Here is a 54882-nt window from a genome sequence, read left to right as displayed (position 1 = left end):
CAGCCCGCGCCCAAGGCCGGCAAGGGCCGCGGCGGTCTCGTGGCCGCGCTCCTGATCGCCGCGCTGGTCGCCGGCGGCCTGGGCGGCGGCATCGGCTACACCCTCGCGAAGAACGACGACAGCTCCGGCTCGACGACCGTGTCCTCCTCCACCAGCGGCGGCGCCGTCAAGCGCGACCCGGGCACCGTCGCCGGGGTCGCCGCCAAGGCGCTGCCCAGCACGGTCACCATCGAGGCCGAGTCCAGCAACGGCGAGGGCGGCACCGGCACCGGGTTCGTCTTCGACACCCAGGGTCACATCGTCACCAACAACCACGTCGTCGCGGACGCGGTCGACGGCGGCAAGGTCACGGCCACCTTCCCGGACGGCAAGAAGTACAACGCCGAGGTCGTCGGCCACGCCCAGGGCTACGACGTGGCGGTCATCAAGCTCAAGAACGCGCCGTCCAACCTGAAGCCCCTCACCCTGGGCAACTCCGACGAGGTGGCGGTCGGTGACTCCACCATCGCGATCGGCGCGCCCTTCGGCCTGTCGAACACGGTCACCACGGGCATCATCAGCGCCAAGAACCGCCCGGTGGCGTCCTCCGACGGCTCCGGCAGCAGCTCGTCGTACATGAGCGCCCTCCAGACCGACGCGTCCATCAACCCCGGCAACTCCGGCGGCCCGCTGCTGGACGCCCAGGGCAATGTGATCGGCATCAACTCCGCGATCCAGTCGACGGGCAGCGGCGGCCTCGGCGGCGCCGCCCAGTCCGGTTCGATCGGCCTCGGCTTCGCCATCCCGATCAACCAGGCCAAGTACGTCGCCCAGCAACTGATCAAGACCGGCGAGCCGGTGTACGCCAAGATCGGCGCGTCCGTCTCCCTGGACGAGTCCACGGGCGGCGCGAAGATCACCGACCAGGGCGCGGGCGGCTCCGACGCGGTCGAGGCGGGCGGCCCGGCGGCCGAGGCCGGCCTCAAGCCCGGCGACGTCATCACCAAGCTCGACGACACGGTGATCGACAGCGGCCCCACCCTGATCGGCGAGATCTGGACCCACCAGCCGGGCGACAAGGTCACGATCACCTACGAACGCGACGGCAAGACCCACACGGTAGACCTCACCCTCGGCTCCCGAACCGGCGACAACTGACCCCCACCCGCTACTCTTGTCCCCGCGCCACCGAGTGATCGACGGCGCGGGGTGGGTTGCCCGAGCGGCCTAAGGGAACGGTCTTGAAAACCGTCGTGGCAGCGATGTCACCGTGGGTTCAAATCCCACACCCACCGCGTGGTGAGCAGTGAGAACGGCCCCTGACCAGGAGTATCGGTCGGGGGCCTTAGTCATGCCTGCTACCCGTCGGTGACCGCGATTTCCCACGAGTTCCTGCCCTGTCGGGCACCGCGTCCCAGGCTTTCCGGAGCACGACTTCCGCTTCCGGGTGACTGGGGTGTTCACGGTTGGCGCGGTCACCTACACCGAGACCAAGGATCTCGAAAATGGGGGGCTCCGTAGAGGGCGGCTGGAGCACATCCTTGAGTTCGCGGAACCTGTCGGCGACACCTGATCCGGAATCTCAACCCATCAGTGCGGGGCGGCCGTCGCCGCCGTCTTGATCTCCTTCGCCCCCGCCGGTTCCAGCATCAAGGTCGTCCGGGCCGTGGCGCTGTTCAAGCGGTACGGGGCGAAGAAGACCGCGAACATCATCTGGCGCTTCGTGATCGGCAAGCGGGTCGGTTCGGCGGAGCGGGAGGCGCCCTGGTGGTCGAAGTGGCGATCATGGTCCTGGCCAGGGTCGGCACCGAGCGGCGTCACTGGAACCACCACAAGCGGCGCGGCCCCGCTCCGCTGAGGAAGGACGACATCACCAGCGTCCCGGCCGTGCTGTACGGCCTCGCCGCCGTCGCGATGGTCGTCGGCGCGCTGACCGTACGGGTCGAGTCGACCCTCTCCGCCGTCGGCACCTTCGCCCTGTTCGGGCTCCTGCTCCCGGCGTTCGCCGCCAACTCCGTCATGGTGATGGCGACGCACGGCCGCCCGGAGACGGTCACCCGTTGGCAGCGCGGGCTCGCCTGGACCGTCGCGGCGGGTGGCGGTCTGGTGTCGGCCGGGCTCGTCGGGTGACGGCGACGCCGCAGTGACGAACGGCCCCTGACCAGGTGGTGGGACGGTTGGGGGCCGTACCCCTAGATGTTGCTGATGTTCCACTCCAGGCGGCCCGGTACAGCCGATGCCCAGGACTCCATCACCCTCTCCACGGTGGGGACGCCGGCCGTCGCCGGGACCGTGATCACGATGAAGTGGCGGTCGGCGGGGGCCTCCACCAGGCCGTTCAGAGGGGCGAAGGCGGTGATTAGGGCCTCCAGGGACGTCGCGGTGAAGGGTGGGTCGCCGAATGTCTGGACGCAGAGGTTCGGGCCTCGGTGTTCGATCTGGAACGTGCCGTCGGCGGCGACCTTCAGTACGTCCCCGGCCGCACAGCCCTCGACCAGGCCGGGGCTGCCCGTCAGTTCGTAGGTGTCGGGGCCGATCGCCCGGGCGGGAAGCGTCTCGTACACCGGCTTGCCGGAGGCGGCGGCGCCGATCTGGAGGGCCACGTGGCCGGAGTGGGCCGGACTCTCGTTGCTCATTCCAGCATGTTCGCGTAACCCCGGTCTTCGCCCGGCCACGGCTGTGTCCCGGCTGTGTGACGTAAGGGCTTGCTGGGGTGTCCGGCGGCGGGGCGGCGTTGTTACGGTCCCGCTCCGTGAGGGTGACCGGTCCGGGCGCCCGTGAACAGGGGGACGTCCCAGATGAAGGTCAAGGTCAACCGGCTCAGATCCGTTGCCGTCGTGCTCGCCGGGGTCGCGCTGACCGCGGTTCTCACCGGGTGCCAGGGTGGGGACGACGAGACCGGGAGCAGTGGTGGTGGGGCCGTGGGGTCGTCGTCGGCCACGCCGTCCGGTGGGGCCGGCAAGACGCCGGGGGTGAGTCCTTCGGCCGCCCCTTCCACGCCGAGCGGATCCACGGCCTCGCCCTCCTCCCCCGCCTCCGCCGAGCCCGTCGCCGACGCCACCCCCTCCGCCGTGCCCTGCGCCGATGGGCCGCCCACCGTCGAGGAGGTCGACCCCGACGAGATCGCGCTCTTCCGGATCGAGGAGATCGACGGCATCACGGACAAGGTCAACCTCGTGCTCCAGCACGGCGCGTGGGGATGCCCCGGCAAGGACACGGACGGGCCGCCGTTCGTCGTGACGGGGGAGGACAGCCGGTGGGCGATGGACCAGGGGGCGTACGTCACGGCCGTCACGCCGATCGTCGAGAGCACGGAGAACCAGCGCATCGGCGTCCAGGAGCTGATCGACTGGGTGGACGCCCACCCCGACTCCGGGCTGGTGTTCCGCTACACCGTCGGCGCGGACGGGGCCATTCACCGACTGGAACAGGTCTTCACGCCGTAGGGCCGCGGCTCATGCGTGCCGCCGATTCGATCGTCGAGCGGGCCTCGTGTTCCGTGAGGCCCGTGTGGACGGCCGCCGCGACGAGGGCGTCGGTGAGGGACTCGCCGATGCCGTCCTCGTAGGCCCGGCAGGCCGCCCAGAACAGACGGGTGTTGCGCTGGCCCGCGTGCGCCGCGAGGACGAACCGGACCAGGCCCTCGCCGTGCGAGCCGGACGCCTGGACCCGGGCGGCGCGCGGCGCGGGCGGGGGCGGCAGCAGCAGGCGCAGCAGGGCGCGGGGGCAGGGCGCCGGGGCCAGATGGTCCGTGCCGGGGGCGGTGGTGTAGACGCCGTGGGCGGTGCGGGAGCCGGGGCCGACCAGGTAGCCGCCCGCGCCGCGGATGTCGATGCCGGGGGCGAGACGGCCGGCCGAGTTGGGGACGACGACGTCCGGCGGGCCGGTGAGCCAGAGGTGGCGGCCGCCGGACGGGGTGATGACGACGATCGTCGGCGGGATCGTGAAGCGGTGGCCGAGGGCCAGTTCGCGCAGGGCGGTGGTGGAGTCGGTGCCGTCCTTGGTGTCGAGGTCGACGCCGATCAGATGGTGCGGGGGCAGTCCGCAGGCGATGCCGTAGCCGGTGGCCCAGGGGGCGGCGGCGAAGAGGGCGCGGATACGGGACGGGTCGGTGGAGGCGTCGTACACGCCGTGGCCGGGGCGGCCGCACTCGCCGTGGCAGCGCGGGCCTTCCGGCTGGTCGCGGTGGGGGGAGCGCACGGCCGGGAGTTTGGTGCGGGACAGGGGGATCACGGCCAGGCCGCGTTCGGCGGCGGACAGCGCGTGGGCGAGGGCCAGCTTGGCGGCCTGCCCGGGGTGCCGGACGACGGGCCCGGTGGGGAACCGGTCGGTGGTGGCCATACCTTCATTGTCGTACTGGTGTTCGAAGAAGGGAAGAGGGTCCGAGGGGGCGGCGGAACGCTTCTTCCCAAGGGGCGCCTCGGGTGGGTGGCGTCCGAGTTGATACCCGCCAGGTGATACGGGGTGATCTTGGGCGATAAATGTCGTGCTGGGGGTTTATCGACATGTCATCACGCTTGCGTGCGAATCATGCCATCCAGGACGGTTCGCAGGGGATTCGGTGGGCAACTCTGGTCTCGCGACGCCACACAAGCCGCAGTTGGGCGAGTCGTCGTCGCATCAGCCGTATTGCAAGCTCCGAAGTGCATGGTTCTGGAGGAACTGACATGGCAAGCATCCGTACCGCCCGCGTCGTCGCCGCCGTCTCCGCCCTGCCGCTCGCCGCCGCGCTGTTCAGCGGTGTCGCGGTCGCGGACAACGGCGGATTCGCGGACAGCGGATCGAACGCGGGTGTCACGAGCGTCGTCGGCAGCGGTGTCGGGCGCGACAACAGCGGCAACTCGTCCACCACGGCGCAGAACGCCGTCGGCGGCGGTGCCTCGAACCAGAGCAACACCGCGCAGGTCAACGGCGCGGCGCCGACGGCGGTCAATCAGGGCAATACCGGGGTGGCGCTCGCCTTCGGGCCGTTGTGGTGGTGACCTGAACCGCACCGGGGCGGGAGGGGGATCCGGGGAGGGGTGAGGGGGAGAGGGGAGGGGGAGTGAATCGCGCGGCGGTGCTTCGGCGCCGCCGCGCGGTCGTGTGTGCGCCGCCTTGAACTCCCCACCTTCCAGGCGACCTTGACAGCTCTCGTCATCTGACGGACAGTCAGAAATCATGGCGGTCCGGGGAGAAGGGCGTGCTCGTGAGTGACGACGGCGACGACCTCTACGCGCGGCTCAAGGAGTACGAGGGGCGGCCCTCCACCGTCGCCGGCGCCGGACGCGACCCCGTCAACGCGCCCATGATCCGGCACTGGTGCGAGGTCATGGGGGACGCCAACCCCGCCTACACCGGCCCCGGCGCGATCGCCCCGCCCACCATGCTCCAGGCGTGGATCATGGCCGGCCTGAGCCCCCACACCGGCCGGGCCCGCCCCTACGAGGAGCTGCTCGCCCTTCTGGAGGAGGCGGGGTGCACGTCCATCGTCGCCACCGACTGCGAGCAGGAGTATCTGCGCCCGCTGCGGCCGGGCGACGAGGTCACCTACGACTCCGTGATCGAGTCGGTCTCGCCGCGCAAGACGACCCGGCTGGGCACCGGGTACTTCGTCACGACCCGTACGGACGTCAGGGTCGGACCCGTCCTGGTCGGCACGCACCGCTTCCGTGTCCTCAAGTACGCCCCGGCCGCGCGCCGGCCGGCCGAGGCGGACCGGGACCGGCCGACCGAGCGCCGCCCCCGGCCTGTCGTCAACCGGGACAACGCCGGGTTCTGGGAAGGCGTCCGGGCGCACCGGCTGCTCCTCCAACGCTGCGCCGACTGCGGCGAGTTGCGGTTTCCGTGGCTGCCGGGGTGTGCCGGGTGCGGCGGCTCCGGCTGGGACACCGTCGAGGCGTGCGGCGAGGGGACCGTGTTCTCGTACGTCGTCATGCACCACCCGCCGTTCCCGGCCTTCGATCCGCCGTACGCGATCGGGCTCGTCCAACTCGCCGAAGGGGTACGGATGGTGAGCAACGTGATCGGGGTGCCGTACGACAAGGTGCGGATCGGGATGCCGGTACGGCTGGAATTCCGGCGCTACGACGACGAGTTGACGCTTCCGGTGTTCCGGGCGGTGGCGGGGTGAGGGCCGGGGACGCGTTGCCGCCGCTGGAGATCGAGATCACCCGGACGCTGATCGTGGCGGGGGCGCTGGCCTCCCGTGACCACCAGGACGTGCACCACGACCCGGAGGCGGCCCGGCGCAAGGGCTCGCCGGACGTCTTCATGAACATCCTCACCACCAACGGCCTCGTCGGGCGCTATGTCACCGATCACGCCGGGTCCACGGCGGTGCTCCGCAAGGTCGCCATCCGGCTCGGCGCCCCCAACTACCCTGGGGACACGATGGTGTTGAGGGGCAGTGTCGAGGCGTTCGACGGGGAGACGGCCGTGATCCGGGTGACCGGGGACAACGGCATCGGGCGGCACGTCAGCGGCACGGTGACCCTGACCCTCCCGGCGCCCGAAGGAGACCCCCGGTGAGCGTCCGGGCGCGGGACTCGCTCGGGGGGCGGGCCGCCGTCGTCGGGATCGGCGCGACCGAGTTCTCCAAGGACTCGGGGCGCAGTGAGCTGCGGCTGGCGGCGGAGGCGGTGCGGGCGGCGCTCGACGACGCCGGGCTCACCCCCGCCGACGTGGACGGGCTGGTGACGTTCACGATGGACACCAGCCCGGAGATCACCGTCGCGCAGGCGTGCGGGATGGGTGAGCTGTCCTTCTTCTCTCGGGTGCACTACGGCGGCGGCGCGGCCTGCGCGACCGTCCAGCAGGCGGCGCTCGCGGTCGCCGCGGGCGTGGCGGAGGTGGTGGTCTGCTACCGGGCCTTCAACGAGCGCTCCGGCCGCCGTTTCGGCTCCGGTGTCACCCGACGCGAACCCACCGCCGAGGGCGTCGCGCTCGGTTGGTCGCTCCCCTACGGGCTGCTCACCCCGGCCTCCTGGGTGGCGATGGCCGCCCAGCGCTATCTGTACACCCACGGGTCGACCCCCGAGGAGGCGTTCGGGCCGGTGGCCGTCACCGCCCGGCGGCACGCGGCGACGAACCCGGCGGCGTACTTCCACGGCCGTCCGATCACCCTCGCCGAGCACGCCGCGTCCCGCTGGATCGCCGAGCCGCTGCGGCTGCTGGACTGCTGCCAGGAGACGGACGGCGGCCAGGCGCTGGTGGTCACCTCGGTGGAGCGGGCCCGTGACCTGCCGAAACCGCCCGCGGTGATCGCCGCCGCCGCGCAGGGCGCGGGCCGCGCCCAGGAGCAGATGACCAGCTTCTACCGCGACGGCCTGACCGGCCTGCCGGAGATGGGCGTGGTGGCCCGCCAGCTCTGGCGGACCTCGGGGCTCGCGCCCGCCGACATCGACGTGGGGATCCTGTACGACCACTTCTCGCCGTTCGTGCTGATGCAGTTGGAGGAGTTCGGCTTCTGCGCGCCGGGCGAGGCGGCCGCCTTCGTCACGGCGGACCGGCTGCCGCTGAACACCCACGGCGGCCAGCTCGGCGAGGCGTACCTGCACGGCATGAACGGCATCGCCGAGGCCGTACGACAACTGCGCGGCACGTCCCCGAACCAGGTACCGTCCGCGGCCCACGCCCTGGTCACAGCGGGCACGGGCGTACCGACCTCGGGTCTCGTGCTGACGGCTGACGGCTGACGGCTGACGGCTGACGGCTGAGCCTGCGGCTCGGGCGGGGCGGGCGGGGCCTCTCGGTCCGGCTCCGCGCCGGGCTGCCGGTCTGTCGGGGTTGGCCCGGAGTCGTGCCGGGGGTGTCCGGGGCGCCCCCCCCGAGTCGTGCCGCGGGTCTCCCGGATCGCTCCCGAGTCGCGCCGCCGGTCTCCCGCGGCCGGCCCCGGAGTCACGTCGGGTCTCTCGGGGGCGACCCCGAGGCCGTCCTCCCCCCTCGTCCACCTTCAGGAGGTGACGTCGGCGTCACCCCTACAACCTGAGGCGGACGTCGCTTCGGCACCTGCGGGCGATCCGCCGGGGGCGGGTGCGCTCCTAGCGTGGAGCCATGACCACACCCGTCTGCACCAGCGCTTCGAACGGCAGGACGCGGCCCGCCTCGTACCCGTCGTTCACGTCGTACGTGAGAGCCCGCCAGCCGGTGCTGCTGCGCACCGCCCGGTCGCTGACCGCGAACCCGAGCGACGCGGAGGACCTGCTCCAGACCGCCCTCACCAAGACGTACGTGGCGTGGGAGCGGATCGAGGACCACCGGGCGCTGGACGGCTACGTCCGCCGCGCGCTGGTGAACACCCGCACCTCGCAGTGGCGCAAGCGCAAGGTCGACGAGTTCGTCTGCGACGAGCCGCCGGAGCCCGAGCCGCAGGCCGGCGCCGACGACCCGGCCGAGCGGCAGGCGCTGCGCGACGCGATGTGGCGGGCGATCATGAAGCTGCCCGCCCGGCAGCGGGCGATGGTCGTCCTCAGGTACTACGAGGATCTCAGCGAGGCCCAGACGGCCGAGGTGCTCGGCGTCTCCGTCGGCACCGTGAAGTCGGCCGTCTCGCGGGCCCTCGGCAAGCTCCGCGAGGACTCTGAGCTGGGGCTTGTCCGCCGGTGAGCCGGTCTGATGTGATGCCTCGGGCGGCTTTGTGACTTGATCGATCATCGCCACCTAGTGACATACCGCGCGGTATGTGCGCAGAATCAGCGCAACCGTTACCACCGCGTAGGCAATGTCGCCGCCCTGGGAGGACGCCGTGCTGAGCACCATGCAGGACGTACCACTGCTGATCTCGAGGATCCTCACCCACGGGTCGAAGATCCACGGCACATCACAGGTGACCACCTGGACGGGCGAGGGCGAGGCCCACCGCCGCTCCTTCGCGGAGATCGGCGACCGCGCGGCCCAGCTCGCCCACGCCCTGCGCGACGACCTCGGGGTGAGCGGCGACGACCGGGTCGCCACCCTGATGTGGAACAACGCCGAGCACGTCGAGGCGTACTTCGCGATCCCCGCCATGGGCGCCGTCCTGCACACCCTGAACCTGCGGCTGCCCCCCGAGCAGCTCGCGTGGATCGTCAACCACGCCGCCGACAAGGTCGTCATAGCCAACGGCTCCCTGCTGCCGCTGCTCGCCCCGCTGCTCCCGCACCTCAAGACGGTCGAGCACGTCGTCGTCTCCGGCCCCGGCGACCGCTCCCTCCTGGACGGCGTCGCCCCGCGGGTCCACGAGTACGAGGACCTGATCGCCGGCAAGCCCACCGCCTACGACTGGCCCGAGCTGGACGAACGCACGGCCGCCGCCATGTGTTACACCTCCGGCACCACCGGCGACCCCAAGGGCGTGGTCTACAGCCACCGCTCGATCTACCTGCACTCCATGCAGGTCAACATGGCCCAGTCGATGGGCCTCACCGATCAGGACACCTCCCTGATCGTGGTCCCGCAGTTCCATGTCAACGCCTGGGGCCTGCCGCACGCCACCTTCATGACCGGCGTGAACATGCTGATGCCGGACCGCTTCCTCCAGCCCGCGCCGCTCGCCGAGATGATCGAGGCGGAGAAGCCCACCCACGCCGCCGCCGTCCCCACCATCTGGCAGGGCCTGCTCGCCGAGCTGACCGCCAAGCCGCGGGACGTCTCCTCGCTGGGCCAGGTCACCATCGGCGGATCGGCCTGTCCGCCCTCCCTGATGACCGCCTTCGACGAGCTGGGCATGCGGGTCTGCCACGCCTGGGGCATGACGGAGACCTCCCCGCTCGGCACCATCGCCCGCCCGCCGGCCCACGCGGCCGGCACCGACCGGGAGTTCGCCTACCGCCTCACCCAGGGCCGCTTCCCGGCCGGCGTCGAGGCCCGTCTCACCGGCCCCGGCGGCGAACGCCTCCCGTGGGACGGCGAGTCCGCGGGCGAGCTGGAGGTGCGCGGCGCCTGGATCGCCGGCGCCTACTACAACGGCCCCGACGCCGAACCCCTGCGCCCCGCCGACAAGTTCAGCGAGGACGGCTGGCTCAAGACGGGTGACGTCGGCACCATCTCCCCCGACGGCTTCCTCACCCTCACCGACCGTGCCAAGGACGTCATCAAGTCCGGCGGCGAGTGGATCTCCTCGGTGGAGCTGGAGAACGCGCTGATGGCCCACCCGGCCGTCGCCGAGGCCGCCGTCGTCGCCGTCCCCGACGACCGGTGGGGCGAGCGCCCGCTGGCCACGGTCGTCCTCAAGGAGGGCGCCGCCGCCGACTTCGAGACGCTGCGCACCTTCCTCGCCGAGGAGGGCCGGATCGCCAAGTGGCAGCTCCCCGAGCGCTGGACGATCGTCACGGCGGTCCCGAAGACCAGCGTCGGCAAGTTCGACAAGAAGGTGCTGCGCCGCCAGTACGCCGAGGGCGAGCTGGACGTCACCCGGCTCTGAGGCCCGAGGGCCCGCACATACGCGCCGGGCAGGTCACCTCGCGGCACCTGCCCGGCGTCCGGCTGGCCGCATGCCGGGTGCGCCTGCCACGGCCGTAAGCCTTCGCGGTCGTACGGCTTCACCGGCGTCCGGCCCTCGGGGAGGGGAAGCGGTCACCGCCGTACGACGCCCTCGTCACCGTCGTACCGCCGTCGTCACCCACCCCAGCAGCAGCCACGCGCCCGCCACCGCGACCACCCCGCCCCAGCCGACCTGGGTGTAGGCGAGGCCCGCCAGGGCCGAGGCGGTGGCGCCGCCCGCGAAGCCCGCCACGACGTACGCGCTGTTGGCGGTGGCCGGTGCGGAGGTGGTGGTCAGGGCCAGGGTCTGGTTGGCGACATGGGAGGCGACCAGCGCCGCGTGGATCGCGACCGCGGCCACCACGAGCGCCACGACCACCCGACCGCCCAGCCAGAACAACGGCACCGACACCGCGGCCAGCACGTACGCCCCGCGAACCACCTTCGCCGCGCCGAACCGGTCGACCAGCCCGCCCGCCAGCGGTGCCACCACGCTCGCCGCGAGACCGAAGAGGCCGAACAGCCCGGCCGTCGCCGTGGACATGCCGTACGCCTCGCCCGTCAGCAGCAGGGCCAGCGAGGTCCACAGCGCGCTCCAGGCGCCGTACATCCCCGCCTGCCGTACGCAGGCCCGCCACAGGTCGGGGGAGCGGCGCACCAGTCCCGGCATGGTCCGCAGACCCGTGAGGAGCCCGCCGTCGCGAGGGCGCCGGGCCTCGGCCGGGAGCGCGGCCGCCGTCAGCAGGCCGAGCAGCGCCGTGAGCACGGCCGCGCCCACGAACACCGCCCGCCAGCCGAACGCCTGCCCGGCGAGACCGCCGAGCACCCGGGCGGCGACGATGCCGGTGAACAGCCCGGCGATGACGGCGGCGACATGGCGCGCTCGGTGGTGCGCCGGGGCGCGTTCGGCGACCAGCGGCACCAGGAGCTGCGGGACGACGGTCGCGGCGGAGGCGACGAGCACGGCGGCCGCGAGCGCGGTGGTGCCGGCCGCCGCGGCGCCCGCGACCAGCGCGGCCGAGGTGACCAGGGAGAGCACGGCGACCAGCCGGCGCCGGTTCACCCGGTCGCCGAGCGGGGCGAAGAACAGCAGCCCGGCCGCGTAGCCGAACTGGGCGACCGAGGCGATCCAGGCGACGGCCGAGGGTGCGGAGCCGAAGTCGTGGGCGATGAGCGGGAGCAGCGGGGCCGCGACATAGATGTTGGCGGCCGTGACCGCGGTGCACAGGGCGATGAGGACGAGCAGGAGATCCGGCCGCCGCGCCCGGGTGGGGAGCCGTTCGGCGGTGGGGGACAGGGTCTGCATGGAAAGGCGCTCCTCGGAGCCGGCGACGGCAGGTAACCAAACAGTTGGAAGAGTCGGAACAGCGGGTGCAACCGCCGGGGGCGCCACCGCATTCCCGATTTCCAACTGACTGGTTACAAGCGTGACTACGATGGAGTCATGGCAGCCACCAGGGACCCCGACGCGACCCGGGCGCGGATCTTCGACGCCGCGGTCGCCGAGTTCGCGCGGTACGGCGTCGCCGGCGCCCGCGTCGACCGCATCGCGGCCGCCGCCCGGGCGAACAAACAGCTCATCTACGCCTACTACGGCAACAAGGCGCAGCTCTTCTCCCAGGTCGTCGGCCGCTGCATGGTCGACCTCGCCGCCGCCGTCCCCGTCGACCCGGACGACGTCGAGGGCTGGCTCGACCGGCTCATGGACTACCACGCCGCCCACCCCGAACTGCTGCGCCTCCTCTACTGGGAGGGCATCGAGTACGGCAGCGCCGAACTCCCCGACGAGCCGGAACGCCAGGACCACTACGCCGTCAAGGTCGCCGCCGTCCGCGACGCCCAGGAGCGGGGCGTGATCTCCGACGCCATCCCCGCCCCCGACCTGTTCTTCCTGCTGATCGCGCTGGCCAACTGGGCCACCGTCGTCCCCCAGATGAGCCGCATCCTGACCGGCGAGACCGACGCCGACCGCGCCCGCCTGCGCGCCTCGGTCAAGGAGGCGGCGCGGCGGCTGGTCAGGAACTAGAAGGCGGGCGTAGGCGGCCGGTGGGGACCTAGTTGGTGCTGATCCGGGACAGCAGGTCCACGATCCGGCTCTGCACCTCGGCGCTGGTGGAGCGCTCGGCCAGGAAGAGGACCGTCTCGCCCGACGCCAGCCGCGGCAGGTCCGCCGGGTCCACGGCCGCCGTGTAGACGACCAGCGGGGTGCGGTTGAGCTGCCCGTTCGCCCGCAGCCAGTCCAGGATCCCGGCCTGTCCGCGGTGCACCTGCATCAGGTCCATCACCACGAGGTTCGGCCGCAACTGCCCGGCCAGCGCCACCGCGTCCGCGTCGCTCGCGGCCCGCGCCACCTGCATTCCGCGCCGCTCCAGCGTCGAGGTCAGCGCGAGCGCGATCTCCGCGTGCTCCTCGACCAGCAGGACCCGCGGCGGGTGCTGCTCACTGTCCCGGGGCGCCAGCGCCTTCAGCAGGACGGCGGGATCGGCGCCGTACGCCGCCTCGCGCGTCGCCTGTCCGAGCCCGGCCGTCACCATCACCGGCACCTCGGCGGCCACCGCCGCCTGCCGCAGCGACTGGAGCGCGGTCCGGGTGATCGGCCCGGTCAGCGGGTCCACGAACAGCGCCGCCGGGAACGCGGCGATCTGCGCGTCCACCTCCTCGCGCGAGTGCACGATGACGGGACGGTAGCCGCGGTCGCTGAGCGCCTGCTGCGTGGGGACGTCCGGCGCCGGCCACACCAGCAGCCGGCGCGGGTTGTCCAGCGGCTCGGGCGGCAGCTCGTCGTCCATCGGCACCGGGCGCGGCGGATCCGCCACCTCGACGGCCCCGCCGGGACCGTCCAGCGGCTCCGGGCCCTCGGCCGCGTTCTCGTCCGGGGCGCCTATGGCGTACGACCGTCCGGCGCCCTCCGTGGCGGGGCCGCCCGGCACCAGCCGCGCCTGTCCGGCGAGGGACGGCTGCGGCGGGAGCGGTGCCTGCGGCGGAACGGCGACGGGCTGCTCGGCCGTGGGGTGGGGGCGGGCGGTCTGGGGCTGCGCCTGGGCCTGGGGCTGTTCCTGGCGGGTGGCGGCGGTGGCGGTCGGGTCCGGGGGCGTGCCCAGCTTGCGGCGGCGCCCGGAACCGGAAGGGGAGTGCGGGGCGGGGGTCGCGGTGGCCTGGGCCTGCGGCTGTGCCTGCTGCACCTGCGCGGCCTGCCGGGTGAAGGGGACACCCTGCCCCAGCGTGCGCACGCTTATGGCACGGCCCTGCGTGGAGTTGGGGTCCATCGGCGCGGCGGCCGGCAGCGGCTGGGCCGCCCGGGGCGCGGCGACGGCCTCGGGGGGAAGGGGGGTGCCGGTGCTGGGGGTGGAGGTGGGGGGCTTGGGAGCGGGGGTCGCCGCGGAGGGTGCCTCGGCGGGCAGGGGCTGGCCCTGGGCCGGGACGGGCGCGGGCTGCGCGGCGGGGAGGGGGTGGGCCGCGGGCAGGGCCGTCGCGGCCGGTTGTCCTACGGCGTCCTGTGCCGGTGTCTGGACATGGGCCTGGGCATGGGCCTGCGCCGGAACCGCCGTCGGACCGCTCACGGCGCCCGTCGCCTCGGCCGCCTCCGCGGGCATGGCGACCGCCCGACGGCGGCGGCCGGTCGGCGCGGTGGTGGGGTGCGGCTGCGGCGGGGTGTGATCGTCGGCCTGTCCGGGCACGGCGGCGTCGTGCCGGCCGTGGTCGATCCGGGCGTCGTCGGACGGACCCGGCATGGGCAGCGCACCCGGAGGAATCTGCGCCGGTACGGGCATCGGGGCCGCCGGTACGGGCATCGGGGCCGCCGGTACGGGCATCTGTGCCGCCGGTACGGGCATCGGGGCGGCCTGCGCCGGGATCTGCGGCTGGGCACTCGCGGCCGGTGCCGGTGCCGGTGCCTGCGCCTGGGCCGGAAGCGGCGCGGAAGTTCCGGGGACGGCCCCGGGCACGGCTCCCGGCACGGCCCCGGCCGGACCCTCCGCCGGACGGTCCGCCTGTGCCGGCGGCAGGGCGAAGACCGCGCGCGGCCCCGCCTCCTGCGCGGCGGCGCGCTCCGACGCGGCGGCCAGGGCACGGCGTCGGCGCCCCGTCGGCTGCCCCTCGTCGGAGTCGGAGCCGATGTCGGTGGACGCGACCGCGGGCAGGGCCGGCGGCAGCGCGTGCTGCTGAGGCTGCTGTTGCGGGGCGGCGGCCGGCACGGGCACGCCCTGCGGCGGCACGGTGCCGCCGAGTCCCGTACCCGACGCCGCGGTGCCCGCCGCGTGCTCGGCGGCCGTCATGACGGCGCCCTCGGAGACCCCGGCGCCCGCGTCGGCGTTCGCGCCCTCGGCGGGCCGTCCGCGCCGCCGCCCGGTGCCCCCGGAGGCACCCTCCTCGGGTGCGGCCGCGGCCCCGGCCCCGGCCTCCGGCAGTGCGGGCAGCTCGGCGGCCGCCTCCCCGGCGGCCTGCGCACGCCTGCGCCGCCGTCCGGTCGGAACGGCACCGTCCGCGTCCCCGCCCGCGTCGGCCGCCGTACCCGGGACCTCGCCGTCCAGGAAGGCGTCGACGGAGGAACGGCGTGCCCGGCGTCGCCCGTGGCCCTGATCGGCCGCCGCGGAAGCGGCGTCCGCGGGATCCGTACCCGCGGCGAGGGCCGGCAGCGCGGCGGGCGCCGGAGGCGGCACGGCCCCCGCGCCACCGCCGAGCGGCACCTCCAGCACGAACGCGCTGCCGCTCATGCCCGGCACCTCGTGCGTCTGGAGCACACCGCCGTGCGCGCGCACGATCCCGCGCACGATCGGCTCGTGCACCGCGTCGCCGCCGGTGTAGGGGCCGCGCACCTCGATACGGACGACCTCACCGCGCTGGGCGGCCGCGACGACGACCGTGTTGTCCATGTAACCGCCCGCCGAGACGGGCGCGTTGCCGGTGGCGTCGACCCCCGCGACGTCCGCGACGAGATGCGCCAGCGCGGTCGCCAGCAGCCGGGCGTCGACCTCGGCCTCGATCGGCGGCGCGTGGACGGCGAACTGCACCCGCCCCGGCCCGATCAGCTCCACGGCGCCGTCGACACCGGCGGCCACGACGGCGTCCAGCATCACCTTCGTACGGACGATCGCCTCGCCGCCGGCGTCGAGCCGCTGGTAGCCGAGGACGTTGTCGATGAGGGTCGTGATCCGCGCGTACCCGGCGGAGAGATGGTGCAGGACCTGGTTGGCCTCCGGCCAGAGCTGCCCGGCGTCGTCCGCGGCGAGCGCGGCCAGCTCACGGCGCAGCTCGTCGAGCGGCCCGCGCAGGGAGGTGGCGAGAAGGCTGAGGAGCTGGTCGTAGCGCGCGGCGAGCGCGTCGTGCCGGTCCTTCTCCCGCTCCCCCAAGGCGGCGTAGCGCTCCTCGCCCGCCGCCAGTTCCTCCTCGTGCTGCTCGCGCAGCTCCTCCAGCTCGGCGACGTGCTTCTGGCGCAGCGCGGTCAGGTCGGAGGCGTGCTCCTCGGAGAGCCGCTCCAGCTCCTCGGCGTGCCGCTGCTCGACGGTGTCCTTCTCCTCGGCGAGGGCGTCGAACGGCCGCCGGTCGGTGAAGGTCATCACGGCGCCGACGAGCTGGTCGCCGTCGCGCACGGGAGCGGTCGTCAGATCGACGGAGACCTTGTCCCCGCTCTTGGACCACAGCACCTGCCCGCGCACCCGGTGCTTGCGCCCGGAGCGCAGGGTGTCGGCGAGCGGCGACTCGTCGTAGGGGAAGGGCGAGCCGTCGGCGCGGGAGTGCAGGACGAGGGTGTGGAGCTCCTTGGCGCCGAGATCGCTGGCCCGGTAGCCGAGGATCTGGGCGGCGGCCGGGTTGACCAGGACGATCCGCCCGTCCGTGTCGGTGCCTACGACGCCCTCGGACGCGGCCCGCAGGATCATCTCGGTCTGCCGCTGCGAACGCGCCAGCTCGGCCTCGGTGTCCACGGTCCCGGACAGATCGCGCACGACGAGCATCAGCAGCTCGTCGGCGGCATAGCCGTAGCCGTCGTACGCCTGCTGGCCGTTCTCCAGGTTCGCGCTGGTGACCTCGACGGGGAACTCGGAGCCGTCGGTGCGCCGGGCGACCATACGGGTCGGCTTGGTCCGGCCGCGCGGGTCCATGTGGTCGGGCCGCCGCATGGAGCCCGGGATCAGCTTGGAGTCGAACTGCGGGAGCAGATCGAGCAGGCCCCGCCCCACCAGCGCCGTACCCGGGGTCTCGAACGCCTCCAGCGCGATGGTGTTCGCGTTGACGACGGTCCCGTTCGCGTTGACCAGCACCAACGCGTCGGGAAGGGCATCGAGTATGGCTGCGAGGCGAGCAGCGCCTCGGGATGGCCTGCTGCTCACGAGTCGCTTCCTCCCTGTTACCGCAACGTGCCGACCGCTCGGGCCATAGTGCCAACCGGCCCGCAGCGTGTCACGCGAGGGAGTCTAAGGGCTGGGGGGCGCTCACAGGCGCCGGATGAGAGGCACCTCGCACCACGAAGTGACACGAAACCTCCCCCCGCGTGCCCACTCGCACATCCGACCGCACGCACGACCTTCGCGGTACTTCCACGTACTTCTACGGGACGGATGTTTCCCCTGTGTGCCACCTGTGCGGACGGCACCCGGTCGGGCGGGGTCCGCGAAGGAGGTGAAGGCGGTGAGGATGGGTGAGGGCGTCGGGCGGATCATCGACGGAAGTCGTCGAGGGGATGCGGCGCCCGGCGGAGATCGGGCAGAAGCGGCACGAACCGGTCCCACCGTTCGATCGCGCACCCGTCGCTGCGGTCGAAGACCGCGTCCACCGGCCGCCCGGCCCAGCGCCCGGTGACACGGGCGGTGGCCGGACCGCCGTACCGCATGGTGCAGACGCCGTCGGCGGGCGCGGGCGCGAAGGGGTCCCGCCCCCAGCGGGTGTTCCGCTCCACGGCACGGCAGGCGCCGCCCGCGTCCGGATGGCTGCCGTGCCCCGGACTCGGCGGGCACACCACCTCGAAGGTCCCGTCGGCTCCGAGGCCGGCGCGCCGCACGGTCACGACGAGACGGTCCCCGCGCAGATCCGGAACCCGGTCCTCGTCACGGACGGGCGGCGGCGCGGCGTACGCGGCACCGGCGCCCGAGGGGGCCGCCGGCCCGGCACAGACGACGACGGCGGTGGCGGCGACGACTCCGGCCGCGCACACGGTGACGAGAACCCGGCGCACCGGGAAGACCTGGACCATGCCCTGCCCAACGCGACACGGCCGACGACGTTGCGCCCGGGCAAGTGCTTTGCCCTGCGACCCGCCCGCCTAGTACCGTGGACGTCGATTGGTGACACCCCGCTCGACTGTGTCATCATCTGCACGCACCACTCGCACGCGAGCGAGCGGTTGTGCGGGAGGCGTCGCCTAGTCCGGTCTATGGCGCCGCACTGCTAATGCGGTTTGGGCCTTAAAGCCCATCGAGGGTTCAAATCCCTCCGCCTCCGCGCGATACACCGAAGCCCCGGTCCGTGAGGACCGGGGCTTCGTCGTTCCCACGCATGATCACCGACACCCGCTCAAACGGCGTTTCCGCAGCTCACAAGGGGTGCGGCAAACGGATTTCACATGTCGGCGGCAGTCATGTAATGTTCTTCCTGTCGCCGCGAGCGGGCCGCAAGGACCGGAAGCGAAGACAAGGAAAACCGAATAACACGCACTCGTAGCTTAACGGATAGAGCATCTGACTACGGATCAGAAGGTTGCAGGTTCGAATCCTGCCGAGTGCACACAGGTCAAAGGGCCCTTGGGATCATCCCAAGGGCCCTTTGACATCAGCCGGTGACATCAACGCCCCCGGACTCGGCGTCAGCCGTCGGCGTCCGGACCTGTCTCGCCCTCCGCGTCGTCGTCGATTCCAAGAGCTTCGTCCATGCGCTCCGCAGCGGCCCGCAGCGTCGTGTCCATCACATGCGCGTAGGTGTCCAGCGTCATCGTGATTGTGCTGTGGCCGAGCGTCTCCATGATCGTGCGAGCGTCGACACCCTGAGCCAGCAGCAGTGAGGCGCACGTGTGCCGCAGGTCGTGCACCCGCACCCGCCGTACGTTCGCGTCCCGGCACAGGATGGTGAGCATCCGGTTCAGACTGCGAGGGTCAGTCACGCGGCCGGTCGCCGTCGTGAAGATCAGCCCGTCAGGCTGGTTTGGAGCGGGCTGCCACTTCTTCCCCGCGATCTTGCGTTCCCGTTCCTGCTGGAGACGGTGCTGCGTGAGCGCCTGTACGCAGTGCTTCGGCAGGGGAACGGTACGGATGGACCGCATGGTCTTGGGTGTACCGAAGATCAGTTCCCGCCGGATGCGCTGCACGTTCCGGCGAACCCTGAGCTGGCGGCCCGAGAGGTCAATGTCTGCCCACGTTAGCCCGAGCACTTCACCGCGACGCAGGCCGGTCGAGACCAGCAGCAGCCACAAGGCGTAGAGACGGTGGGACCGGGCGGTCTTGAGCACGAGACGAACCTCCGCCGTGTCCAGCGGACGCACCTCCTTCGGGGTGACAGTGGGGGTTTCGACGATCCTCGCCACGTTGCGCGCGATCAGTTCCTCGCGCATCGCCTGTTGCAGCGCTGAGCGCAGCACGGCGTGGGCGTACTGAACGGTGCGGGCAGACGGCTTGCGGCCGCAGCAGCGGTTCACCGCGCAACACGTGCGCTTGCCTTCCGGACGTTCCTTGTCGGCGCCACGGAGACAGCAGAGGCACGACGCCTTGAACTCCATCAGGAACCGGCGCACGTCCGCCGGCGTGAGGCGGTTCAACGTCTTCTTGCCGAGCGCGGGCCGGATGTACAGGCGGGTGAGTCCCTCGTAGCTGTTCAACGTGGACGGCTTGAGCCGTTCCGGTGCGATGGCAGCGAGCCAGTAGGTGAGGTAGTCCCCGAAGGCCATCGTCGACGACGCGGCAGGGATGCCCTGACGTGTCTTTTCCTGCAACTCCGTCAGCTTGTCGGCCACTTCGTCGCGGGTCTTGCCGTAGGCGAACTTCCGAGTCCGCGTTCCGTCCGGCTTGTACACGTAGGCGGCAGCCTGGTAACGGCCGTCCTTGCGCTTGGTGATCGTTCCTTCGCCGTTGGCGCGGCGCTTGGCCATCAGTCGGACTCCTCAATGCGGTTCTGCATGTACCGGCGTACGGCGTCGACCGGCACGCGACGGGCGCGGCCGGCCGTGAAGCTTTCGAGCTGCTTCGAGCGGATGAGGTCGTAGACCTTGCTGCGGCTGAGGCGCAGGGCCGTCATGACTTCGGGGACCTTGAGCGCTTCGGGGTGCGGGGGCATGGCGGTGGTCACGCAACGGCTCCTTGATCAGAAGGAGTCGGGGGCCCAGGGCCCCCTTCTGGAAAGTCCGCTACCTGCGCTACCTCCGCTTCCTCGCAGGTCAGAGCCCTGCCGGGGGTAGCGGGAGGGGGTAGCGGTAGCGGATGGAGTAGCGAGGGGTAGCGGGTCGCGGGGGCGCGACCCGCTACCGGGTTTGTGCTGGTCAGACCGTGTTCTCGGTGCCGGGTAGCGGGAGTAGCGGACTTTCCGGGGGTGGGGGGCAGTAGCGCTGCCACGCGTCGTGGAGATCGGTGGCGTAGTAGCCCTTGAGGACGCTGCCGCCGGTCTTGATGTTGCGGGAGGCGACGGGGTCGCCGTCGGCGGTGACGTACTCGGAGAGCATCCGCGAGAGCCGGCGGGAGTCGAGCGGCTTGCCGTTGAAGTCGGCCCACGGGGCGTCGTCGAGGGCGTTGAGCCGGTCGAGGATGGCGACGGTGGGAAGACGGTCGATGCCGATCATCACGTGATCCCGCAGGTCGGTTAGCAGCCGGATACCGATGCTGCCCTTGTCATTGGCCTGTGAGGCTTTGACCAGGGTCAGGCAGGCTTCCCGAGCGCGGCGCGGCCAGTCCCCGCCGGCCGCGTCCGCGATGGCCACGAGCGGCTCCCACACGTCCGCCGGCCGGTCGGCCACCCCGTCGGGCATCTCGGGGAACGCGTCCGTGACCTGCTCCTGAACGGCTTCGGCCCACTTGGCGAGCCGGTCCCGGAGCTGGTTGCCCTCGCGGACGTGGATGCGGGTGCGGAACTGTTCCACGGTCTCGTTGCGGGCCCGTCGGCGCATGCGGATGATGACGGACCGGGTCATGATCGTGTCGGGCAGTGCCCCGAGTCCGGCGACGGCGACGGCGCAGTACGAGGGGAACCCCTGTACCTGCTGGTTGGCGCCGTCTCCGACGCACCGGTACATCACCCGCCCGCGCGTGTGGCCGGCGTTGATGAAGCCCCGGAGCTGTTCGTTCTCCCCCGCCTTCGGCCCGAAGATGGTGTCGATCTCGTCGAAGAGGATTGTGGGCCGCCCGCCGTCGACGCCGGACACGGACCGGAACAGTGCGGCGGCGGACGCGTCGACGGCCGCCATGGAGCGCGGCACGAGGGTTTCGACGACTTCCAGCGCCCGCGACTTCCCCGACCCCGGCTCGGGGGACAGGAACGCGAGTCGGGGCGTGGAGTCGAACGCGTCCAGCAGGTGCGCGTGGGCGTCCCACAGCGTGACGGCGACGTAGGCGGCCTCGGTGGGGAAGACGTTGAAGCGGCGGTGGAAGGCTTCCACCTCGTTGAGCAGCGTGGCGCCGTCGATGGCGGGTGTGGTGGGGGTCGCCTCACTCATGCGGCGGCCCTCCCTTCCAGGTGAGTTGCGGGCGCCGGGTTGCAGGCGCTCTTGTGGGCGTCGTACTCGGCGACCAACACGGCCACGCTGCGTAGGCCGGTGGCGGTGGCGGTCCGTCCGCAGGGGCAGGCGTAGGCGGCGGTGGGGGTGTCGCCGTGACGTGTGGACCAGCGGGCCCCGTCCTTGTGATGCCGGTAGACCGGTGGGGCGTAGATGCGGATGCCGGGTCGGTCCGGGGTCGGGTCGCCGCCGTCGCCGGGGGACGGCATCGGGGAGGGAAATGCTGAGATGACGCCCTTGCGGGCGGCGCCTTCCGGCTCGCCCACGGCTGTCTGCGGTACGGCCGGTGCGGCGGTGCGCGGACGAGTGGGGGTGGCCTGCTGGCCTTCCAAGGGAGGGCGGGAGGGGGTGCTCATGCCGCGTCCCGGGGCCGGGCTTTGCGCAGGGAGCTGTTCAGGGCGCTGCGGATGGTGGCGCGGCACTCGGCGGTGGTGAGTCCGCTCGACTCCCCCGCCGCTTGGAAGGCATCCTCCACCACGTGCCGGGGGATCTCGCCCCACGCGACGAAGCGCCCGACCTTGAAGGCGCACCGGTTGAGCGTGATGTTCCGCTGGTGCTCCGGTGCCCCCGCGACCACCGCACACTCCCGCTCCAACGCGACCAGCGCCGCCCGGTTGCCGTCGACAGCCGGGAGCCGAAGCGGCCCGACCTGACGCGCGGGGGCCGGTCGCAGCAACTCCAGCAGCCACACCGGCAGTTCAGCCGTCTCGGGGCCGCCTGCGGGCTCGTAGGGGCCGGTGGGGGTGGTGCTGCCTGCGGCGACGACGTAGCCGCCCCACGCGCGGGTGTCGACCAGCGGAGCGAGGGTGCCGGCCGTGTTGCCCACCCGCACCCCCGCCGGGGCCGCGAAGTACAGATGCCTGCCGCCGCTCGCGGTCCGCGTCCCGCAGGTCGTGGGGACGGGGTGGCCGGTGCGCTCGCAGAGCGCCGCAAAGGTCGTCGCGCCGTCAGGCGCGTCCGAACTGCCCTTGTCGTTTTTGGGCTTGTCGAGGTCGACGACGACCAGGCGGGAGGGGCCGGTGGCGATGCCGACGTTGTACGGGGCCCGCGACCACGTGGCCCGGATCAGGACGGGGTCGGTGGTCGCGCGCTGCTCCCACTTCCGGTGACCTGCCGCACACGGGCCCGTGCGGGGGCATGCGGCTTCCCCGTGGAGGGCGGGCCGCTTGGTGCCGGGGCGCAGTGGGAAGACGTGCCAGCCGCGCCCGGCGGCGGTCAGGGCGGCGTTCAGCAGGGCCTCGCTCACGCTGCCACCCCCACAGGCACGGTGGTGAGGAAGGTGCGGCCGATGTGCTCGGTGTAGGCGGGCGGGATGCATTCGCGGATGCCGTCGCGGTTCATCCAGTGCACGCCCATGACGCGGCGGGCGTGGTCGACGCCGGAGAAGTTGCCGACGAACTGCCCGTAGTGGCCGGGCGGGATCGGGCGGCCCATCTTCGCGACCGGCGCCGCGTGCTCCGGGTGCCGGGGCGGGGTGAGCGTCCACCGGCCGGTCTCGAAGTACCGGTGGCGGTAGGTCTCCAGGGCGAACATGCCCCCGCACAGCAGCACCGGCGCGATCAGGTGCGGGACCGCACCCCGGACGTTCTCGATCACATACGGCCGCCCCGTGGCCTCCAGCGCGGCGCGGGTGGGGGCGATCAGGTCGGGGTGGGCGTTGCCGGTCAGGCGCTGGGTATCGCTGTAGAACTGGCACGGCGGTGAGGCGTGGATGAAGTCGAAGTCGGCGCCGTGTTCGCGGACGAACGCGAGCGCGTCCGCCTGCACGAACCGGTGGGGGTAGCGGGGCTGGGGCTCGGTGTCGACGCCGGTCACGTCGAAACCGGCGTCGCCGTAGCCCTTGCCGGCGCCGCCCTGCTTGCAGAACAGGTCCAGCAGACGCGGCCGTCGGCCCGCACGCTGGAAGAGTGCGTTGTGCGTCATGCCGCCGCACCCCCGTCCGTCCACAGGCTGAGGATGCTGAAGCTGTAGCCGTCCATGGCGGCGCTGAACGCTTCCTTGTCCCCGGCGCGGAACGCAGCCAGCAGGGCGGCGCCCTCGGGGGTGGGGCTCGGGTCCGGGATGCCGTGCAGGTCGCGGTCGAGGGTGTGCAGCAGGGCGCGGGTCAGGTACCGGTCGAGGAAGAAGCGGTTTTCGACCAGGACCATTGGCGGGCCCGGGGTGAGCACGACCAGGACGGTGCTGCCGTCGGGACGGGGCTCGGTGCGGACCATGGCCGCCCGCTCGGCGCCGTCCGGCACTCGCGGAATGCTGGGGTGGTCGGTCATGCTGAATGTCTCCAGTTCGTTGTGAGCGTGCTGGATTGCAAGGGCGGCCCCGTCTTCTTTGGCGAGATGAGGGGGGCCGCCCTTGGCGTAGCTAGCCGTAAAACTTGTTCCGCTTGATCACGGCTTTGCGGATGTTGACCGTGGTCCCGCTGCCGGTGGGCCGGTGGCCGAAGACCTGCACGGCGATCCAGCCGCCGAAGATGACGGCGGCGAGGGTGATGAGCTGGGTGACGAATGCGGTCAGGGCGGTGATGAACGTGGTGAGCATCAGCAGCCCGCCGCAGACGGCGGCGAACCCGATACCCCCGAGCGCGACGTTCACCGCCGTACGAGAGACGGCGTGCTTGTGGGTTACCGGTTCGGACTTGGCCGGCTCGATGGCGTAGCCGGTGACGATTCGCCCGTCGGGCAGGACGACGCTCGCGACCGCCGGGACGGTGCCCGGCTGTATCGGCAGTAGGGGCGTCGGCGGGTGCGTGTTGATCGGTTGGGGGTGGTGGACTTCGACGGCCGTGGGCCGTTCGGGGTAGGTCATCGGGGCCCTCCCTGGGATGGCGGCGGGCCCGCGCCACGGTGGTGGCGCGGGCCCGGCGGGGTGAGGCGTTAGGTGCGGGTGTCAGGGGTGTCAGCGCGTGGTGTCAGGTCCGCGTGACACCGGGTTTGCCTAGGGGTTTGGGTGTCAGGGCGCCGTGACGGTGTCAGGTGTCAGGCGGCCGTCAGGGCGGGGACGATGCGCCACCGGCCGGTGGTGTTCGTCGCCTCCAAGCGGCCCTCGATCGCGGCTTCCTTGAGCCGCGCGGACACCCACGGGCGGGAGAGGTTGTGGGCGTCGCACCAGTCCATGAAGTCCTTCGGACCGACGATCATCTGTCCGGCTTCCTCGAAGTCGGACAGCGCGCGGGCGAACAGCCGGCGCGCTTCCTCGGGGGTCGGCTTGTGCCCCGTCTCCTGTCCGAAGATCGGGGCGTCGTCGCCGTCCTCCGCCTCGGGGAGTTCGGCCTCGGGGTCGATGTCGGCGTCCTCGGGGTCGGCCAGCGGCCCGTACCCGATCTCGTCCATGTCCTCGTCGTCCTCCACGGCGGCCCGGGGGTCGGCTGGTGCGGTGTCGTCGTCGGGGCGGCCGGTGTAGGCACGCCCGGCGACGCCGGAAGCGGCGCCCGCGGTGATCGGGTCGGCGGTGGCGCCGTTGCGCTGCGCCCACGCGGCGAGGACTTCCATGCCGGAGACGGAGCGGTGGGTGAAGGCGCGTGTCCGGCCCGGTGAGGGGTAGCGGGTCTCGTCGATGCCGGGGGAGACGACGTAGCAGTAGCCGGGGCGGCGGTTGCCCCACGCACCGGGATGCGCGCCCGCGTCGATGACCGCCTCGGGAAGGCTGAAGCCTTCGTCGCGGGGGTCGCAGCCGAGCGCGACCACCGACGGCAGAGACGCACGTGTGGAGGTGGACATCTGGTCGTACGACGGCCGCTGTAGGGAGACGATCAGGGAGACGCCGGCGGACCGGGCTTCCTGAGCGATGCCGGTGAACGCGTCGTCCCCCATGTCCCGCAGGGTGCTTGCGGCCTCTTCCATCCACGCGACCAGGAACGGCATGCCCTCACACCCGCACGCGCGGCCGTCCGGACGGCAGGAGTGTGCGGGGTCGGTCTGCGTCTCGAACGACTCCGGTTCCCACTGCCGGTAGCCGTGCTCACCCAGCCACCGCGTACGCGCGGGGATCACGGCCTTGACCGCTTCGACCATGACCTCGGTCGGGGTTCCGCCCTCCGCTGCCCAGTCGATACCGGGCAGCAGCGGGCGGAAGTCCTGGAACATCTTCGGGTCCGACAGCCACAGCAGGACATCCCGGCGGGAGAGGATCTCCGTCTGGAGGTTCAGTGCCGCGTCGCCCTTGCCGGAGCCGGTGCCGCCGGCCACGAGGACGTGGGTGGAGTTCCGCTTTGCCTTCGGGTCTCCGGGGAGCCACAGCAGGAGCGGGGAGCCGTCGTCGTAGCGGCCGATCACCAGCGGATCGGCGATCGAGCCACCCAGGTTCGACGGGCCCTCCCACTCCACGAACTCCGCGAGCATGTCCTCCGGGACGATGACGAGTTCGCCGCGCCGGGCGGAGTCGGGGTTGGGGGTGTAGCGCAGCGCGGAGACCGGGAGATCCAGCGCGGACGCGAGCCGGGACAGGGCTTTGGAGACGTCCTCGTTGGTCTGCTCGCCGGGCTCCAGGGCGATGGGTGCGGTGACCCGGTTCGGCTCGACCGTGACGTTCCCGATCTGCGCCCGCGCCAGCCCCACCTTCTCCAACAACCCCTTGTCACCGCTCTGACCGGTGGGTTCGTCGTTGCGGCGCAGAATCATCCGAATGTTCCACGACAGCGCGAGCACGGGCCCGCCGATCAGATACATGTCGTCCAGCGGGCCCGCCGTGGGACCGGCGAGGCACGCGGCGGTCAGCCACGCGGACCCGGCGGCCACGGTGACGGCGGAGTGAAGCCGTCGCTGCTGGGTGGTGGACTTGCCCATCCACCACGTCGCCCCGGTCAGCAGCACAGAGCCGAGGGTGAGGCCGACGCCGGCCGCCGCGCTCTCGGCCCACTGGAGACTGCCCAGCCCGCCGGCGATGCCGATACCGGCGGTGGCCACCCAGGGGGGAAGATGGGGCATGGCCCGGTTGAGGAGGTAGGCGCCGATGCCGCTGCCGCCGCCGTGGGACTGGCCGGGCAGAAGCCCGTCGCCCCGATAGTCGGCGATCAGGCCGTTGTCGAGGAAATCGGTGTGCCGCACGCGGCTGTTGCTGTTCCTTGCCATGGGTCAACCTCCCTTACTGCTGGGCCCAGTTCATGGGCGGTTGCTGTGGCTTGCGGGCGCGGTGACGGACCCGGTTGATCTCCTCCTCGTACTCCTGCTGGAACGCGGAGTAGCAGGCGGCGGCGTTCTTCGCCGCGTCCCGAAGGTCGTCGGCGGCCCGGTTCAACTTCCGGGCCACCTTCGCCGCGCGGACGCGGGAGCCGAACGCCCGGCCCTCGGGGTCCGGGACGGCCGCGAGGACGCCCTTGAGGATCTCGGCGCCCATGGCAACCTCGATCGAGAGCGTCACGGCCGCCGCGCGCAGGGTGTTGCAGTAGTGCCGCACCTGCGCCGGGGAGGTGAACTCCGGGGAAGGCAGCAGCGCTTCGGCGTGCGGACGCCGCCCGTTCGCTGCGGCGCCACGCTGGTTGTTCACGGTGACGTTGATCGGCGGGACGATCGAGCCACCGAGCGCGCCGACGAACCCGCCGGCGGCGGCGCCGGCGTTGGCGAACTTGCCGGTCTTGGGGTCGTTCACGGGCCCGCGCGGACGCCGGCCGTTGGTGTTCTGCGCCATCAGACGATGTCTCCTCAGGTCAGCGGGACGGGCGGACGACGAACCAGGTGGTCTGCGCGGCGATCCACACCAGCAGCCACAGCAGCGGAAGCGGGCCGGTGAGCGGGCCGAACCCGGCGGCCAGGGCCAACCACATGGCGGCGGCCGTGGCGAGCACGGTCAGACCGACGCGCCAGCCGAACGTGCTGCCGCGCGCCGGGCGGCGGCGCTGCATGACCAGCAGCCACACCACCGGCACGGCGGCCAGCGGAGCGACGACGAGGGACGACCACCAGGCGGTCAGGTGCAGCAGCCCGGCGACCACGAACGCGAGCACGGACAGGCCGGTCGGGGCGAGCGCGGCACGGAAGCGCCACAGCACGCGGCCGACGAAGCCGAGCGCTTCACGGGTCAGGGAGGGGCGTTCGGGAACGACGATCACGAACGGCTGAGCGGAGCGGCGCCCGCGCTGACGCGGGATACGAACGGTGTGGACTCCGGCGCCGGTCTTCACGGCGCGGGTACGGGTACGGCTGGACACAGCAGAGACTCCCAGGTCGAAGGGGGTGTTCAGGCGGCGCGCTGTTCGTCGTCGGGGAAGGCGCACGGCACGCACACCCCCAGCTCGGCGGGGATGACGTAGCCGGCGTCGGTACGGCACTGCGGGCAGGTGCGGCGGGCGGCATTCGCCTTGCCGAGCGCCGCCCACTTCGCCGGCGTCATGGGCCGCACGGGCTTGGCGGCGTCGATGCGGTAGAGGTAGGCGACCAGCGGTGGACGGCGGTGGCGGGGGCGTTCGATCTGCGCCACCACGTCCTGACCACCGGGCCGCAGCCCCTGAGAGCGGAGCTGTCGGCGGGTGGCCAACCCGTCCGGGGCGAGCCGCCAGACGTAGACCGGGATGGAGGCCATCAGCCGGTCGCGATCGACAACTCAGCGCCACCGGCGGCAGGGTCGCGCAGCTCGGCGTAGCGGGTGGAGACCCAGCCGACCGACCAGCCGCACAGCTCGGCAGCCGCCCGCACCGGCAACCCGGCATCGAACGCTGCCTTCACGAGCCGGCGGGCCCGGTCCTCGGCGAACTTCTCCGTGGCCGGCCCGAGAGCGAGCAGCGCGGCGCGTTCACGCTCGGCCCTCTCCTCCCGCTCAGCGTGTTCACGGCGTTCACGCTCGGCCCGCTCGACACGCGCGGCGTGTTCACGAGCCTGCCGCTCCGCCTGCTCACGCTCACGGCGCTCGGTCTCCTCGCGTTCACGGCGTTCACGCTCGGCCCGCTGCTGTTCACGCTCGCGTTCAGCGTGTTCACGAGCCTCCCGCTCAGCCGCCTCGCGGGCCGCCTGCTGCTCGCGTTCCTCGCGGCGGACCCGCTCCTCGCGCTCGGTCTGTTCACGGGCCAACCGGGCTTCGTGCTCACGCTGTTCACGAGCCATCGCGGCGGCATGCTCGCGTTCCTCACGGGCCCGCCGTACGGCGGCCTCTCGCCGTTCCTCGGCGGCCCGCTCACGTGCTTCGCGCTCGGCGCGCTGCTGGGCTTCCAGCTCGGCGACGGCGGTGGTGATGGCCCGCCGGTAGGCGAGGCCGGTCTCTGCGGTGACGATCAGCAGCAGCGGCGCGACCGCGTGCACGGCCACGCCCACCAGGTCGTTGTTCAGGGCGGAGTCGGCGACGTTCAGGGCGAGCGTCATGCAGCCGGTCATCCACCGCAGTACCACCGGCCACTTACCGCCGTGTCCGCCGAGGCGGGCCAGCACCGCATCGAGGCGGACCACGATCACGACGGCCGCGTCCACCACGAGGGGGAGGATCGGGGCGGTCCAGTCCCACTGGTCGGGGGTGTGGGCGGCGGCGAGCGGGGTGACGGTGAGGATCGAGTAGAGCATCGCTCCGGCCACGATCAGCCACGTGCCGACGGACAGGGCGCGCTCGGCTGAACGGATCTGAACGGCGTTCACGCGGTCGCCCCCGTCCATGAACGCACCTTGATCGTGGCGATCAGGATGACCGGCGAGGAGGGGTCGTCGTGGGTCTCGGTGTCCTCGGTCCACTCCCATCCGACCTCCGGGAGCGGCTCGAACCCGAGCGCGGTGAGCGCGTTCACGCGGTCCGTGAACGTCGGCGCCACCGGGCCGAACCGGTGCTCCGGCCACCGGTCGGTGGTGTTCATCAGCACCACGTACAGGCGCCACCGGCCCTCGCGCATGGACATCTGCGCCGTGAACTCAGCCTCCATCAGGCCACCGCCGGCGAAGCGGCGCCGCCCTGGTTCGCCAGGGTTCGGCGCGCGGCCAGCACCTTGCGGTTCGCCCGGCGGATGCGCTGGTGGTCCATCTCGGTGGGGGTGCGGTCGAGCAGGCTGATGCGGACGTCCAGCAGCTCAACCTCCGCGTCGATCAGCGGTGTCTCGACCGCGATCGCGTCCAGCTCCGCGAACGTCGGCTCGCGGTCGAACTCGTCGGTGGCGGTAACAACCGTCTGAACAGCACCGATGTGCTTCATGGGTCGTGATTCCTCTCGAAGGGGGGAACGGCCCGAACAGCACCCCCGGAGCTGCAACTCCGGGGGTGCGCGCCGTTGTGGGGTGGTCAGCCGCGCCAGACGCGCGGCACGGCCACGTTGAGTGGCCGGAGTGCCCCGGGCGAGATTCGATCTCGCGCCCTCACGGCGTGATGCCGGGGCGGTGAAGATGTCTCCTTCGGGGTGCCGCGCCCGTATCAGGTAGCGCGGCGTGACCCGTTGTAGGCGTATGGAGACGTGACCTTTCGGTCTAAGCCCTCCCGAATGACCAGGGTCGGGTGCGCCCTCGGCCCGCTCTGTCCCGGGCCCCTTGACCTCGAACGGGCCCTAAAACAGGGCGCATTGAGGTCCGACACCCGCTGTCCGGTGAACCGACCGGCGGGCACATCCCTAAGGTTCCCTAGGGTTCCCTGCGGTGTCAAGCGGTAAGCTAGGGAACCTCAGGGAAGTGACGACAGGGAGCGGGCAACATGGCAGGCCAGGCCGACAATCGGGCGCCGTACGCGAAGATTGCCGCCCACTACACGGAGCTGATTACGTCTGGTCAGCTCCAGCCGGGGACCCTCTTGCCGAGCATCAAGAACCTCTCGGAAGAGTGGAAGGTGAGTACGGCGACAGCCGAGAAAGCCCTGCGCAAGCTGCGCAACGAGGGGCTTGTCCGTGGCATCCACGGCATTGGCACCGAAGTGCTGGACCAGCCGGCGCCGATGTCGTCCGGGGCGCAGCGGCAGGACCGGGGACGCCGTACCGGGTCAAGCTGGGGGGCGGGCGAGCGGTCCGACTCGCACCAGGCGGCCGTGGTGCCCGCGCCCGATGAGGTGGCGCAAGCGCTGGACATTCGGCCCGGCTCCGACGTGGTGCGCCGTAGCCGTGTGTACCGGGACCGACACGGCATCGTCGCTCACAGCACGTCGTGGATTCCCTCTCGGTACGGGAAGCTGATCCCTCAGCTAGCAGCGAGCGAGCGTCTGACAGGGGGAACGTCGCTCCAGCTCATCGCCCAGGCGACCGGTCACCCGATCAGCCACCGCATCGACACGGCTTCCGCGCGCCTGCTGACGCCGGAATACGCCCGGCTCCTGGAACTGGACCCTGACAACCCGCCGACGGACCCGGTAGTCGTGATGACAGCCAAGTTCGTGGATAGCGAGGGCAACATCGTGGAATACGGCGTGGACCTCGGCGGGCCCGGCCGCACATGGCGCACAGAATCGGAGGTCTCCCCGTGACGGTCGCGGACGGCACGCTCGTGAGCGTGCTCGAAGACCGCCTAGAAGCACTGCCTACGGCCCGCAGGGCTGGCACAATCAAGCCCGAAGCCGAAGCGGAGGTGGCCGCCATCTCCCGAACCGTGACGAGATCGATGCCCCCACACCCGCCGTTCTGCGTCCTTATGGCCGGGCTCCCCGGCTCCGGCAAGACGACCCTTTCCCGCGCTCTGACCGCCCGTGGGTTCATACGACTGTGCCCAGACGAAGAGATGTTCCGTCGGCACGGTGTCTATGGCGTGGACTTCCCCAGAGGCGTCTTCCCCACCCTTGAGCGGCCCGTCCTCGAAGACGTGGCGGCCGATCTCCGGGAGCAGCTCAAAGCCGGGCACGACGTCGTGGTTGATCACGGCTTTTGGACCCCGGAGGACCGGGCCAACTGGCGAGCGATCGCCACAGACGCCGGCGCGACTCCCGTACTCGTCTATCTGGCAGCCAGTCATGACGAGCTGTGGGCGAGGATCAGCAAGCGCAACGACTTCCACGCGAACGATCCCAACTCGATCTACTTCTCCGAGAGCGACCTACAGCGGTACCGCAAGCGCTTCGTCCCTCCACAGGCAGATGAACCGCACCTGTTGTACGACGGTGACCCGGCGACCGTGATCGCAGCTCTGAAAGCCTCTCGACCCTGACGCTCAGGGGACAGACGTACAGGTCGGCCGGACGATGCTCCGTCTCAGTATGATGTAGTTCGGTCTTTTTAGACATTAAGAGGGGGGCGGGGGATGGTATGAGTAGGGCTAAGAGACAGTTCTGGAAGACCTTCGGAACGGCGGTCTTGACACTGTCTGGACTCGTCGGCACGTACGTCACTGCGGAAAGCGTGGGAGCGACGTGGGCCTTTTGGATCATTGGTGCTGGCGCTTTGGCGTACGCGTCGGTCGCCGTCGTAATCCCGCGAGCGTATCGAATGAGCGTCGAGTACACGAACCGGATCACGAAATATCCAACGCTCCTTCGTGTTAATGCCGAACTCCAAGAGAGGAACGAAGCCCTTTCGGTATTGAATGAGGAGGCGTTGCGGGAACGTACGCTGGAGTATGAAAAGGGTGTCCGAGAAGGCATCGGTAGGGCGTGGGGGACTGTTGCGGCACTTGTGGCGGAAGTGCCGGAAATCAGCAGGGTCATTAAGGACTCGGGTGCCGTTGTGCTCACTGCGCGGTGCTCGGGGGAACCCCCCCAGCCTGGGGCTCGGTACCTCGTCACGATGCGCCATTCCAACGCTGTCAAAGGTGTAGTTGAAGTTCGACAGGTGGGCCATTCTCGTCGTTCCGTGCAGCTGCTCTGTGTGAAACCGGTGGATGAAGACTTCTGGATCCGGCTAGCGGAAAAAGCGGAATTTGAGGAAGATGTCTCACAGAGTGTTCAGCTCGTGCGATACCAATTGAAGGATGATGGAAGCGAGTATCCCCTTTCGGTGCAAGGGGTGGATGAGGGGTCGGTCGAATGAAAGCAATTGAAGCAAAACTCGCAACCGTTGTCGACGAATCACGTATCGCGCTTAATCGCGGCTCGCTTGCCGGGGTCCAAGAAGGTGACTCTGTGGCGCTCTATAGGACCGTTGAGGTGCTCGATCCGGACAGTGGCGAATCGCTTGGTTCGGTGGACGTGAAGAAGCTTAACCTCGAAGTGGAAATCGTCCAGGAAAAGATGTGTGTGGCTGTCGTTACGGATCTGTTTTTCGCGGATAACGAACCGACAGACCTGATGTCGAATATCTTGAGACCGAAGAGGCGAAAGCGAGTGTCCTTGAACCCTGCCAAGGGTGATCGGCGCACTGTGCGCGTGATGGTCGGAGATCGCGCAACGATCCATATTGAGACGCCAGAAGAGGTGGCCTGAAGAGTCGGCATCCCAGCCGTAGCGGGGCTGGACTGCCAAGCGGGCTGACATCAGCGCCTGACATCAACAGGCACGGACACCAGCACACAGCGGCGGACGACGACGGGCGCGTCGCTGTGGATCGATGGCGCTCAACGGCTGGTCACGGGTGGCACGCCTCTGGGTGAACACGCCTACGGATCAGAAGGTTGCAGGTTCGAATCCTGCCGAGTGCACAGTGACAAGAGGCCCCGGAGAGATCCGGGGCCTCTTGCGTTTCAGGGGCGCGGCGCGGGAGGGGAACTCATGAAGATCAAGTTCCCCTGGTGAACCTGATGGGTGAGCCGACGGACTGCGCGATCTTCATGAACTCGGCCAACGGGTCCGCGGTCCTGGACGGCGAGGAAGTCGACTCGGAGACCAGCCTAGGAGAGTCGATCTCCGTACAGAGCGTCGCCCTCAACCCCGTCACCGGCACGGACGGGCGCTTCACGACCACCGGGTGCGGCCTATGGGTCCAGTTGCCCCCACTGAAACCCGGGAACCACACCCTGACGATTCGTGGCCGGGCACGGGACTTCGCGGTTGATGTGGACTACTCCCTGACCGTGGGTGCCGCGTAGGCGAACGACGCGCAGGGGAAACCGAGTTCCGGTTCCCTGGGGAGCAGGTCGTGGCCAGCCGGAGGCCGGAGCACGCTTTCGAGCTGAGGTCCCGGGAAATCCGCTGCGCGCCGGCCCCGAGGGTGTCCTACGGTTCGGCGCATGACTCCGATCAGCTCCGAGAACCCGCTGAGCTCCGAAGACGCCGAGGCGTTGATTGCCATGCTCTCTGCCCGCGTCGAGGTGAAGCGGGGCATGACCGAGCGGGAACTCGACCGTGTCGAGGAGCGCTGGGGGTTCCGCTTCGCTCCGGAGCATCGAACCCTGCTGGGGGCAGGGCTGCCTACGGGGAGCCGCAATTGGCCCGATTGGCGGGACGGCGAGCCGGAGGATCTGGCGAAGCGGTTGGCCTGGCCGGTGCACGGGGTGCTGTTCGATGTGGAGCACAGCGGTTTCTGGCATCCGGACTGGGAGCCGCGGCCGACAGTCACTCAGGATGCCCTGGAAGCAGCGCGCACGTACTTGACCAAGGTCCCGGTCATGGTGCCGATCTACTCGCACCGCTACATGTTGGCTGACCCAGACCGCACCGGTACCCCTGTGCTGTCGATGTACCAGACGGACATCATTTACTACGGCACCGATCTGGTCGACTACTTCCACCACGAGTTCGGTCGCGCTGTGCCGACACCCGAAGACCACCAGTACGCCCCAATCCCTTTCTGGTCCTACTTCCTCGACTGAACAGAGGCTGCGGGAGTGTCACCGAGTCCACACCCGCTGGAACTCTTCGGCCGGGATGGCTTCCAGCGGGTCCTCTTCCGGGTCGATCGCCTGGTCTGTCAGGAAGCCGTGCTCATCCTCCAGGTGCTCCCAGTCGTACCGGTGGAGCCGGCCGGCCGGAGTCAGTTCGGCTTGCTTGACGGCCACCAGCTCGCCGCGGTCGGGCACGGCCTCGAACCACCACAGGCCACCCTCCTCGTCGACGTGGCGGAAGTGGTGCCGCGAGGTGGCGTTCTCGTCGAGGGCTCGGAAGTACGCCACGGACTCTGCTCTGATGCGCTCCAGGTCGGCCACGGGATCATCGTGCCAGCGAGCAGGCCGAGCCCTGGAAGCAGGTCGGCCTGCCTCGTAGCCGCCGGCGGTGGCCCGTGACCTGCCGCCCCTGGCTGATCTGCCATGTCCGTGACATGGCTAGGATTGATCAGCTTCGGGGTTCGAGGGGGGAAAACGATGATGGTGCGAGGGAGATCGCTCGCCTTCGTGGGTGTGGTCGCCGCGTTGGCGCCGTTGGTTGTGGGTGGGGCTTCCGCGCAGGCCGCTTCGGGGTCGCTGGCCGTCACCACGCTGGGGCGGCACGGTGGCAAGGTCGCGACGACGGTCACGGTCGTCGCCGTTTCGTCCGGGCGGACGTACACGGTCAAGTCCGGTAAGCGGATCAGCCTGCCGGCGGGGCAGTACATCGCGATGGCCGACATCGGCGAGAACACCACGGAGGGTTTCGGCATCGACACCCTCGGCGCGAAGGTCGTCAAGGTGGCGGGCAGTACGGCGGTGACGCTCGACGCGCGCAAGGGGAAGGCCGTCAAGGTGGCCCTTGATACGCCTGCCGACGTGACCGGGCCGCCGCGGATCAGCGCGCAGGTGTGCGCCGCCACCGTCAGCGACATGCCCTCCGCCTACAGCGTGGGCGCATGGAACGACGCCGGGTCCCTCTACGTCATCCCGGACTCCTCCAAGCTGCTTCAGTTCGGGTACCTGGCGCAGTGGTCGGGTGACGACAGCTACATCGCCGTGAAGAAGACGACCGGCATCCCGGCCACGCCCGGTGGGACGTTCAAGCGGGCGAACATGGCGACCGTGCGCTTCTCGGTGCGCGGCGGTACGCAGATGGCCCGTCACAACGGCGTCTCGCTCCAGGCGCGGCCGAAGACCGACGACTGCACGAGCGGTCTGATGGCCGAGGTCCACGCCGACGACGCGCCGTACAACGCCGTCGCCCATGTGACGCCCGGGACCTGGCAGCCGCGTGACGACATCTTCGCGAGCAACGGCGACGACGTGAGCGGCGGTTTCCCGAAGGTCAGGACGTTGAAGGCGGGGCAGAGCGTCATCCAGCCGTTCGGCCGGGCCGTGTGGGGGCCGTTGCACTATCTGCCGACGGTCTGGCAGAAGTCCGTGTACTTCGTTCCGGAGGGCCTGATCGGCGACCCGGACGTCGGTGTCACCGCGACCGACCCGACGAAGGAGACGGTGGTCCTGTCCAAGGGCGGCACCACCGTCAAGAAGAAGACCCTGACCAACTGGGGCAACAGCGGCGCCGAGTTCTCCGCCCGGATCGGCTCGGCCGGCTGGTACCGCCTGACCGTGGACGCGCAGCGCCACCGTCCGGGCATCACCTTCCCCGCCGGCATGCTGTCGTCGCGCGTCACCCTCGACTGGTACTTCAAGGCCGACCCGGCCAAGTCGGCGGTCGCTCCCGTCTTCCTGACCCGTTTCCTGCCGAGTGGGCTGAACGCCCGCAACCAGGCCGCGCCCAGCAGCACCACGACTGTCAATGTCAGTGCCGCGCGCGGGGCCCAGAACCCCGACACGAAGTTCACCAAGGTGACCGCCAAGTCCGTCAAGGTCTGGTCCTCCGCCGACGGCGGCAAGACCTGGAAGGCGGCGACGGTCAAGCGCTCCGGCTCGGCCTGGCAGGCGACCGTCCGCAACCCGGCGTCCGGCGCCGTCGCCCTGCGCTCCGAGGTCAAGGACGCCGCGGGGAACCGCTCGGTGCAGACGGTGTACCGGGCGTACGCCATCGGCTGAGCCTGTTCCCGCCGTCGCGGAGGAAGGGCGGTCGCGCACCCACGTGCGCGGCCGCCCTTCGTGCGTCGGCGGGCAGGTGACGACAGGCCCTAGGGAGCGCTCGTCCCGTCCTGGACGCGGAGTTCGCGGCGGTAGGTGTGGGCCAGGGTCGTGGCGCGGGTGAACCAGTCGGTGAGGACGGCGATCTCGTCGGCGGTGTAGTCGGCGAAGAGGGTGTTCAGGCGGTCGTAGTAGGGCTGGTAGAGGGCGTGGACGCGGGTGACCGCGGTGGGTTCGGCGGCCACGCGGACGCGGCGGCGGTCGTGGGGGTCGGGGCGACGGGTGACATAGCCGGCGCGTTCGAGACGGTTGAGGATGCCGGTCACCGCGCCGGTCGTGACCTGGACCCGGGTCGCCAGTTCGCCCGCGGTCAGGAGGTGTTCGCCGGCCTGGAGGACGTAGGCGAAGCAGGTCAGGTCGGTGACGTTCAGACCGAGGCGCTGGGCCATCTCCTGCTGGCCGACCATGCTGGCCGCGATCAGGTCGTCCATCGCCGACAGCGCTTCTGCGGGAGTGGCGGCGGGGCGGGGCGGGGGTGTCATCGCGGGGACGGCTCCTGGTGAGACGGGCGGCGTGCGGCTCTTCTGTGCTGGTCCCTTGTTATCGGCTTTCTTCTTCTCTTACCTTGTAAGTAGTTTTCTAGCTTCTTAGATCGTGAGGGAATGGCCATGACGCTGTACGACGAGGGGCACACCGTCGCCGGCTGGACCGGTGTCGCCGTCGCCACCGTGGGGACCACCGTCACCGGGCTCGGCGTCTGTGCCGGGGCCGGTGTGCTCGTGGGCGGAGGGCTGGTGATCGTCGTCGTCGCCGCGCTGGTCACCTGGGGGCTGCATCTCGCCGGGTGGGGCAAGCCGCCCGGGGTGCGGCCGCGGGCCGAGTGGGGGATGCGGGTCCGGGACACGGCGGCTCGCTCCGGACATCCGGGGTGCCTGGGCTGTCGGCTCGCCGGGCGAAGAGCCGCAGGTCGGAGCGCGTTGTCAGTGGCGGCGCCTACCGTTGTGGGTGATGGCACAGGCATGGAGGAGCACCGGGCTGCGCTGGTCGGCGGGGCGGCCGGTGTTGACGTGGGCCGGGGGGCGTCGTAGCGCACTGTCCTGGGGGAGGCGCGTGGCGTTCGGGGTCGTGGAGGGGGGTGTGCGGGAGTGTGCGGGGGCTCGTGGACACGTGTGTCCGCTGCGTGCCACGGTGTCGGCGCGCAGCACCGGGGGCCGTTGCGAGGAGTGCGCGCGCCTCGACCGGGCGCACTCCGTCGCCGCGGACGGCATCGCCGACGACCCCCGGCCCTACCGCGTCTACCTGGCGTGGTTCGGGCCGGGGCTGGCCAAGGTCGGGATCACGGCCGTAGAACGCGGGTCCGCGCGGCTGCTGGAGCAGGGCGCCGTCTGCTTCACCTGGCTCGGCACCGGTCCGCTGATGGCCGCCCGCCGCAGCGAGGAACTGCTGCGCGCCGCCCTGGGCGTTCCCGACCGGATCCCCTACGGGGAGAAGCGCGCGGTGCGAGCCGCCCTGCCGGACCTCGAAGAAGGACAAAGGGCCGCCGAGATCCGTGAGTTGCATGCGAGGGCCATCGGATTGATCGGCTGGCCCGAGTCGTTGGCCCGGGAGACATTCCAAGCCGTCGATCATGTGGGGGTGTTCGGGCTCGATCACGCCCCCGCCGCCTGCGGCGAGGTGACCGAGCTGGTCGCCGGGGGAGCAGTCAGCGGGGAGTTGGTGGCCGCCGCCGGGCCCGATCTGCATCTGGCGACCGGCAATCGGGTCGTCGTCCTGGACACGCGGCTGCTGAGCGGGTGGGATCTGGTGCCGGCCACTGCTGAGGGGGAAGTGCGGGTGCCCATAAGAGAGTTCAAGACCGCCGCCGCACCCCTTCAGGACGAGCTGTTCTGAGGCCGAGCCCTGAGATCGAGACAGCGCTTACCCGGAAGAACCTCCCGGGCCCGCCAAGGCCCCCAAGGCCCCCCAGGCCCTCCCTGAGAGATCCCTGTGTACTTCTCAGGGAAATCACAGACTGGTGAAAGCGTGTTCTCAGAGCACCCCGACATCGTGTCCCCCATGACCACGACCTCGCCCCAGGGGCGCACCGAACTGCTGAGGCCGGACGGGAGCCCCGTCCGCGTGCTTGTGGTGGACGACGAGTTGTCGATCACCGAACTGCTCTCCATGGCCCTGCGCTACGAAGGATGGCAGATCAGGAGTGCCGGGGACGGCACGGGCGCCCTCCAGACCGCCCGGGAGTTCCGGCCCGACGCCGTCGTCCTCGACATGATGCTGCCCGACATGGACGGGCTGACCGTCCTCGGCCGGCTGCGGCGCGAGCTGCCGGACGTCCCGGTGCTGTTCCTGACCGCCAAGGACGCCGTCGAGGACCGTATCGCCGGTCTCACCGCCGGCGGCGACGACTACGTCACCAAGCCGTTCAGCCTCGAAGAGGTCGTGGCCCGGCTGCGGGGGCTCATCCGCCGCTCCGGTGCCGCCGACCGGCGCTCCGAGTCGATGCTGGTCGTCGGCGACCTCACCCTCGACGAGGACAGCCACGAGGTCTCGCGGGCCGGGGACAACATCCACCTCACCGCCACCGAGTTCGAGCTGCTGCGCTTCCTGATGCGCAACCCGCGGCGCGTGCTCAGCAAGGCGCAGATCCTCGACCGCGTGTGGTCCTACGACTTCGGCGGCCAGGCCAATGTCGTCGAGCTGTACATCTCCTACCTGCGGCGGAAGATCGACGCCGGCCGGGAGCCGATGATCCACACCCGGCGCGGCGCCGGATACCTGATCAAGCCCGCGGCCTCATGAGCGGGCGACGGCGACCACAACCACAACCACGACAGCGACAGCGACCGCGTCCGAACCCGCGTCCGCGGAAGACCCGGCCGGGACAGCCCCGCACCCTGCGGGCCCGGCTCGTCGTGGCGTCCGTGGTGCTGATCGCCGTCGTGTGCGCCGTGATCGGCACGGTGACGACGCTCGCGCTGCGCTCGCATCTGTACGAGCAGCTCGACGGCCGGCTCAAGGAGGTCGCCGCGCGGGTCGCGCCCCGCGACTTCGGAGGGCCGCCCGCCCAGCCCAAGACCGGCATGGGCCTGCCCGACCAGCAGCTCACGGCCCAGGAGACCGACCTCGCGGAGTTCGTCACCAAGGGCCCCCAGCCGACCGGCACGATCGCCGCCAAGGTCGTGGACGGCACCGTCACCAGCGCCGAGCGCGGTGTGACGTCCGAGGCCGAGAACAACTACGAGATGGACCACAAGGCGCTCACGACGGCCCAGACCGAGGTGCTCAACTCCGTCCCGCAGGACGGCGACGAGCACACCGTGGACCTTCCCGGCCTGGGCGGTTACCGCGTCACGTACTCCAGCAACGACGACTCGGCGTACTACGTGGCCATCCCCACCGCCGACGCCGACAACACGATCAACACCCTGATCCTCGTCGAGCTGAGCGTCACCGCCGCCGGCCTGGTCGCCGCCGGGATCGCCGGCACGGTGATCGTCGGCGTCGCCACCCGCCCGCTGCGCAAGGTCGCCGCGACCGCCACCCGGGTCTCCGAACTGCCCCTGCACACCGGCGAGGTCAACCTCAGCGAGCGCGTGCCGGAGGCGGAGTGCGATCCGCACACCGAGGTCGGCCAGGTCGGCGCCGCCCTCAACCGCATGCTGAACCACGTCCACGGCGCCCTGCACTCCCGCCAGGAGAGCGAGATGCGGGTACGCCGGTTCGTCGCGGACGCCAGCCACGAACTGCGCACCCCCCTCGCCTCCATCCGCGGATACGCCGAACTGACCCGGCGCGGCCGCGAGGAGGTCGGGCCCGACACCCGGCACGCGCTCGGCCGTATCGAGTCCGAGGCCGGCCGGATGACCCTGCTCGTCGAGGACCTGCTGCTGCTCGCCCGCCTCGACGCGGGCCGCCCGCTCCAGTTCGAGCAGACCGACCTCGTACCGCTGGTCATCGACACCGTCAGCGACGCCCGCGCCGCCGGACGCGAGCACATCTGGCGCCTCGACCTCCCCGACGAACCCGCCCTGGTGTCCGCCGACTCGGCGCGGCTCCAGCAGGTGCTCGTCAACCTGCTGGCCAACGCCCGGACGCACACCCCGCCCGGTACGACGGTCACCGCACGCGTGCGGCGGGAGGGGCCGTGGCTGTGCGTCGACGTCCAGGACGACGGTCAGGGCATCCCGCCCGACCTGCTCCCGCACGTCTTCGAACGGTTCGCCCGCGGCGACTCCTCGCGCTCCCGCGCCTCCGGCTCGACCGGCCTCGGCCTCGCCATCGTGCAGGCCGTCGCGACCGCGCACGGCGGCGCCGTGACCGTGGACAGCGTGCCCGGACGCACCGTGTTCACCGTCCATCTGCCCGCGCTCGGGCCCGCCGTGCTCCGTCCGGCGCCCGAAACGAACTGGCAACTCGACTCACAGGCCGGGCACAGGGCCACCACATGGGTGCGACAGGGCGCCTGAGCAGAGTCGTTGTCATGCGAACCGACTCTTCTCCCGGCACCCTGCCGGCGCGGGAGCACCTCCCGGCCGCCACAGCCGGTACGCCTGTCCTGGACGTAGTGATCCCCGTCTACAACGAGGAGAAGGACCTCCAGCCGTGCGTGCGCAGACTCCACGACCACCTGGCGCGTACGTTCCCGTACCCCTTCCGCATCACGATCGCGGACAACGCCTCCACGGACGCCACCCCGATGGTGGCGCGGCGGCTGGCGGACCGGATCCCGGAGGTGACGTCCTTCCGGCTGGAGCAGAAGGGCCGCGGCCGGGCGCTGCGGACCGTCTGGTCCGCCTCCGACGCCCCGGTCCTCGCGTACATGGACGTGGACCTGTCCACCGACCTCAACGCGCTGCTCCCGCTGGTGGCCCCGCTCATCTCCGGCCACTCCGACCTGGCGATCGGCTCCCGGCTCGCCCGTAGCTCCCGGGTGGTGCGCGGGCCGAAGCGGGAGTTCATCAGCCGGGCCTACAACCTCATCCTGCGCGGCTCGCTCCAGGCCCGCTTCTCCGACGCGCAGTGCGGCTTCAAGGCGATCCGGCGCGATGTGGCGCAGGTGCTGCTGCCGCTGGTGGAGGACACCGGCTGGTTCTTCGACACCGAGATGCTGGTGCTCGCCGAGCGGGCGGGACTGCGCATCCACGAGGTGCCGGTCGACTGGGTCGACGACCCGGACTCCACCGTGCACATCGTGAAGACGGCGACCGACGATCTGCGGGGCGTGTGGCGCGTGGGCCGGGCGCTGGCCACCGGTTCGCTGCCGCTGGACCGGCTGACCAGGCCGTTCGGCGACGACCCGCGCGACCGGGACCTCACGGACGTACCCGGCGGACTGGCCCGTCAGCTCGTCGGCTTCTGTGTCGTCGGCGCCCTCTCCACCCTGTTCTACCTGCTGCTCTACAGCGGCTTCCGGCTGTTCGCCGGCTCGCAGACCGCGAACGCGCTGGCGCTGCTGGTCTCGGCGGTCGCCAACACCGCCGCCAACCGGAGACTGACCTTCGGGGTGCGCGGCCGCAGCGGTGCCGTCCGGCACCAGGCGCAGGGGCTGGTCGTCTTCGGCATCGGCCTGGCGCTGACCAGCGGCTCGCTCGCCGCGCTCGACGCCGCGAACTCCGACCCCGCGCACTCCACCGAACTCGCCGTCCTGATCGCGGCCAACCTCGCGGCGACCGTCCTGCGCTTCCTGCTCTTCCGGGCCTGGGTGTTCCCGGACCGACGGGAGCCGACGACGTACGACGGCACGGCTCACAGCGGCACGGCTCACAGCGGCACGGCTTACGACGGCCCGGCCCAGGACGGCCCGGCCCACGACCACATGACCTTTGCCACGAAGGCGTACGGCGCGAACGGCACCCACGACAGCCGCGCCTTCGACGGCACCTGGAGGGACGCCACCCTGCGCCTGTCGCCGGTGCGTCCCCACGACACCGACCCGGGGGACGCCCGATGACCACCCAGCTCGACCCGACGACGAACCAGCCCCCGGAAGCGGCGCCCGCCCCGCCGGCCGCCCCGGCCCCCGCACCGGGTGAGCCGAAGCAGCCCCCGCACCGCAGACTGTGGCGCGGCCGGCCCGAGGACCCCCGCTGGGTCCGCCCGGCCTTCCTCGCCCTGCTCGCCGCCACCCTCCTGCTCTACCTGTACAACCTGAGCGCCTCCGGCTACGCCAACTCCTTCTACTCCGCGGCCGTCCAGGCCGGCAGCCAGTCCTGGAAGGCCCTCTTCTTCGGCTCGCTGGACGCGGGCAACGCGATCACCGTCGACAAGCCCCCGGCCTCGCTGTGGCCGATGGCCCTGTCGGTACGGCTGTTCGGCCTGAACTCATGGGCGATCCTCGTCCCCGAGGTGCTGATGGGCGTCGGCACGGTCGCCGTCGTCTACGCCTCCGTGCGCCGCAGGTTCAGCCCCGCGGCCGGTCTGATCGCGGGCGGCGTGCTCGCGCTCACCCCGGTCGCCGCGCTGATGTTCCGGTTCAACAACCCGGACGCGATGCTGGCCCTGCTGATGGCCGTGGCCTGCTACTTCGTCGCCCGCGCGGTGGAGGACGGCCGGACCAGGTGGCTGCTGTGGGCCGGGGTCGCGATCGGTTTCGCCTTCCTCGCCAAGACGCTCCAGGCGTTCCTGATCCTGCCGCCGCTCGCGATCGTCTACGCGGTCTGCGCGCCGGTGCCGGTCAGGAAGCGCCTCGGCCAGCTCGCGGCCGCCACCGGCGCGCTGATCGTGGCCGGCGGCTGGTGGGTCGCGATCGTCGAGCTGTGGCCCGCCTCCTCCCGCCCCTACATCGGCGGCTCCCAGAACAACTCCTTCCTGGAACTGACCTTCGGCTACAACGGTCTCGGCCGCCTCAACGGCGAGGAGACCGGCAGCGTCGGCGGGGGCGGCGGCGGTGGGAACACCGGGCAGTGGGGCGAGACCGGCTGGGACCGGATGTTCAACTCCGAGATCGGCGGCCAGATCTCCTGGCTGCTGCCGGCCGCGCTGGTCCTGCTGATCGCCGGACTGGTGGCGACCCGGAAGTACGGCCGCACCTCGGCCACCCGCGGGCTGCTGCTGGTGTGGGGCGGCTCGCTGCTGATCACCATGGTCGTCTTCAGCTACATGGCGGGCATCTTCCACCAGTACTACACCGTGGCCCTCGCCCCCTATCTGGCGGCGGTGATCGGCATGGGCGCCGGCCTGCTCTGGGAGCGGCGGTCCGAGCTGTGGGCCTCGATCGGCCTCGCGGCCTCGGTCGTCGCGGCGGCCTCCTGGTCGTACGTCCTGCTCAACCGCACCCCCGACTACCTGCCCTGGCTGAAGTGGCTGGTCCTGGTCGGCGGTCTGGTCGCCGCGCTCGGCCTGATCTTCGCGGGCCGGATCACGCGCACCCTCGCCCTCGCGGCGGCCTCGCTCGGCCTGGCGGCCGCGCTGGCCGGTCCGACGGCGTACACGATCAGCACGCTCCAGGAGGGCCACAGCGGTTCCATCGTGACGGCGGGCCCGTCGGGCGCGTCCATGATGGGCGGCGGACGTCCGGGCGGCGGCGGCCCCGGTGGCGGAGGCGGCGGTGGCATGCCGGGCGGCTTCGGCGGCCAGCAGGGCCAGGGCCAGAACCAGCAGGGCGGCGGCAACGGCTTCCCGGGCGGCGGCATGCCGGGCCAGAACCAGGGCCAGGGACAAGGCCAGAATCAGGGCCAGGGCCAGCAGACCGGTCCCGGTGGACAGCTCGGTGAAGGCACCGGAGGCATGGGCGGCGGAGGCGGCGGTGGCATGGGCGGCCTGCTGAACGGCGCCGATGTCTCCACCGAGGCCAAGAAGCTGCTGACCACCGACGCCGACGACTACACCTGGGCCGCCGCCGCGATCGGCTCGCAGAACGCCGCGAGCTACCAACTCTCCACCGGCGAGCCCGTGATGGCGATCGGCGGCTTCAACGGCACCGACCCGTCACCGACGTTGGCCCAGTTCAAGGAGTACGTGGCCGAGGGCAGGATCCACTACTTCATCTCCAGCGGCACCGGAGGCGGCATGGGCGGCAGCGACGGCACGTCCTCCCAGATCAGCACCTGGGTCCAGGAGAACTTCAAGGAGGTGACGGTGGGTTCGGCCACCTTCTACGACCTGACCCAGCAGACGAGCGGCTGACGCGGGCCCACCCCGGCGCGCCTGGCACTGTTCCCCCGGGACCCTCAGGACCCTCAGTCCTGCGCCAGCCGCGCCGGGAAGCCCCCGGTCGCCACCGGCCCCCACCGCTCCGGTGTGACACGGATGATCGACTTGCCCTGCTTGACCATCGCGGCCCGGTACTCGTCCCAGTCGGGATGCTCGCCCGCGATGTTCCGGTAGTACTCCACGAGGGGCTCCACGGAGTCGGGGGAGTCGATCACCTCGGCCGTCCCGTCGATCTGGACCCACGGCCCGTCCCACTCGTCGCTCAGCACGAGGACGCTGACCCGCTCGTCACGCCTGGCGTTGCGGGTCTTGGCGCGCTCCGGGTAGGTGGAGACGACGATCCGGCCCGAGTCGTCGACCCCGCAGGTCAGCGGTGACCCCTGGGGGCCGCCGTCGCCCCGCCGGGTCAGCAGGATCGCGCGGTGCCGGGGACGGACGAAGTCCAGCAACTCGGCGAGTGTGACGGAGGTGTTGGTCGCGATGTTCGGTGCCATGGGGCCAGCGTAGGCGGGTTCCGCCCCGGGGGCTGGCGGAGACGGGCGGGCGGGTGGCGGGGCGCCCACAGCACCCCGCCACCCGCCCGTTTCCCGTCGCTCCCCGCCCGGCGAACCGCTACACCTCCGGAACCTCCGGATGGGCCAGTTCGATGTCGTGCCCGTCCGTCCCGTCCCCGGCTACGGTCAGCGCGGTGGTCACCGGCGGACAGCCGCTCGCGGTCACCGTGTACGCGCCGGCGTCCAGGTCGGCGAAGGAGTACGCCCCGTCCGGACCCGTCGTCGCCGTGCGGACCACGTCGCCCGCCGCGTCCACGAGCGTCACCCGCGCGTCGGCCAGCGGACCGTGCGGCGCCCGTACGACACCCCGGAGCCGGGCGCCCGCCTCCAGGGCGACCTCCACCCGGGTCGCGCCGGTCGCGCCGATCTCCACGGGGAGCGCGCGCGGCCGGAAGCCGGGTGCGTCGACCGCGACCGTCACGGCACCCGGCACCAGCTCCGCGAAGCCGAACTCGCCCCGCTCACCGGTGGTCCCGGTGGCCAGCACCTCGCCGCGCGCGTCGGTGACCACCACCAGGGCGTCCTTGACGGCGTCGCCGGACCCGTCGGCCAGGACGGTCCCGTCCAGCCCGCCGGTCCCGCTGAGCAGGACGTCGTGGGCGACCGGTTCGCCGTTCACCACGATCGTGGACGCGTGCGGCCGGAACCCGTCCGCGGAGGCGATCAGGACGTACGACCCCGCCCCGGGCGCGTCCAGCGTGTAGGCGCCGTCGGGCCGGGCGACCGAGCGGCCGAGCTGGCGGCCGGCCGGGGAGATCAGGGTGACGGCGGCTTCCGGGACGGGAGCGTCCTCCGCGCCACGGACATGACCGTGGACCCAGATGCCCGTACCGGCCTCGGCGGCGGGCGCGGACACCGCGGCGGTGGCCTCGACCGGGGCGTCGGCAGCGGGCTCGGCCGTCACCGGCTCCTCCGCCGCCTGGGCCATCGCGCCCGCCGTCCGCAGCGGGACCTCCTTGATGAACAGGGTGATCAGGAAGGCGAGCAGCGCCATCACGGCGGCGATCAGGAAGACGTCCGCGATGCCGTGGCCGTACGCGCTCTCCATGACCGTGCGCAGCGGCGCGGGCAGCTTGTCCATGTCCGGGATCTCGCTGGAGGCGCCGGAGCCGGAGGCGAGGGAGGCGTACTTCGGGCCGAGTCCCGCGATGCCGTCCCGGGCGTAGTCGGTGATCCGGTTCGCCATCACGGCGCCCAGCGCGGAGACGCCGATCGCACCGCCGAGGGAGCGGAAGAAGGTGACCGTGGAGCTGGCCGAGCCGAGGTCGGAGGGGTCGACCTGGTTCTGCGTGGACAGCACCAGGTTCTGCATCATCATGCCGACGCCGAGCCCGAGCAGCGCCATGAAGACGGCGGTCTTCCAGTACGGCGTGTCGTAGCGGATCGTGCCCAGCAGACCGAGGCCCGCGGTGACCAGCACACCACCGCCGACCAGCCACGCCTTCCACTTGCCCGTGCGGGTGATGAGCTGCCCGGAGACGGTGGAGGAGACGAACAGTCCGCCGATCATCGGGATGGTCAGCACGCCGGACATGGTCGGGGACTCGTCCCGGGCGAGCTGGAAGTACTGCGCGAAGAACACCGTGCCGGAGAACATCGCGACGCCCACGAACATCGAGGCGACCGAGGACAGCGTGATGGTGCGGTTGCGGAACAGCCGCAGCGGGATGATCGGCTCGGCGGCCCTCGACTCGACGAGCACGAAGACCAGCGCGAGGACGACGGACCCGGCGACCATCGTGTACGTCTGCCAGGACAGCCAGTCGTACTTGTCACCGGCGAAGGTGACCCAGACCAGCAGCAGCGAGACCGCCGCCGAGATGAAGAACGCGCCGGCCCAGTCGACCTTCACGTCCCGCTTCACGACGGGCAGGTGCAGGGTCTTCTGGAGCACGATCAGCGCGATCACCGCGAAGGGCACGCCGACGTAGAAGCACCAGCGCCAGCCCAGCCAGTCGGTGTCGGTGATGACCCCGCCGAGCAGCGGGCCGCCGACGGTGGCCACGGCGAAGGTCGCGCCGAGGTAGCCGGAGTAACGGCCGCGCTCGCGCGGGGAGATCATCGCCGCCATCACGATCTGCGCGAGGGCGGACAGTCCGCCGACGCCGATGCCCTGCACGACACGGCAGGCGATCAGCATGCCGGCGTTCTGCGACAGCCCGGCCGCCATCGAGCCCAGTACGTAGATGACGAGGGCGAGCTGGACGAGCGCCTTCTTGTTGTAGAGGTCGGCGAGCTTGCCCCACAGCGGGGTGGCCGCGGTCATCGCCAGCAGGGTGGAGGTGACAACCCAGGTGTAGGCGGACTGGCCGCCGCCGAGGTCGCCGATGATCTCCGGGAGGGCGTTCGAGACGATCGTGGACGACAGGATCGCCACGAACATCCCGAGCAGCAGCCCGGAGAGCGCCTCCATGATCTGCCGGTGGGTCATGGGGCCGTGCTCGGAGCCGCCCCCGTGCCTGGCATGGGCCCGCACACCGGCTGGTGTGGTCGTTGCCATGGGTTTCCTTCTCTTATGTGGTCGCGGGTGTACGGGTGGTCGGTTCTTCGGAAGCGACGGTCGACGGGGGTGCCGGCGGCCGGTGCGGTGTCCCGCGGCAGTCGTCGAAGCCCGCTCTGAGCCGGGCCATCAGCCGGGTGAGCTGGACGACGTCGTCGTCGGTCCAGTCGGCGAGGCGCTCGGCGAGCATGCGGGTGGTGCGCCGGGAGAGTTCGTCGAGCTGCGCGCGCCCCGAGGGGGTCAGACGCAGGATGCGGGAACGCTTGTCGGCGGGGTCGGGCGACCGCTCGATCCAGCCGCGCTCGGCGACATGGGCGACATGGCGGCTGGTGACCGACAGATCGACGGCGAGCAGCTCGGAGAGATTGCTGATGCGCATGGCGCCGTGCTGGTGGAGCAGCGTCAGCACGGCCGCGGAGCCGCCGGGGCACTCGGGCGGCATGATCCGTCCCAGCTCCCGTTTCACGGCGCCGAAGGCGCTGAACTGACGGATCAGCTCCTCGTACTGCGTCTGCCCGGCCACCACACCTCCCGTTTATCGTTGCTTAGGGCAACCATAGACCTCGTTTGGTTGCTACAGGCAAATAAAACGGGGAGAGCGCCGCAAAAAGTTGGCAAAGGCAAGTATTGCGAGGGCAATGCCCACCCCCGCTTGGGTCGGCACGGCCGTTTTCGCTAGTGTCTCGGCCCATGGCGAACAACCAGGGCCCCCAGGGCAACCACGACCCCGCAGGCAGCACCCAGATGTTCCGCGCGTTCGTCGACGAGGGCGCGCCCCAGGCCTCCCGTCAGGCCCCCGCGCCGGCCGGTCCCCGGGTCGGTCTCATCGTCGGCGTCGCCGCCGCGGTGCTGATCGTCGTCGCGGTCGCCTGGCTGGCGCTCGCGTAACACCGACGCCGGCGGCCCGGCCGCCGGCGCTCACTCCCACCGGACGGACACGTCCCGCGTCTCGACGTGCATGCCCAGCGGCACGCGCCAGGAGTCGACGCACACCGTCCACGTCCGCCGCTTCCGGGTCCCGGGGGCGATCGGCGTGGGCAGGGGCACGGTCGAGTCGACCGTGGCCCAGTCGATCCCGAGCGCGCCGATCACATGCGTGCCGAACACGACGGTGCCCGAACGCACCGCCGTACCACCGGAGTTGTGGAAGTCGAGGGTCACGTCCTCGCACCAGCGCAGATCGGTGGCCGCCCGCACCGGGGTGCCGGTGGTCAGTGCGGCCGGGTCCGGGGTCGGTGCCGGTGCCGACGGCCGGGGCGGTACGGGGCTCTGTGCGGGCCCCGGTTCGGTCCTGGGCGGTACCGAGGGTGCCGGAGTGCCCGAGGGTGCGGCAGGAGCCGTCGTAGGGCCGGGAACGGCGGGTGCGGCCGAGGAGCCGGCCGGTCGCGGACTGCCCTCTCCGGTGGGGGAGTTGGACGGCGGGCCGTCCAGCGGGATGAACCGCACCCCTCCCGTCGGGGCCGCGTCCATGCCGGTCGTGGCGCCGCCCCCGGCCGGGCCGACCGCCGCGAAACCGCCGCCCGGGCCGCCGTCTCCCCCGCAGCCGCCCAGCACGACCCCCGCACACACGACGGCGGCCGCCGACGCGCCCCACAGGGCGCCTCGACGGCCACGGGGCCGTGTCCGGTCCGCTCGTTCCGAAGGCTGGTGCTCCGAGGGCTTCGGCATCGCGTCAGTGTCACTGACGGACCGTCAAGAAGGAAGTCCCGGTGCCCCGCCGGCCGGATCGGCGGTCAGTCGGCGATGAGTCCGTCCCGGAGCTGGGCCAGGGTCCGGGTGAGCAGCCGGGAGACGTGCATCTGGGAGATGCCGACCTCCTCGCCGATCTGCGACTGGGTCATGTTGGCGAAGAAGCGCAGCATGATGATGCGGCGCTCACGGGGCGGCAGCTTGGCCAGCAGCGGCTTCAGCGACTCGCGGTACTCCACGCCCTCCAGCGCGGTGTCCTCGTAGCCGAGGCGGTCGGCCAGGGAGCCCTCGCCGCCGTCGTCCTCGGGGGCCGGGGAGTCCAGCGAGGAGGCCGTGTACGCGTTGCCGACGGCGAGGCCGTCGACCACGTCCTCCTCGGACACGCCCAGGACCGCGGCCAGTTCGGCCACCGTCGGGGAGCGGTCCAGCTTCTGGGACAGCTCGTCGCTGGCCTTGGTGAGGGCGAGCCGCAGCTCCTGGAGGCGGCGCGGGACGCGGACCGACCAGGAGGTGTCGCGGAAGAACCGCTTGATCTCGCCCACGACCGTCGGCATCGCGAACGTCGGGAACTCCACGCCGCGTTCGCAGTCGAAGCGGTCGATCGCCTTGATCAGGCCGATGGTGCCGACCTGGACGATGTCCTCCATCGGCTCGTTGCGCGAGCGGAAGCGGGCCGCCGCGTAGCGCACGAGGGGGAGGTTCAGTTCGATGAGGGTGTCTCGGACATAGACCCGCTCGGGGCTGTCCTCGTCGAGGGCGGCCAGTCGCAGGAACAGGGAGCGGGACAGGGTGCGGGTGTCGATGGCCCCCGTGGCCGGGAGAGCCGGAGCCGGCGCGGCCTCGAGGGCCGTGACGTCGTCGAGCACGTCGGGCTCGGCGGGCGCGGACTCGCTCTTCGTGAGCGTGAGCACCTTCGAGCTGCCCTGGTCTGCGGACATGCCACCCCCTTTGGGTCGCGGGACGGTCGCGGCGAACGGTCCCGTCGAGGAGAACGTCAGCCTTCACCTGAATACCGGAGCCGAAGCTCTGGCAAACGCGCTTCCGGAAGAATGTCACATGTCGGCAACACGCTGTAGTGACATGTCGACATCACCGTGACGAATCAGCCCTGGAAAGAGGGGGTGTGACGGTTTTTCAGCGCAGTTGTGTCGGGAAGTGACGGGTTGTGTGATTCGCTCTCGACGGTGATCTCTCGCTCGTGCTTGCGATCCACCATCGGGTGACGTGACCAGAGCCGTGCGCCCTGTGCGTGCGCCCCACCTGTGCGCCGGTGCATCGGCCTGTGCCTCGGGCCGACACGGTGAAATCGACGGACGGGCGGGTCGCCTCACCCCGATCCGGTCGCCCGACCGCCTACGCCTCGATGCGGTTGGCCGAGCGCAGGCGCTGGAAGCTGCGGGCGAGGAGCCGGGAGACATGCATCTGGGAGACGCCGAGCTCCGCGCTGATCTGCGACTGGGTGAGGTTGCTGTAGTAGCGGAGCAGCAGGATGCGCTGCTCGCGCTCGGGGAGTTGGACGAGGAGGTGGCGGACCAGGTCGCGGTGTTCCACGCCGTCCAGGGCCGGGTCCTCGTAGCCGAGGCGGTCCAGCAGGCCCGGCAGCCCGTCGCCCTCCTGGGCGGCCTCCAGGGACGTCGCGTGGTACGAGCGGCCGGCCTCGATGCAGGAGAGCACCTCGTCCTCGGTGATCCGCAGCCGTTCGGCGATCTCGGCGGTGGTGGGGGTGCGGCCGAAGGCCGTCGTCAGGTCCTCGGTGGCGCTGTTGACCTGCACCCACAGCTCGTGGAGGCGGCGCGGGACGTGGACCGTGCGGACGTTGTCGCGGAAGTACCGCTTGATCTCGCCGACGACGGTCGGCATCGCGAAGGTGGGGAACTGCACGCCCCGGTCCGGGTCGAAGCGGTCGATCGCGTTGATCAGGCCGATGGTGCCGACCTGGACGACGTCCTCCATGGGCTCGTTGCGGGAGCGGAAGCGGGCGGCGGCGTAGCGCACGAGCGGGAGGTTGGCCTCGATCAGCGCCCCGCGCACGCGGTGGTGCTCCGGTGTGCCCGGCTGGAGTTCCTTGAGTTCGGCGAAGAGCACCTGGGTCAGCGCCCGGGTGTCGGCCCCGCGGCGCCGCTCCGGGGCCGGGGCGGGCGCCTGGCCCGGCGTCTGGGCCGTGGCCGGAACCGTGGTCGGAACCACGGTCGGGGCCTCGGTCGGGGCCGGCGCCTGACCGGGAGCCTGGGCGGGTGCCTCTTCCTGAGGCGGCGCAGTACTGGCCGACACGGTCAACGCCACCTCTTCATCGGTCAATCATCCGTCAAAAGCGGTCATAGCATCACAAGACATGTGCACTGTGTGCAAGCACCCCATAACGCCGTGTTGAGGGACAAGTTGGGCGGTCAGGGACGCGAAAACCCCCCGCCGTCACGGCGAGGGGCTCCAGGTGTCCGGCGGCGGCGCGGGCTAGAACTCGTAGTCCGCGACCACCCAGGTGGCGAACTCCCGCCACAGCGCGACACCGGCCTGGTGGGCCGGGTGTTCGAGGTACCGCTTCAGGGCGTCGCCGTCCTCGACCGCCGAGTTGATCGCGAAGTCGTAGGCGACGGTGCGGTCGCTGACGTTCCAGCCCAGCTCCCAGAAGCGCAGCTCCCCGATGGTGTCACCGAGGGCACGGAAGGCCGCTTCGCCCTCCACGACCCGGGGATCGTCGCGTTCGACGCCCTCGTTCAGCTTGAAGAGGACCAGGTGGCGGATCATGGGAACTCCCGTGCGTCCTACTGCGCCCCGTCGGCGAGCCAGGTGAAGAAGTCGCCGATGGCCTTGGCGGCGTCCGATATGCCCTGGAAGCCTATCTGGACGTAGTCCGCGGCCTTGGCGGGGTCCGTGATGATCACGTACAGCACGAAGACCACGAGTACGTAGACGGCGATCTTTTTGGCGTTCACCGCCACCTGGCCTCCCCTGAATGTGCCCGCTCGGGCCCCCTGTTGCCGGGCGTGAGTGTAACTGTCGGATCATCGGAAAACGATGAAGAACGCGCGCACACGACGAAGGGCCCGATCCAGTGGACCGGGCCCTTCGTATGAAGCATTGGTGTGCTTCGTGCAGGCCGCGTCGGCCCGACTGCCGGAGAGCCGTGCCCCGGGGCCCTGGCACTGTCAGTCGTGGCTGGCTGGTGCGTCGTCCCAGGGATTCACGAGTGTGATGCCGGTGCCCTCGAAATCCTTGATGTTCCTGGTCGCCAGTGTCGCTTTGTGCCGGGCGCAGATCGCAGCGATCTGTGCGTCAGCGGCGGCGATGGGCCGGCCGAGGCTCTCCCGGACCAGCACGATGTCGGCGTATCGAGTGGCCGCAGCCGCATCGAACACCTCGATACGCCCGCCGAGATCCTCGAACAACATCGCATCGATGCCGTCGGCAAGCTCCGACTTGCGCTTGCCGTCCGGCAGCCGACGCACCCCGTACCACAGCTCTGCAGCCGTCACCGCAGTCGTCACGACCTCATCGGGTGCGAGGCTGTCGAGCCACTCGACGACCCGCTGCTCCGGAGCGGGCTTCACCAGCTCCGACAGGATATTGGTGTCAAGGATGATCATTCGAAGACCGCCGAGCGTGGCGCATCCTGCCGAGCGGGCAGCTCCAACTCCGCTCCGCCGAGCCCGGCGAATCGCTCGCGGATGCGAGTTCCCAACGGACGGGAGGAACTGTCAGGCGCGAGCTGCTCGCTGAGAATCGCACGAACCTCGGCCTCCATCGACCGTCCGTGCCGCGCTGCCTGCACGCGCAGCCGCGCGTGGATCGCGTCGTCGAGTCCTCGGATTGTCAGAGTTGCCACGGCGCCTCCCTCGTCACGCTATCAATGCTATCAGTGCTGTCGGATGGAGTGAGGAGTACATCAACCGTCCGCCGGCTGGGTGGCAGCGCGCCCCTCCTGGCGGTGCCAGCGGGATTGACCCCTTGGTGGCTCCCTGATCGGCCGCGCAGGGCACGGCATCCGAAGGCCGAACTGCGTCCCAGATCCAAGTCGCCGTCACGTCTTCCCGCAGGCCGGCAGCGTGCTGCCGGATCCTCTGCCTATGGCGCAGCCTCGGGTCGGCGCACCGTGATCGGTGGTGGATTCGGGCAGATGACGTATCGGAAAGCTTTGATCATCATCCTCGCCGTGGTTGTCGTGTGCTCTGTCATCGCTGCCTTCTCGAAGGAAGACGAGCCTCTCAACGACAGGCAGCGTTGCGAGCAGAATTCGCCCAAGAATGAAATGCTGTGATCAGCTTCGATGACTGCAAGGGTCTGTTCCCGAATCAGCCAGGCATGAGCGGGCGGGACTAGGCCGTTTGTGCTGCGCGGTCGTGGTTGCCGGACTCGGGAGCACTTACCCACACAATCTTGACCCGTTCACTGGAGCGTGACCGGCCGGCTGACGAACACATGGGACCCCTGGTTGCCCTCACTGACGCGACCGGCCGCCGCCACCGGCCCGACCGGGTCACGGCCGGCGGCCGCCTCCAAGGCCAACGACGAAGGCAGCCGCGGCGGTGAGCTGCGGACCGGCCTGCGCGACAATGTCATGGTGGCATCGACCGACCGCACCATCGCGATCTGGACCCGCTCAATGCCCTGGGCGATGGCCCGTGGGCCGGCCGGGGCGTCAAGCCGCTCGACAACTGACGGCAGACCGGAAGTGAGCCGGAGACGCGCGAAGGGTCCGGCTCATCGAACCGGACCCTTCGTCCAACAGCGGTAGCGGAGGGATTTGAACCCTCGGTGACTTGCGCCACACTCGCTTTCGAGGCGAGCTCCTTCGGCCGCTCGGACACGCTACCGAGGGAGACCTTACAGCACGGGGGGCCGTGCCTCGAAATCGGTTGTCAGCGGGTGCGGAAGAACTCGGTGAGCAGGTCGGCGCACTCGTCGGGGAGCACGCCCTCGATCACTTCCGGGCGGTGGTTGAGGCGCCGGTCGCGGACGACGTCCCAGAGGGAGCCGGCCGCGCCCGCCTTCTCGTCCCGGGCGCCGTAGACGACGCGGTCCACCCGGGACTGGACGAGCGCGCCCGCGCACATCGTGCACGGTTCGAGCGTCACGACGAGTGTGCAGCCGGTCAGCCGCCACTCGCCGAGCCGTGCGGCGGCCCGCCGGATCGCGAGCACCTCCGCATGGGCCGTCGGATCGCCGCCGGCCTCGCGTTCGTTGTGGCCGGCCGCGAGGACGGTGGTGCCGTCCGCGGCCAGCACGACGGCGCCGACCGGGACGTCCCCGCCGAGGACGGCCAGCCGGGCCTCGTCCAGGGCGAGCCGCATCGCGGCCCGCCAGGGGTCGCGCACCGGGTCCGGCGGCGCGGGTGCAGCGGTCAGCGGACGGTCTCCAGGACCTCGGAGGCGCCCAGGGCCTCGGCGATCTCACTGAGGGCGTCGCTGGACAGCGCTCTCAGCTCCTTCTCGCCGAAGCCGAGGTCGTCGAGGATGCGGGGGTCGCCGACCGGGCCGTGCGGCACCGCGTCCGCCGAGGCGGCGGCGCCTTCGGCTCCGTCGTCCCCGGCGTCCTCCTCCTCACCGTCCTCGGTGCCGTCGAGGTCGAGGGCGTCCAGGTCGTCGTCACCCGGGTCCCTTCCGAGCAGTTCGTCGGTGAGCAGCAGCTCGCCGTACGAGCTGCGATTGGCGGCAGCGGCGTCGGAGACGTAGACGCGCGGGTCCTCCTCACCGTCCACACGGACGATGCCGAACCACGAGTCCTCCTGTTCGATGAAGACGAGGACCGTGTCGTCGTCTTCGCCGGAGGACTCCCGGGCCAGGTCGGCGAGATCCGACAGGGTTTCCACATCGTCGAGCTCTGTGTCGCTCGCTTCCCACCCGTCTTCGGTGCGCGCGAGCAGTGCGGCGAAGTACACCGTGACTCTCCCACTGGTCATAGGCGTGCCGGTTGGGGGTCCCCCCGGCGGAGGTCGCGGGCGGGGAGAGCTGTGCGCTCCGAGCCCCGTCCACTCGGAATCGTGGCAGAAACAAGGCGATCAGGGGACGTCTTCGGCCCCCTGTGTCTGGTGGTTTTGATCGCACGTCCGTGAGCATGTCCGCAGCAACTCACCAGCGCGCTGTCGCCGCCACCTGCGGATCGTACGCGGCTTTCCCCCGCGTCCACGCATGCCCACCCCCGACCGCCACCCGCGACGGTGTCGATCTTCCCCGAACGCCCTAAGACGACGTTTCCTTTGGCGAGGAGAGTCGTTGTGTTGGTATGACGAGTCTTG

59 protein-coding genes and 4 tRNA genes (1 of these 63 only partly in view) are annotated in these 54882 nt (G+C 71.0%); 27 read left to right on the top strand and 36 right to left on the bottom strand.

Features of this window, described 5'->3' with window-relative positions:
- A protein-coding gene (locus G6W55_RS24470) for a S1C family serine protease (protein WP_175522987.1) crosses the window boundary here: on the top strand, window positions 1-1137 show its 3' portion. 423 nt of this gene lie to the left of the window's left edge; 1137 of the gene's 1560 nt are visible here — the last part of the coding sequence; the start codon falls outside the window, past its left edge; its stop codon occupies window positions 1135-1137.
- A gap of 50 nt (window positions 1138-1187) precedes the next feature.
- A tRNA-Ser gene (locus G6W55_RS24465) sits at window positions 1188-1274 on the top strand.
- Window positions 1275-1569: 295 nt separating this feature from the next.
- Here G6W55_RS24465 and G6W55_RS24460 read toward each other — a convergent pair.
- The gene (locus G6W55_RS24460; protein ID WP_175522986.1) at window positions 1570-1713 is read right to left on the bottom strand and encodes a hypothetical protein; all 144 of its coding nucleotides are present in this window, start codon (window positions 1711-1713) and stop codon (window positions 1570-1572) included.
- A 33-nt stretch (window positions 1714-1746) separates the two neighbouring features.
- On the opposite strand from G6W55_RS24460, the gene G6W55_RS24455 reads away from it, so the two are divergent.
- Complete coding sequence (locus tag G6W55_RS24455) at window positions 1747-2109, top strand: hypothetical protein (protein WP_309243813.1); 363 nt, start codon at window positions 1747-1749, stop codon at window positions 2107-2109.
- Window positions 2110-2171: 62 nt separating this feature from the next.
- Here the strand turns inward: G6W55_RS24455 and G6W55_RS24450 are convergent, their stop codons facing one another.
- Complete coding sequence (locus G6W55_RS24450; protein WP_175522985.1) at window positions 2172-2615, bottom strand: DUF4265 domain-containing protein; 444 nt, start codon at window positions 2613-2615, stop codon at window positions 2172-2174.
- A gap of 162 nt (window positions 2616-2777) precedes the next feature.
- Here G6W55_RS24450 and G6W55_RS24445 point away from each other — a divergent pair, with 162 nt between their 5' ends.
- Complete coding sequence (locus G6W55_RS24445) at window positions 2778-3425, top strand: hypothetical protein (protein WP_175522984.1); 648 nt, start codon at window positions 2778-2780, stop codon at window positions 3423-3425.
- On the opposite strand, the gene G6W55_RS24440 is transcribed toward G6W55_RS24445, so the two are convergent.
- Window positions 3415-4320, bottom strand: a complete 906-nt coding sequence (locus G6W55_RS24440) for a bifunctional DNA primase/polymerase (RefSeq protein ID WP_175522983.1) — start codon at window positions 4318-4320, stop codon at window positions 3415-3417. The two genes, G6W55_RS24445 and G6W55_RS24440, sit on opposite strands and share 11 nt — an antisense overlap.
- Window positions 4321-4646: 326 nt before the next feature.
- Between G6W55_RS24440 and G6W55_RS24435 the strand changes: the two genes are divergently transcribed.
- From G6W55_RS24435 to G6W55_RS24410, 6 genes are all read left to right on the top strand, one after another.
- A complete protein-coding gene (locus G6W55_RS24435; protein WP_175522982.1) occupies window positions 4647-4961 on the top strand; it encodes a hypothetical protein in 315 nt (104 codons plus the stop codon).
- 200 nt (window positions 4962-5161) lie between these two features.
- Window positions 5162-6091: an OB-fold domain-containing protein gene (locus G6W55_RS24430; RefSeq protein WP_375372467.1), complete on the top strand. Its 930-nt coding sequence runs from the start codon at window positions 5162-5164 to the stop codon at window positions 6089-6091.
- A complete protein-coding gene (locus G6W55_RS24425; RefSeq protein WP_175522981.1) occupies window positions 6088-6489 on the top strand; it encodes a MaoC/PaaZ C-terminal domain-containing protein in 402 nt (133 codons plus the stop codon). Before G6W55_RS24430 ends, G6W55_RS24425 begins: the two co-directional genes overlap by 4 nt.
- On the top strand, window positions 6486-7655 hold the full coding sequence (locus tag G6W55_RS24420) for a lipid-transfer protein (protein WP_175522980.1): 1170 nt from the start codon (window positions 6486-6488) through the stop codon (window positions 7653-7655). The genes G6W55_RS24425 and G6W55_RS24420 overlap by 4 nt, the downstream gene beginning before the upstream one ends.
- Before the next feature lie 358 nt (window positions 7656-8013).
- On the top strand, window positions 8014-8565 hold the full coding sequence (locus tag G6W55_RS24415) for a SigE family RNA polymerase sigma factor (RefSeq protein WP_175522979.1): 552 nt from the start codon (window positions 8014-8016) through the stop codon (window positions 8563-8565).
- Between the two features lie 115 nt (window positions 8566-8680).
- The gene (locus tag G6W55_RS24410) at window positions 8681-10360 is read left to right on the top strand and encodes a long-chain fatty acid--CoA ligase (RefSeq protein ID WP_175522978.1); all 1680 of its coding nucleotides are present in this window, start codon (window positions 8681-8683) and stop codon (window positions 10358-10360) included.
- A 174-nt stretch (window positions 10361-10534) separates the two neighbouring features.
- Here the strand turns inward: G6W55_RS24410 and G6W55_RS24405 are convergent, their stop codons facing one another.
- Window positions 10535-11725 (bottom strand): MFS transporter, encoded by a 1191-nt coding sequence (locus G6W55_RS24405; protein ID WP_175522977.1) that lies wholly within the window; start codon window positions 11723-11725, stop codon window positions 10535-10537.
- 138 nt (window positions 11726-11863) lie between these two features.
- On the opposite strand from G6W55_RS24405, the gene G6W55_RS24400 reads away from it, so the two are divergent.
- Complete coding sequence (locus tag G6W55_RS24400) at window positions 11864-12445, top strand: TetR family transcriptional regulator (RefSeq protein WP_175522976.1); 582 nt, start codon at window positions 11864-11866, stop codon at window positions 12443-12445.
- Between the two features lie 28 nt (window positions 12446-12473).
- Here G6W55_RS24400 and G6W55_RS24395 read toward each other — a convergent pair whose 3' ends face one another.
- Both G6W55_RS24395 and G6W55_RS24390 read right to left on the bottom strand, forming a co-directional pair.
- A complete protein-coding gene (locus G6W55_RS24395) occupies window positions 12474-16745 on the bottom strand; it encodes a PAS domain-containing protein (RefSeq protein WP_175522975.1) in 4272 nt (1423 codons plus the stop codon).
- A gap of 326 nt (window positions 16746-17071) precedes the next feature.
- Window positions 17072-17605, bottom strand: coding sequence for an SSI family serine proteinase inhibitor (locus tag G6W55_RS24390; protein WP_175522974.1), 534 nt, complete (start codon window positions 17603-17605; stop codon window positions 17072-17074).
- Between the two features lie 157 nt (window positions 17606-17762).
- Between G6W55_RS24390 and G6W55_RS24385 the strand changes: the two genes are divergently transcribed.
- Window positions 17763-17853 (top strand) — tRNA-Ser (locus tag G6W55_RS24385).
- Between the two features lie 209 nt (window positions 17854-18062).
- A tRNA-Arg gene (locus tag G6W55_RS24380) sits at window positions 18063-18135 on the top strand.
- A gap of 79 nt (window positions 18136-18214) precedes the next feature.
- Here G6W55_RS24380 and G6W55_RS24375 read toward each other — a convergent pair.
- From G6W55_RS24375 to G6W55_RS24305, 15 genes are all read right to left on the bottom strand, one after another.
- On the bottom strand, window positions 18215-19489 hold the full coding sequence (locus tag G6W55_RS24375; RefSeq protein WP_175522973.1) for a tyrosine-type recombinase/integrase: 1275 nt from the start codon (window positions 19487-19489) through the stop codon (window positions 18215-18217).
- Window positions 19489-19686, bottom strand: coding sequence for a helix-turn-helix domain-containing protein (locus G6W55_RS24370; RefSeq protein ID WP_175522972.1), 198 nt, complete (start codon window positions 19684-19686; stop codon window positions 19489-19491). The genes G6W55_RS24375 and G6W55_RS24370 overlap by 1 nt, the downstream gene beginning before the upstream one ends.
- A gap of 190 nt (window positions 19687-19876) precedes the next feature.
- Window positions 19877-21043: a DUF3631 domain-containing protein gene (locus tag G6W55_RS24365; protein ID WP_175522971.1), complete on the bottom strand. Its 1167-nt coding sequence runs from the start codon at window positions 21041-21043 to the stop codon at window positions 19877-19879.
- Window positions 21040-21459, bottom strand: a complete 420-nt coding sequence (locus G6W55_RS24360) for a hypothetical protein (protein ID WP_254876426.1) — start codon at window positions 21457-21459, stop codon at window positions 21040-21042. The genes G6W55_RS24365 and G6W55_RS24360 overlap by 4 nt, the downstream gene beginning before the upstream one ends.
- Window positions 21456-22349, bottom strand: coding sequence for a bifunctional DNA primase/polymerase (locus tag G6W55_RS24355; protein WP_175522970.1), 894 nt, complete (start codon window positions 22347-22349; stop codon window positions 21456-21458). The genes G6W55_RS24360 and G6W55_RS24355 overlap by 4 nt, the downstream gene beginning before the upstream one ends.
- Window positions 22346-23026: a DNA cytosine methyltransferase gene (locus tag G6W55_RS24350; RefSeq protein ID WP_175522969.1), complete on the bottom strand. Its 681-nt coding sequence runs from the start codon at window positions 23024-23026 to the stop codon at window positions 22346-22348. The genes G6W55_RS24355 and G6W55_RS24350 overlap by 4 nt, the downstream gene beginning before the upstream one ends.
- Entirely contained in the window at window positions 23023-23370 is a 348-nt protein-coding gene (locus G6W55_RS24345) for a hypothetical protein (protein ID WP_254876425.1), read from the bottom strand. The genes G6W55_RS24350 and G6W55_RS24345 overlap by 4 nt, the downstream gene beginning before the upstream one ends.
- A 91-nt stretch (window positions 23371-23461) precedes the next feature.
- Complete coding sequence (locus G6W55_RS24340) at window positions 23462-23905, bottom strand: hypothetical protein (RefSeq protein ID WP_175522968.1); 444 nt, start codon at window positions 23903-23905, stop codon at window positions 23462-23464.
- Window positions 23906-24075: 170 nt separating this feature from the next.
- The gene (traB, locus tag G6W55_RS24335; RefSeq protein WP_175522967.1) at window positions 24076-26166 is read right to left on the bottom strand and encodes a plasmid transfer protein TraB; all 2091 of its coding nucleotides are present in this window, start codon (window positions 26164-26166) and stop codon (window positions 24076-24078) included.
- A 13-nt stretch (window positions 26167-26179) separates the two neighbouring features.
- Window positions 26180-26722: a plasmid transfer protein TraA gene (gene traA, locus G6W55_RS24330; RefSeq protein ID WP_175522966.1), complete on the bottom strand. Its 543-nt coding sequence runs from the start codon at window positions 26720-26722 to the stop codon at window positions 26180-26182.
- 19 nt (window positions 26723-26741) lie between these two features.
- The gene (locus tag G6W55_RS24325) at window positions 26742-27242 is read right to left on the bottom strand and encodes a hypothetical protein (protein ID WP_175522965.1); all 501 of its coding nucleotides are present in this window, start codon (window positions 27240-27242) and stop codon (window positions 26742-26744) included.
- A gap of 29 nt (window positions 27243-27271) precedes the next feature.
- A complete protein-coding gene (locus G6W55_RS24320) occupies window positions 27272-27613 on the bottom strand; it encodes an RRQRL motif-containing zinc-binding protein (protein WP_175522964.1) in 342 nt (113 codons plus the stop codon).
- Window positions 27613-28653, bottom strand: coding sequence for a DUF2637 domain-containing protein (locus tag G6W55_RS24315; protein WP_175523005.1), 1041 nt, complete (start codon window positions 28651-28653; stop codon window positions 27613-27615). Before G6W55_RS24315 ends, G6W55_RS24320 begins: the two co-directional genes overlap by 1 nt.
- On the bottom strand, window positions 28650-28931 hold the full coding sequence (locus tag G6W55_RS24310; protein WP_175522963.1) for a DUF6303 family protein: 282 nt from the start codon (window positions 28929-28931) through the stop codon (window positions 28650-28652). The genes G6W55_RS24315 and G6W55_RS24310 overlap by 4 nt, the downstream gene beginning before the upstream one ends.
- Window positions 28931-29197, bottom strand: coding sequence for a DUF6284 family protein (locus G6W55_RS24305; RefSeq protein ID WP_175522962.1), 267 nt, complete (start codon window positions 29195-29197; stop codon window positions 28931-28933). The genes G6W55_RS24310 and G6W55_RS24305 overlap by 1 nt, the downstream gene beginning before the upstream one ends.
- 488 nt (window positions 29198-29685) lie before the next feature.
- Between G6W55_RS24305 and G6W55_RS24300 the strand changes: the two genes are divergently transcribed.
- From G6W55_RS24300 to G6W55_RS24275, 6 genes are all read left to right on the top strand, one after another.
- Complete coding sequence (locus tag G6W55_RS24300; RefSeq protein WP_175522961.1) at window positions 29686-30444, top strand: GntR family transcriptional regulator; 759 nt, start codon at window positions 29686-29688, stop codon at window positions 30442-30444.
- Window positions 30441-31118, top strand: a complete 678-nt coding sequence (locus G6W55_RS24295; protein WP_309243812.1) for an ATP-binding protein — start codon at window positions 30441-30443, stop codon at window positions 31116-31118. The genes G6W55_RS24300 and G6W55_RS24295 overlap by 4 nt, the downstream gene beginning before the upstream one ends.
- A gap of 98 nt (window positions 31119-31216) precedes the next feature.
- Window positions 31217-31936 carry a hypothetical protein gene (locus G6W55_RS24290; RefSeq protein WP_175522959.1) on the top strand — a complete coding sequence of 240 codons (720 nt, stop codon included), beginning with the start codon at window positions 31217-31219 and terminating at the stop codon, window positions 31934-31936.
- Window positions 31933-32328 (top strand): FlgT C-terminal domain-containing protein, encoded by a 396-nt coding sequence (locus G6W55_RS24285; RefSeq protein WP_175522958.1) that lies wholly within the window; start codon window positions 31933-31935, stop codon window positions 32326-32328. Before G6W55_RS24290 ends, G6W55_RS24285 begins: the two co-directional genes overlap by 4 nt.
- 314 nt (window positions 32329-32642) lie before the next feature.
- Window positions 32643-32930 (top strand): hypothetical protein, encoded by a 288-nt coding sequence (locus tag G6W55_RS24280; protein ID WP_175522957.1) that lies wholly within the window; start codon window positions 32643-32645, stop codon window positions 32928-32930.
- Window positions 32931-33071: 141 nt separating this feature from the next.
- Window positions 33072-33653 (top strand): hypothetical protein, encoded by a 582-nt coding sequence (locus G6W55_RS24275; RefSeq protein ID WP_175522956.1) that lies wholly within the window; start codon window positions 33072-33074, stop codon window positions 33651-33653.
- An 18-nt stretch (window positions 33654-33671) separates the two neighbouring features.
- Here the strand turns inward: G6W55_RS24275 and G6W55_RS24270 are convergent, their stop codons facing one another.
- Window positions 33672-33986 (bottom strand): hypothetical protein, encoded by a 315-nt coding sequence (locus tag G6W55_RS24270; RefSeq protein WP_175522955.1) that lies wholly within the window; start codon window positions 33984-33986, stop codon window positions 33672-33674.
- Window positions 33987-34145: 159 nt separating this feature from the next.
- On the opposite strand from G6W55_RS24270, the gene G6W55_RS24265 reads away from it, so the two are divergent.
- Complete coding sequence (locus tag G6W55_RS24265) at window positions 34146-35720, top strand: hypothetical protein (protein ID WP_175522954.1); 1575 nt, start codon at window positions 34146-34148, stop codon at window positions 35718-35720.
- Window positions 35721-35809: 89 nt separating this feature from the next.
- On the opposite strand, the gene G6W55_RS24260 is transcribed toward G6W55_RS24265, so the two are convergent.
- Complete coding sequence (locus tag G6W55_RS24260) at window positions 35810-36301, bottom strand: MarR family winged helix-turn-helix transcriptional regulator (RefSeq protein ID WP_175522953.1); 492 nt, start codon at window positions 36299-36301, stop codon at window positions 35810-35812.
- 120 nt (window positions 36302-36421) lie between these two features.
- Between G6W55_RS24260 and G6W55_RS24255 the strand changes: the two genes are divergently transcribed.
- The 6 genes from G6W55_RS24255 to G6W55_RS24230 all read left to right on the top strand — a co-directional run bounded on the left by G6W55_RS24255 (window position 36422) and on the right by G6W55_RS24230 (window position 43880).
- A complete protein-coding gene (locus G6W55_RS24255) occupies window positions 36422-36847 on the top strand; it encodes an HGxxPAAW family protein (RefSeq protein WP_175522952.1) in 426 nt (141 codons plus the stop codon).
- Window positions 36768-37649 (top strand): DUF2797 domain-containing protein, encoded by an 882-nt coding sequence (locus tag G6W55_RS24250; protein ID WP_175522951.1) that lies wholly within the window; start codon window positions 36768-36770, stop codon window positions 37647-37649. The genes G6W55_RS24255 and G6W55_RS24250 overlap by 80 nt, the downstream gene beginning before the upstream one ends.
- 165 nt (window positions 37650-37814) lie before the next feature.
- The gene (locus G6W55_RS24245) at window positions 37815-38555 is read left to right on the top strand and encodes a response regulator transcription factor (protein ID WP_175522950.1); all 741 of its coding nucleotides are present in this window, start codon (window positions 37815-37817) and stop codon (window positions 38553-38555) included.
- Window positions 38552-40222, top strand: coding sequence for a HAMP domain-containing sensor histidine kinase (locus G6W55_RS24240; RefSeq protein ID WP_175522949.1), 1671 nt, complete (start codon window positions 38552-38554; stop codon window positions 40220-40222). The genes G6W55_RS24245 and G6W55_RS24240 overlap by 4 nt, the downstream gene beginning before the upstream one ends.
- A gap of 14 nt (window positions 40223-40236) precedes the next feature.
- On the top strand, window positions 40237-41706 hold the full coding sequence (locus G6W55_RS24235) for a bifunctional glycosyltransferase family 2/GtrA family protein (protein ID WP_175522948.1): 1470 nt from the start codon (window positions 40237-40239) through the stop codon (window positions 41704-41706).
- The gene (locus G6W55_RS24230) at window positions 41703-43880 is read left to right on the top strand and encodes a glycosyltransferase family 39 protein (protein WP_175522947.1); all 2178 of its coding nucleotides are present in this window, start codon (window positions 41703-41705) and stop codon (window positions 43878-43880) included. The genes G6W55_RS24235 and G6W55_RS24230 overlap by 4 nt, the downstream gene beginning before the upstream one ends.
- Before the next feature lie 53 nt (window positions 43881-43933).
- On the opposite strand, the gene G6W55_RS24225 is transcribed toward G6W55_RS24230, so the two are convergent.
- The 3 genes from G6W55_RS24225 to G6W55_RS24215 form a co-directional block, all read right to left on the bottom strand.
- Window positions 43934-44401, bottom strand: a complete 468-nt coding sequence (locus G6W55_RS24225) for a PPOX class F420-dependent oxidoreductase (protein ID WP_175522946.1) — start codon at window positions 44399-44401, stop codon at window positions 43934-43936.
- A 118-nt stretch (window positions 44402-44519) separates the two neighbouring features.
- Complete coding sequence (locus G6W55_RS24220) at window positions 44520-46961, bottom strand: MFS transporter (protein ID WP_175522945.1); 2442 nt, start codon at window positions 46959-46961, stop codon at window positions 44520-44522.
- Window positions 46962-46974: 13 nt separating this feature from the next.
- Window positions 46975-47484 carry a MarR family winged helix-turn-helix transcriptional regulator gene (locus G6W55_RS24215; protein WP_175522944.1) on the bottom strand — a complete coding sequence of 170 codons (510 nt, stop codon included), beginning with the start codon at window positions 47482-47484 and terminating at the stop codon, window positions 46975-46977.
- Window positions 47485-47651: 167 nt separating this feature from the next.
- On the opposite strand from G6W55_RS24215, the gene G6W55_RS24210 reads away from it, so the two are divergent.
- Window positions 47652-47849: a hypothetical protein gene (locus G6W55_RS24210; protein ID WP_085211443.1), complete on the top strand. Its 198-nt coding sequence runs from the start codon at window positions 47652-47654 to the stop codon at window positions 47847-47849.
- A gap of 30 nt (window positions 47850-47879) precedes the next feature.
- Here the strand turns inward: G6W55_RS24210 and G6W55_RS24205 are convergent, their stop codons facing one another.
- From G6W55_RS24205 to G6W55_RS24160, 10 genes are all read right to left on the bottom strand, one after another.
- The gene (locus G6W55_RS24205) at window positions 47880-48629 is read right to left on the bottom strand and encodes a hypothetical protein (RefSeq protein ID WP_175522943.1); all 750 of its coding nucleotides are present in this window, start codon (window positions 48627-48629) and stop codon (window positions 47880-47882) included.
- Window positions 48630-48694: 65 nt separating this feature from the next.
- Window positions 48695-49588 (bottom strand): RNA polymerase sigma factor SigF, encoded by an 894-nt coding sequence (locus G6W55_RS24200; protein WP_030798356.1) that lies wholly within the window; start codon window positions 49586-49588, stop codon window positions 48695-48697.
- A 415-nt stretch (window positions 49589-50003) separates the two neighbouring features.
- The gene (locus tag G6W55_RS24195) at window positions 50004-50933 is read right to left on the bottom strand and encodes a SigB/SigF/SigG family RNA polymerase sigma factor (RefSeq protein ID WP_375372468.1); all 930 of its coding nucleotides are present in this window, start codon (window positions 50931-50933) and stop codon (window positions 50004-50006) included.
- A 168-nt stretch (window positions 50934-51101) separates the two neighbouring features.
- Window positions 51102-51395, bottom strand: coding sequence for a Dabb family protein (locus G6W55_RS24190; protein WP_175522942.1), 294 nt, complete (start codon window positions 51393-51395; stop codon window positions 51102-51104).
- Between the two features lie 17 nt (window positions 51396-51412).
- Window positions 51413-51583: a hypothetical protein gene (locus G6W55_RS24185; RefSeq protein ID WP_167797113.1), complete on the bottom strand. Its 171-nt coding sequence runs from the start codon at window positions 51581-51583 to the stop codon at window positions 51413-51415.
- Between the two features lie 213 nt (window positions 51584-51796).
- Window positions 51797-52234 carry a type II toxin-antitoxin system VapC family toxin gene (locus G6W55_RS24180; RefSeq protein WP_175522941.1) on the bottom strand — a complete coding sequence of 146 codons (438 nt, stop codon included), beginning with the start codon at window positions 52232-52234 and terminating at the stop codon, window positions 51797-51799.
- Window positions 52231-52473: a plasmid stabilization protein gene (locus G6W55_RS24175; RefSeq protein ID WP_078634068.1), complete on the bottom strand. Its 243-nt coding sequence runs from the start codon at window positions 52471-52473 to the stop codon at window positions 52231-52233. The genes G6W55_RS24180 and G6W55_RS24175 overlap by 4 nt, the downstream gene beginning before the upstream one ends.
- Before the next feature lie 903 nt (window positions 52474-53376).
- A tRNA-Ser gene (locus G6W55_RS24170) sits at window positions 53377-53461 on the bottom strand.
- A gap of 45 nt (window positions 53462-53506) precedes the next feature.
- The gene (gene tadA, locus G6W55_RS24165) at window positions 53507-53938 is read right to left on the bottom strand and encodes a tRNA adenosine(34) deaminase TadA (RefSeq protein ID WP_244368614.1); all 432 of its coding nucleotides are present in this window, start codon (window positions 53936-53938) and stop codon (window positions 53507-53509) included.
- 50 nt (window positions 53939-53988) lie between these two features.
- Window positions 53989-54525: a hypothetical protein gene (locus tag G6W55_RS24160; RefSeq protein ID WP_175523003.1), complete on the bottom strand. Its 537-nt coding sequence runs from the start codon at window positions 54523-54525 to the stop codon at window positions 53989-53991.
- Between the last annotated feature and the right edge of the window lie 357 nt (window positions 54526-54882).

The sequence above is a fragment of the Streptomyces sp. CAI-85 genome, from assembly GCF_013363615.1.
GTDB classification, from domain to species: domain Bacteria; phylum Actinomycetota; class Actinomycetes; order Streptomycetales; family Streptomycetaceae; genus Streptomyces; species Streptomyces antibioticus_B.
Note: the sequence above shows the minus strand (reverse complement) of the source record. Positions and strands in the feature narration are given on the sequence as shown.

Coding starts and splice junctions, on each gene's coding strand:
- G6W55_RS24285 (WP_175522958.1), top strand. CDS start 31,933: ATGAAAGCAATTGAAGCAAAACTCGCAACCGTTGTCGACGAATCACGT.
- G6W55_RS24360 (WP_254876426.1), bottom strand. CDS start 21,459: ATGAGCACCCCCTCCCGCCCTCCCTTGGAAGGCCAGCAGGCCACCCCC.
- G6W55_RS24275 (WP_175522956.1), top strand. CDS start 33,072: ATGACTCCGATCAGCTCCGAGAACCCGCTGAGCTCCGAAGACGCCGAG.
- G6W55_RS24240 (WP_175522949.1), top strand. CDS start 38,552: ATGAGCGGGCGACGGCGACCACAACCACAACCACGACAGCGACAGCGA.
- G6W55_RS24265 (WP_175522954.1), top strand. CDS start 34,146: ATGGTGCGAGGGAGATCGCTCGCCTTCGTGGGTGTGGTCGCCGCGTTG.
- G6W55_RS24310 (WP_175522963.1), bottom strand. CDS start 28,931: ATGGAGGCTGAGTTCACGGCGCAGATGTCCATGCGCGAGGGCCGGTGG.
- G6W55_RS24250 (WP_175522951.1), top strand. CDS start 36,768: ATGGCACAGGCATGGAGGAGCACCGGGCTGCGCTGGTCGGCGGGGCGG.
- G6W55_RS24280 (WP_175522957.1), top strand. CDS start 32,643: ATGGGTGAGCCGACGGACTGCGCGATCTTCATGAACTCGGCCAACGGG.
- G6W55_RS24365 (WP_175522971.1), bottom strand. CDS start 21,043: ATGAGTGAGGCGACCCCCACCACACCCGCCATCGACGGCGCCACGCTG.
- G6W55_RS24245 (WP_175522950.1), top strand. CDS start 37,815: ATGACCACGACCTCGCCCCAGGGGCGCACCGAACTGCTGAGGCCGGAC.
- G6W55_RS24220 (WP_175522945.1), bottom strand. CDS start 46,961: ATGGCAACGACCACACCAGCCGGTGTGCGGGCCCATGCCAGGCACGGG.
- G6W55_RS24435 (WP_175522982.1), top strand. CDS start 4,647: ATGGCAAGCATCCGTACCGCCCGCGTCGTCGCCGCCGTCTCCGCCCTG.
- G6W55_RS24440 (WP_175522983.1), bottom strand. CDS start 4,320: ATGGCCACCACCGACCGGTTCCCCACCGGGCCCGTCGTCCGGCACCCC.
- G6W55_RS24410 (WP_175522978.1), top strand. CDS start 8,681: ATGTCGCCGCCCTGGGAGGACGCCGTGCTGAGCACCATGCAGGACGTA.
- G6W55_RS24230 (WP_175522947.1), top strand. CDS start 41,703: ATGACCACCCAGCTCGACCCGACGACGAACCAGCCCCCGGAAGCGGCG.
- G6W55_RS24400 (WP_175522976.1), top strand. CDS start 11,864: ATGGCAGCCACCAGGGACCCCGACGCGACCCGGGCGCGGATCTTCGAC.
- G6W55_RS24210 (WP_085211443.1), top strand. CDS start 47,652: ATGGCGAACAACCAGGGCCCCCAGGGCAACCACGACCCCGCAGGCAGC.
- G6W55_RS24255 (WP_175522952.1), top strand. CDS start 36,422: ATGGCCATGACGCTGTACGACGAGGGGCACACCGTCGCCGGCTGGACC.
- G6W55_RS24350 (WP_175522969.1), bottom strand. CDS start 23,026: ATGACGCACAACGCACTCTTCCAGCGTGCGGGCCGACGGCCGCGTCTG.
- tadA (WP_244368614.1), bottom strand. CDS start 53,938: ATGCGGCTCGCCCTGGACGAGGCCCGGCTGGCCGTCCTCGGCGGGGAC.
- G6W55_RS24445 (WP_175522984.1), top strand. CDS start 2,778: ATGAAGGTCAAGGTCAACCGGCTCAGATCCGTTGCCGTCGTGCTCGCC.
- G6W55_RS24290 (WP_175522959.1), top strand. CDS start 31,217: ATGAGTAGGGCTAAGAGACAGTTCTGGAAGACCTTCGGAACGGCGGTC.
- G6W55_RS24260 (WP_175522953.1), bottom strand. CDS start 36,301: ATGACACCCCCGCCCCGCCCCGCCGCCACTCCCGCAGAAGCGCTGTCG.
- G6W55_RS24340 (WP_175522968.1), bottom strand. CDS start 23,905: ATGACCTACCCCGAACGGCCCACGGCCGTCGAAGTCCACCACCCCCAA.
- G6W55_RS24305 (WP_175522962.1), bottom strand. CDS start 29,197: ATGAAGCACATCGGTGCTGTTCAGACGGTTGTTACCGCCACCGACGAG.
- traA (WP_175522966.1), bottom strand. CDS start 26,722: ATGGCGCAGAACACCAACGGCCGGCGTCCGCGCGGGCCCGTGAACGAC.
- G6W55_RS24375 (WP_175522973.1), bottom strand. CDS start 19,489: ATGGCCAAGCGCCGCGCCAACGGCGAAGGAACGATCACCAAGCGCAAG.
- G6W55_RS24320 (WP_175522964.1), bottom strand. CDS start 27,613: ATGGCCTCCATCCCGGTCTACGTCTGGCGGCTCGCCCCGGACGGGTTG.
- G6W55_RS24225 (WP_175522946.1), bottom strand. CDS start 44,401: ATGGCACCGAACATCGCGACCAACACCTCCGTCACACTCGCCGAGTTG.
- G6W55_RS24180 (WP_175522941.1), bottom strand. CDS start 52,234: ATGATCATCCTTGACACCAATATCCTGTCGGAGCTGGTGAAGCCCGCT.
- G6W55_RS24405 (WP_175522977.1), bottom strand. CDS start 11,725: ATGCAGACCCTGTCCCCCACCGCCGAACGGCTCCCCACCCGGGCGCGG.
- G6W55_RS24390 (WP_175522974.1), bottom strand. CDS start 17,605: ATGGTCCAGGTCTTCCCGGTGCGCCGGGTTCTCGTCACCGTGTGCGCG.
- G6W55_RS24200 (WP_030798356.1), bottom strand. CDS start 49,588: ATGTCCGCAGACCAGGGCAGCTCGAAGGTGCTCACGCTCACGAAGAGC.
- G6W55_RS24205 (WP_175522943.1), bottom strand. CDS start 48,629: ATGCCGAAGCCCTCGGAGCACCAGCCTTCGGAACGAGCGGACCGGACA.
- G6W55_RS24235 (WP_175522948.1), top strand. CDS start 40,237: ATGCGAACCGACTCTTCTCCCGGCACCCTGCCGGCGCGGGAGCACCTC.
- G6W55_RS24300 (WP_175522961.1), top strand. CDS start 29,686: ATGGCAGGCCAGGCCGACAATCGGGCGCCGTACGCGAAGATTGCCGCC.
- G6W55_RS24450 (WP_175522985.1), bottom strand. CDS start 2,615: ATGAGCAACGAGAGTCCGGCCCACTCCGGCCACGTGGCCCTCCAGATC.
- G6W55_RS24345 (WP_254876425.1), bottom strand. CDS start 23,370: ATGACCGACCACCCCAGCATTCCGCGAGTGCCGGACGGCGCCGAGCGG.
- G6W55_RS24190 (WP_175522942.1), bottom strand. CDS start 51,395: ATGATCCGCCACCTGGTCCTCTTCAAGCTGAACGAGGGCGTCGAACGC.
- traB (WP_175522967.1), bottom strand. CDS start 26,166: ATGGCAAGGAACAGCAACAGCCGCGTGCGGCACACCGATTTCCTCGAC.
- G6W55_RS24415 (WP_175522979.1), top strand. CDS start 8,014: ATGACCACACCCGTCTGCACCAGCGCTTCGAACGGCAGGACGCGGCCC.